The organism is Clostridium boliviensis (assembly GCF_033342255.1).
GTDB lineage: Bacteria > Bacillota > Clostridia > Lachnospirales > Lachnospiraceae > Lacrimispora > Lacrimispora boliviensis.
Genome location: NZ_JAWONS010000324.1, coordinates 173,014 through 230,684, shown reverse-complemented (window position 1 = coordinate 230,684; position 57,671 = coordinate 173,014). Strand labels below are relative to the sequence as shown.

The 57,671-nt window shown below is 40.9% G+C and carries 62 protein-coding genes, 1 tRNA gene and 1 pseudogene (2 of these 64 only partly in view); 31 read left to right on the top strand and 33 right to left on the bottom strand.

Annotated features, from left to right (window positions below; translation table 11 throughout):
* Window positions 1-483, top strand: the end of a protein-coding gene (locus RZO55_RS23120) for a sodium/proline symporter (protein WP_318066597.1). The gene continues 1,056 nt to the left of window position 1, outside the view; the window shows 483 of its 1,539 coding nt (coding positions 1,057-1,539); the start codon falls outside the window, past its left edge; it ends in the stop codon at window positions 481-483.
* A gap of 127 nt (window positions 484-610) precedes the next feature.
* On the opposite strand, the gene RZO55_RS23115 is transcribed toward RZO55_RS23120, so the two are convergent.
* The 10 genes from RZO55_RS23115 to RZO55_RS23070 form a co-directional block, all read right to left on the bottom strand.
* Entirely contained in the window at window positions 611-1,231 is a 621-nt protein-coding gene (locus RZO55_RS23115; protein WP_318066596.1) for a V-type ATP synthase subunit D, read from the bottom strand.
* 11 nt (window positions 1,232-1,242) lie between these two features.
* Window positions 1,243-2,646: a V-type ATP synthase subunit B gene (locus RZO55_RS23110; protein ID WP_318066595.1), complete on the bottom strand. Its 1,404-nt coding sequence runs from the start codon at window positions 2,644-2,646 to the stop codon at window positions 1,243-1,245.
* A gap of 14 nt (window positions 2,647-2,660) precedes the next feature.
* The gene (locus tag RZO55_RS23105) at window positions 2,661-4,427 is read right to left on the bottom strand and encodes a V-type ATP synthase subunit A (protein ID WP_318066594.1); all 1,767 of its coding nucleotides are present in this window, start codon (window positions 4,425-4,427) and stop codon (window positions 2,661-2,663) included.
* The gene (locus RZO55_RS23100) at window positions 4,420-5,022 is read right to left on the bottom strand and encodes a V-type ATP synthase subunit E (protein WP_318066593.1); all 603 of its coding nucleotides are present in this window, start codon (window positions 5,020-5,022) and stop codon (window positions 4,420-4,422) included. Before RZO55_RS23100 ends, RZO55_RS23105 begins: the two co-directional genes overlap by 8 nt.
* 16 nt (window positions 5,023-5,038) lie before the next feature.
* Entirely contained in the window at window positions 5,039-5,347 is a 309-nt protein-coding gene (locus RZO55_RS23095; RefSeq protein WP_097006078.1) for a V-type ATP synthase subunit F, read from the bottom strand.
* Between the two features lie 3 nt (window positions 5,348-5,350).
* Window positions 5,351-5,782, bottom strand: coding sequence for an ATP synthase subunit C (locus RZO55_RS23090; RefSeq protein ID WP_318066591.1), 432 nt, complete (start codon window positions 5,780-5,782; stop codon window positions 5,351-5,353).
* 20 nt (window positions 5,783-5,802) lie between these two features.
* A complete protein-coding gene (locus RZO55_RS23085) occupies window positions 5,803-7,734 on the bottom strand; it encodes a V-type ATP synthase subunit I (RefSeq protein ID WP_318066590.1) in 1,932 nt (643 codons plus the stop codon).
* Window positions 7,735-7,751: 17 nt separating this feature from the next.
* Window positions 7,752-8,798 (bottom strand): V0D/AC39 family V-type ATPase subunit, encoded by a 1,047-nt coding sequence (locus tag RZO55_RS23080; protein WP_318066589.1) that lies wholly within the window; start codon window positions 8,796-8,798, stop codon window positions 7,752-7,754.
* A gap of 4 nt (window positions 8,799-8,802) precedes the next feature.
* On the bottom strand, window positions 8,803-9,114 hold the full coding sequence (locus RZO55_RS23075; RefSeq protein ID WP_318066588.1) for a DUF3970 family protein: 312 nt from the start codon (window positions 9,112-9,114) through the stop codon (window positions 8,803-8,805).
* Window positions 9,115-9,334: 220 nt separating this feature from the next.
* Entirely contained in the window at window positions 9,335-10,390 is a 1,056-nt protein-coding gene (locus RZO55_RS23070) for a DUF4145 domain-containing protein (protein ID WP_318066587.1), read from the bottom strand.
* 312 nt (window positions 10,391-10,702) lie between these two features.
* Here RZO55_RS23070 and trmB point away from each other — a divergent pair, with 312 nt between their 5' ends.
* From trmB to RZO55_RS23055, 3 genes are all read left to right on the top strand, one after another.
* On the top strand, window positions 10,703-11,338 hold the full coding sequence (trmB, locus tag RZO55_RS23065) for a tRNA (guanosine(46)-N7)-methyltransferase TrmB (protein ID WP_318066586.1): 636 nt from the start codon (window positions 10,703-10,705) through the stop codon (window positions 11,336-11,338).
* A gap of 91 nt (window positions 11,339-11,429) precedes the next feature.
* Window positions 11,430-11,582 carry a hypothetical protein gene (locus tag RZO55_RS23060; RefSeq protein ID WP_318066585.1) on the top strand — a complete coding sequence of 51 codons (153 nt, stop codon included), beginning with the start codon at window positions 11,430-11,432 and terminating at the stop codon, window positions 11,580-11,582.
* 110 nt (window positions 11,583-11,692) lie between these two features.
* Window positions 11,693-11,765 (top strand) — tRNA-Lys (locus RZO55_RS23055).
* A 162-nt stretch (window positions 11,766-11,927) separates the two neighbouring features.
* Here RZO55_RS23055 and RZO55_RS23050 read toward each other — a convergent pair.
* The 14 genes from RZO55_RS23050 to RZO55_RS22985 all read right to left on the bottom strand — a co-directional run bounded on the left by RZO55_RS23050 (window position 11,928) and on the right by RZO55_RS22985 (window position 21,676).
* The gene (locus RZO55_RS23050; RefSeq protein WP_318066584.1) at window positions 11,928-13,460 is read right to left on the bottom strand and encodes an SIR2 family protein; all 1,533 of its coding nucleotides are present in this window, start codon (window positions 13,458-13,460) and stop codon (window positions 11,928-11,930) included.
* 304 nt (window positions 13,461-13,764) lie between these two features.
* Entirely contained in the window at window positions 13,765-14,730 is a 966-nt protein-coding gene (locus RZO55_RS23045) for a tyrosine-type recombinase/integrase (protein ID WP_318066583.1), read from the bottom strand.
* Window positions 14,711-16,339, bottom strand: a complete 1,629-nt coding sequence (locus tag RZO55_RS23040; protein ID WP_318066582.1) for a hypothetical protein — start codon at window positions 16,337-16,339, stop codon at window positions 14,711-14,713. Before RZO55_RS23040 ends, RZO55_RS23045 begins: the two co-directional genes overlap by 20 nt.
* Window positions 16,340-16,544: 205 nt before the next feature.
* The gene (locus RZO55_RS23035) at window positions 16,545-17,177 is read right to left on the bottom strand and encodes a zonular occludens toxin domain-containing protein (RefSeq protein ID WP_318066581.1); all 633 of its coding nucleotides are present in this window, start codon (window positions 17,175-17,177) and stop codon (window positions 16,545-16,547) included.
* Between the two features lie 78 nt (window positions 17,178-17,255).
* Complete coding sequence (locus RZO55_RS23030) at window positions 17,256-17,492, bottom strand: hypothetical protein (protein WP_097007064.1); 237 nt, start codon at window positions 17,490-17,492, stop codon at window positions 17,256-17,258.
* Between the two features lie 4 nt (window positions 17,493-17,496).
* A complete protein-coding gene (locus RZO55_RS23025; protein WP_318066580.1) occupies window positions 17,497-19,011 on the bottom strand; it encodes a hypothetical protein in 1,515 nt (504 codons plus the stop codon).
* Window positions 19,012-19,161: 150 nt separating this feature from the next.
* A complete protein-coding gene (locus tag RZO55_RS23020; protein WP_318066579.1) occupies window positions 19,162-19,422 on the bottom strand; it encodes a hypothetical protein in 261 nt (86 codons plus the stop codon).
* A gap of 13 nt (window positions 19,423-19,435) precedes the next feature.
* Window positions 19,436-19,558, bottom strand: coding sequence for a hypothetical protein (locus RZO55_RS23015; protein WP_277409708.1), 123 nt, complete (start codon window positions 19,556-19,558; stop codon window positions 19,436-19,438).
* Window positions 19,551-19,736: a hypothetical protein gene (locus tag RZO55_RS23010; protein ID WP_318066578.1), complete on the bottom strand. Its 186-nt coding sequence runs from the start codon at window positions 19,734-19,736 to the stop codon at window positions 19,551-19,553. The genes RZO55_RS23015 and RZO55_RS23010 overlap by 8 nt, the downstream gene beginning before the upstream one ends.
* The gene (locus tag RZO55_RS23005) at window positions 19,736-20,092 is read right to left on the bottom strand and encodes a hypothetical protein (RefSeq protein WP_318066577.1); all 357 of its coding nucleotides are present in this window, start codon (window positions 20,090-20,092) and stop codon (window positions 19,736-19,738) included. The genes RZO55_RS23010 and RZO55_RS23005 overlap by 1 nt, the downstream gene beginning before the upstream one ends.
* A gap of 409 nt (window positions 20,093-20,501) precedes the next feature.
* Window positions 20,502-20,723 (bottom strand): hypothetical protein, encoded by a 222-nt coding sequence (locus tag RZO55_RS23000; RefSeq protein ID WP_097005491.1) that lies wholly within the window; start codon window positions 20,721-20,723, stop codon window positions 20,502-20,504.
* Between the two features lie 68 nt (window positions 20,724-20,791).
* Window positions 20,792-21,037, bottom strand: a complete 246-nt coding sequence (locus RZO55_RS22995; RefSeq protein WP_318066576.1) for a hypothetical protein — start codon at window positions 21,035-21,037, stop codon at window positions 20,792-20,794.
* A gap of 76 nt (window positions 21,038-21,113) precedes the next feature.
* On the bottom strand, window positions 21,114-21,389 hold the full coding sequence (locus tag RZO55_RS22990; RefSeq protein WP_318066575.1) for a hypothetical protein: 276 nt from the start codon (window positions 21,387-21,389) through the stop codon (window positions 21,114-21,116).
* On the bottom strand, window positions 21,386-21,676 hold the full coding sequence (locus RZO55_RS22985; RefSeq protein ID WP_318066574.1) for a hypothetical protein: 291 nt from the start codon (window positions 21,674-21,676) through the stop codon (window positions 21,386-21,388). The genes RZO55_RS22990 and RZO55_RS22985 overlap by 4 nt, the downstream gene beginning before the upstream one ends.
* Window positions 21,677-21,909: 233 nt before the next feature.
* Between RZO55_RS22985 and RZO55_RS22980 the strand changes: the two genes are divergently transcribed.
* Complete coding sequence (locus RZO55_RS22980) at window positions 21,910-22,314, top strand: helix-turn-helix domain-containing protein (protein WP_318066573.1); 405 nt, start codon at window positions 21,910-21,912, stop codon at window positions 22,312-22,314.
* A gap of 111 nt (window positions 22,315-22,425) precedes the next feature.
* Window positions 22,426-22,752: a hypothetical protein gene (locus RZO55_RS22975; protein ID WP_318066572.1), complete on the top strand. Its 327-nt coding sequence runs from the start codon at window positions 22,426-22,428 to the stop codon at window positions 22,750-22,752.
* Window positions 22,753-23,694: 942 nt separating this feature from the next.
* Here RZO55_RS22975 and RZO55_RS22970 read toward each other — a convergent pair.
* The gene (locus RZO55_RS22970; protein WP_318066571.1) at window positions 23,695-24,120 is read right to left on the bottom strand and encodes a lamin tail domain-containing protein; all 426 of its coding nucleotides are present in this window, start codon (window positions 24,118-24,120) and stop codon (window positions 23,695-23,697) included.
* Between the two features lie 201 nt (window positions 24,121-24,321).
* On the opposite strand from RZO55_RS22970, the gene RZO55_RS22965 reads away from it, so the two are divergent.
* Entirely contained in the window at window positions 24,322-24,534 is a 213-nt protein-coding gene (locus tag RZO55_RS22965; protein WP_097005486.1) for a helix-turn-helix transcriptional regulator, read from the top strand.
* Between the two features lie 861 nt (window positions 24,535-25,395).
* Here RZO55_RS22965 and RZO55_RS22960 read toward each other — a convergent pair.
* Window positions 25,396-25,674 (bottom strand): hypothetical protein, encoded by a 279-nt coding sequence (locus tag RZO55_RS22960; protein ID WP_318066570.1) that lies wholly within the window; start codon window positions 25,672-25,674, stop codon window positions 25,396-25,398.
* Between the two features lie 609 nt (window positions 25,675-26,283).
* Between RZO55_RS22960 and RZO55_RS22955 the strand changes: the two genes are divergently transcribed.
* A complete protein-coding gene (locus tag RZO55_RS22955) occupies window positions 26,284-27,096 on the top strand; it encodes a transposase (protein ID WP_318066569.1) in 813 nt (270 codons plus the stop codon).
* Window positions 27,097-27,103: 7 nt separating this feature from the next.
* Here RZO55_RS22955 and RZO55_RS22950 read toward each other — a convergent pair whose 3' ends face one another.
* Window positions 27,104-27,529, bottom strand: coding sequence for a hypothetical protein (locus RZO55_RS22950; RefSeq protein ID WP_318066568.1), 426 nt, complete (start codon window positions 27,527-27,529; stop codon window positions 27,104-27,106).
* Window positions 27,530-27,674: 145 nt separating this feature from the next.
* On the opposite strand from RZO55_RS22950, the gene RZO55_RS22945 reads away from it, so the two are divergent.
* Window positions 27,675-27,887: a helix-turn-helix transcriptional regulator gene (locus RZO55_RS22945; RefSeq protein WP_318066567.1), complete on the top strand. Its 213-nt coding sequence runs from the start codon at window positions 27,675-27,677 to the stop codon at window positions 27,885-27,887.
* Between the two features lie 212 nt (window positions 27,888-28,099).
* Here the strand turns inward: RZO55_RS22945 and RZO55_RS22940 are convergent, their stop codons facing one another.
* Complete coding sequence (locus RZO55_RS22940) at window positions 28,100-28,750, bottom strand: class I SAM-dependent methyltransferase (protein WP_318066566.1); 651 nt, start codon at window positions 28,748-28,750, stop codon at window positions 28,100-28,102.
* Between the two features lie 280 nt (window positions 28,751-29,030).
* Window positions 29,031-30,770, bottom strand: coding sequence for a GGDEF domain-containing protein (locus RZO55_RS22935; protein WP_318066565.1), 1,740 nt, complete (start codon window positions 30,768-30,770; stop codon window positions 29,031-29,033).
* A gap of 651 nt (window positions 30,771-31,421) precedes the next feature.
* On the opposite strand from RZO55_RS22935, the gene RZO55_RS22930 reads away from it, so the two are divergent.
* The 9 genes from RZO55_RS22930 to RZO55_RS22890 all read left to right on the top strand — a co-directional run bounded on the left by RZO55_RS22930 (window position 31,422) and on the right by RZO55_RS22890 (window position 39,621).
* Window positions 31,422-32,117, top strand: a complete 696-nt coding sequence (locus tag RZO55_RS22930) for a F0F1 ATP synthase subunit A (RefSeq protein ID WP_318066564.1) — start codon at window positions 31,422-31,424, stop codon at window positions 32,115-32,117.
* A gap of 29 nt (window positions 32,118-32,146) precedes the next feature.
* The gene (gene atpE / locus RZO55_RS22925; protein WP_097005478.1) at window positions 32,147-32,365 is read left to right on the top strand and encodes an ATP synthase F0 subunit C; all 219 of its coding nucleotides are present in this window, start codon (window positions 32,147-32,149) and stop codon (window positions 32,363-32,365) included.
* Between the two features lie 52 nt (window positions 32,366-32,417).
* Window positions 32,418-32,918, top strand: coding sequence for a F0F1 ATP synthase subunit B (gene atpF / locus RZO55_RS22920; protein ID WP_318066563.1), 501 nt, complete (start codon window positions 32,418-32,420; stop codon window positions 32,916-32,918).
* Complete coding sequence (atpH, locus tag RZO55_RS22915; protein WP_318066562.1) at window positions 32,899-33,402, top strand: ATP synthase F1 subunit delta; 504 nt, start codon at window positions 32,899-32,901, stop codon at window positions 33,400-33,402. Before atpF ends, atpH begins: the two co-directional genes overlap by 20 nt.
* On the top strand, window positions 33,399-34,916 hold the full coding sequence (gene atpA / locus RZO55_RS22910; protein ID WP_369293252.1) for a F0F1 ATP synthase subunit alpha: 1,518 nt from the start codon (window positions 33,399-33,401) through the stop codon (window positions 34,914-34,916). The genes atpH and atpA overlap by 4 nt, the downstream gene beginning before the upstream one ends.
* Window positions 34,917-34,919: 3 nt before the next feature.
* A complete protein-coding gene (gene atpG, locus RZO55_RS22905) occupies window positions 34,920-35,816 on the top strand; it encodes an ATP synthase F1 subunit gamma (protein ID WP_318066560.1) in 897 nt (298 codons plus the stop codon).
* Window positions 35,817-35,877: 61 nt separating this feature from the next.
* Complete coding sequence (atpD, locus tag RZO55_RS22900; RefSeq protein WP_318066559.1) at window positions 35,878-37,266, top strand: F0F1 ATP synthase subunit beta; 1,389 nt, start codon at window positions 35,878-35,880, stop codon at window positions 37,264-37,266.
* Window positions 37,267-37,288: 22 nt separating this feature from the next.
* Window positions 37,289-37,708, top strand: a complete 420-nt coding sequence (gene atpC / locus RZO55_RS22895) for an ATP synthase F1 subunit epsilon (RefSeq protein ID WP_097005472.1) — start codon at window positions 37,289-37,291, stop codon at window positions 37,706-37,708.
* Window positions 37,709-37,899: 191 nt separating this feature from the next.
* Window positions 37,900-39,621: a methyl-accepting chemotaxis protein gene (locus RZO55_RS22890; protein WP_318066558.1), complete on the top strand. Its 1,722-nt coding sequence runs from the start codon at window positions 37,900-37,902 to the stop codon at window positions 39,619-39,621.
* A 52-nt stretch (window positions 39,622-39,673) separates the two neighbouring features.
* Here the strand turns inward: RZO55_RS22890 and RZO55_RS22885 are convergent, their stop codons facing one another.
* A complete protein-coding gene (locus tag RZO55_RS22885; protein ID WP_318066557.1) occupies window positions 39,674-40,480 on the bottom strand; it encodes a ZIP family metal transporter in 807 nt (268 codons plus the stop codon).
* A 159-nt stretch (window positions 40,481-40,639) separates the two neighbouring features.
* On the opposite strand from RZO55_RS22885, the gene RZO55_RS22880 reads away from it, so the two are divergent.
* Both RZO55_RS22880 and RZO55_RS22875 read left to right on the top strand, forming a co-directional pair.
* Window positions 40,640-42,175 carry a C40 family peptidase gene (locus RZO55_RS22880; RefSeq protein WP_318066556.1) on the top strand — a complete coding sequence of 512 codons (1,536 nt, stop codon included), beginning with the start codon at window positions 40,640-40,642 and terminating at the stop codon, window positions 42,173-42,175.
* A gap of 21 nt (window positions 42,176-42,196) precedes the next feature.
* Complete coding sequence (locus RZO55_RS22875; protein ID WP_336624353.1) at window positions 42,197-43,552, top strand: MATE family efflux transporter; 1,356 nt, start codon at window positions 42,197-42,199, stop codon at window positions 43,550-43,552.
* On the opposite strand, the gene RZO55_RS22870 is transcribed toward RZO55_RS22875, so the two are convergent.
* Complete coding sequence (locus tag RZO55_RS22870; RefSeq protein ID WP_318066554.1) at window positions 43,542-45,812, bottom strand: sensor histidine kinase; 2,271 nt, start codon at window positions 45,810-45,812, stop codon at window positions 43,542-43,544. The two genes, RZO55_RS22875 and RZO55_RS22870, sit on opposite strands and share 11 nt — an antisense overlap.
* A gap of 8 nt (window positions 45,813-45,820) precedes the next feature.
* A complete protein-coding gene (locus RZO55_RS22865; RefSeq protein WP_318066553.1) occupies window positions 45,821-46,516 on the bottom strand; it encodes a response regulator transcription factor in 696 nt (231 codons plus the stop codon).
* Between the two features lie 510 nt (window positions 46,517-47,026).
* Between RZO55_RS22865 and RZO55_RS22860 the strand changes: the two genes are divergently transcribed.
* The 8 genes and pseudogenes from RZO55_RS22860 (at window position 47,027) to RZO55_RS22825 (ending at window position 54,733) form a co-directional block, all read left to right on the top strand.
* Window positions 47,027-48,172, top strand: a complete 1,146-nt coding sequence (locus tag RZO55_RS22860; RefSeq protein ID WP_318066552.1) for a glycosyl hydrolase family 18 protein — start codon at window positions 47,027-47,029, stop codon at window positions 48,170-48,172.
* A 241-nt stretch (window positions 48,173-48,413) separates the two neighbouring features.
* A pseudogene (locus RZO55_RS22855) lies at window positions 48,414-48,593 on the top strand (VOC family protein); the annotation flags it as partial.
* A 463-nt stretch (window positions 48,594-49,056) separates the two neighbouring features.
* Window positions 49,057-49,866, top strand: a complete 810-nt coding sequence (gene larE, locus RZO55_RS22850) for an ATP-dependent sacrificial sulfur transferase LarE (RefSeq protein WP_318066551.1) — start codon at window positions 49,057-49,059, stop codon at window positions 49,864-49,866.
* A 155-nt stretch (window positions 49,867-50,021) separates the two neighbouring features.
* Window positions 50,022-50,993, top strand: coding sequence for a leucine-rich repeat protein (locus tag RZO55_RS22845; protein ID WP_318066550.1), 972 nt, complete (start codon window positions 50,022-50,024; stop codon window positions 50,991-50,993).
* A 31-nt stretch (window positions 50,994-51,024) separates the two neighbouring features.
* Window positions 51,025-52,344: a vWA domain-containing protein gene (locus RZO55_RS22840; RefSeq protein ID WP_318066549.1), complete on the top strand. Its 1,320-nt coding sequence runs from the start codon at window positions 51,025-51,027 to the stop codon at window positions 52,342-52,344.
* 17 nt (window positions 52,345-52,361) lie between these two features.
* Window positions 52,362-53,876, top strand: a complete 1,515-nt coding sequence (locus RZO55_RS22835; RefSeq protein WP_318066548.1) for an ATP-binding protein — start codon at window positions 52,362-52,364, stop codon at window positions 53,874-53,876.
* 53 nt (window positions 53,877-53,929) lie between these two features.
* On the top strand, window positions 53,930-54,142 hold the full coding sequence (locus RZO55_RS22830; protein ID WP_170821385.1) for a DUF378 domain-containing protein: 213 nt from the start codon (window positions 53,930-53,932) through the stop codon (window positions 54,140-54,142).
* Window positions 54,143-54,352: 210 nt separating this feature from the next.
* Window positions 54,353-54,733: a zinc ribbon domain-containing protein gene (locus tag RZO55_RS22825; RefSeq protein ID WP_318066547.1), complete on the top strand. Its 381-nt coding sequence runs from the start codon at window positions 54,353-54,355 to the stop codon at window positions 54,731-54,733.
* Between the two features lie 54 nt (window positions 54,734-54,787).
* On the opposite strand, the gene RZO55_RS22820 is transcribed toward RZO55_RS22825, so the two are convergent.
* Window positions 54,788-55,357: a nitroreductase family protein gene (locus RZO55_RS22820; RefSeq protein WP_318066546.1), complete on the bottom strand. Its 570-nt coding sequence runs from the start codon at window positions 55,355-55,357 to the stop codon at window positions 54,788-54,790.
* Window positions 55,358-55,764: 407 nt separating this feature from the next.
* On the opposite strand from RZO55_RS22820, the gene RZO55_RS22815 reads away from it, so the two are divergent.
* The 3 genes from RZO55_RS22815 to RZO55_RS22805 form a co-directional block, all read left to right on the top strand.
* The gene (locus tag RZO55_RS22815; protein ID WP_318066545.1) at window positions 55,765-56,070 is read left to right on the top strand and encodes a hypothetical protein; all 306 of its coding nucleotides are present in this window, start codon (window positions 55,765-55,767) and stop codon (window positions 56,068-56,070) included.
* A 145-nt stretch (window positions 56,071-56,215) separates the two neighbouring features.
* Window positions 56,216-56,956: an MBL fold metallo-hydrolase gene (locus RZO55_RS22810; RefSeq protein WP_318066544.1), complete on the top strand. Its 741-nt coding sequence runs from the start codon at window positions 56,216-56,218 to the stop codon at window positions 56,954-56,956.
* Window positions 56,949-57,671: the 5' portion of a threonine/serine exporter family protein gene (locus RZO55_RS22805; protein WP_318066543.1), read on the top strand. 63 nt of this gene lie beyond the right edge of the window; 723 of the gene's 786 nt are visible here — the first part of the coding sequence; the start codon lies at window positions 56,949-56,951; its stop codon lies beyond the right edge, outside the window. Before RZO55_RS22810 ends, RZO55_RS22805 begins: the two co-directional genes overlap by 8 nt.

The window sequence follows — 57,671 nt, the reverse complement described above, 5'->3', positions numbered from 1 at the left end:
GCATGTACCATGTCAACGGCTGACTCCCAGCTTTTAACAGCCGCTTCAGGGGTGTCTCAGAATCTGATGCAGGACTTTTTAAAGCTTAAAGTAAGTCATAAAACTTCTATGCTGGCAGCCCGTCTGACTGTTATCGGCGTTGCGCTTATAGCAGTGTTTCTTGCATGGGATCCCGATCGTTCGGTGTTTACTATTGTTTCCTTCGCCTGGGCTGGTTTTGGAGCTTCCTTTGGACCGGTCATGCTGTTTGCCCTGTTCTGGAAAAGAAGCAACTTTTACGGGGCTGTTGCAGGAATGATATCCGGCGGGGCGATGGTTTTTATATGGAAGTATCTGGTCCGCCCCATGGGTGGTATCTTTAATATTTATGAACTCCTTCCTGCATTTACCGTAGCGTGTGCGGCGATTGTGACCGTATCATTATTAACTCCTGAACCCGACCTGGGAATTTATAAGGAGTTTGATCTGGTAAATAAAAAATAATACAAAATAATAATGACTGCCGGAAGAGAAATCGGAGGTTTGTAGATCAGAATCTGGGGTATTAATAATGTTTCAAAAAAAGCAGAGCTGCAGGCCCGTTAATTCAGGCCATGCAGCTCTGTTGTTTTTACAAACTTTTTTTGTTGCGTTTAATTACTTTAAGTCTGGTAAATTCCTCCCGGTCCTTTTCTTCCAGAGAATTGGTAATGTTTCTGGTAAGGGTCTCGTAGCGGGGAATTGTAATATTCTTTAAAGCATTGGCCCGTTTCTGGGTTCTTTTGATGCTGTTGGCCAGACGGTAAGCGGAATTTTCAACCATGGACAGCTTGACAGTCAGCTTTTTAACCTGCTCAAAATGGTAGCGGGCTTCATCAAGGGATTCCCTGGTGTTATAGTAAGCGTAGGTTAAATTCAGAGGCATTTCCTCGTGTTCCACCAGAGGGATTTCTGTACCCATAATGCTTCGGGTTTTGATCTTTACCCGGTCGTCTATGGGGACCGCCAGGGCGACATCCTGCACATAATTGATTCCCAGTTCAATGTTCGCTTTTTGCAGTGCTCTGTAAGCAGCGGTAAATGTCACATCAATCTCTGACTGAATCCCTTTTGCCTCGTCAATTAAGCTCATCAGCTCCTTGATCAGTATGTTCCGCTTTTTATCCATCAGCTCATAACCCTGCCGGGCTAATGCCAGGGAGTTTTTAGCGAGGATTAAATTCCCCTTTGTTGGAAATGTATTCGGATTCATTCTGATACCCCCTATTCGCCTGAAGCTTCAGCGGTGGTTTCCTTGTAATACTGATCTAATACCTTAGTATCGATACGGTCCAGCTCTGCTCTCGGCAGAAGGCCCAGCAGTTCCCAGCCTATGGTTAAGGTCTCGAGAATTTTTCTGTTGGAATGGTTTCCCTGACCTACAAACCGGTTCTCAAATTCTTTGCCGAACACCAGATATTTTTTATCGATGGGGGAAAGCTCATCCTCGCCGATTACGGAAGCCAGGGCTCTTGCGTCACCCACCTTTGCATAACAGGAAAACAGCTGGTTCGCCACGCCCTGATGGTCCGCTCGGGTAAAGCCTTCTCCGATTCCGTCTTTCATCAGACGGCTCAGGGACGGAAGCACATTAATGGGCGGATAAACGGACTGTCCGTATAAGTTCCGGTCTAATACGATCTGCCCTTCTGTGATATAACCAGTAAGGTCAGGGATGGGATGGGTAATGTCATCGTTTGGCATGGTTAAAATAGGAATCTGGGTGACAGAACCATGCCGTCCTTTCACGATACCGGCCCGTTCGTAGATGGAAGCCAGCTCACTGTACAGATAGCCGGGATAACCCTTTCTGGAGGGGATTTCTCCCTTGGATGATGAAACTTCACGAAGGGCTTCCGCATAAGCAGTCATATCCGTTAAAATGACCAGGATATGCATTCCTTTTTCAAATGCCAGGTACTCTGCCAGAGTCAGCGCGACTTTTGGTGTGATCAGACGCTCCACCACAGGATCATTGGCCAGGTTGATAAACATAGCCACATGGTCGGATACGCCGCTTTCCTCAAAGGTACGGCGGAAAAAATCTGCCACATCATATTTTACGCCCATGGCTGCAAATACCACTGCAAAATTCTCACCAGATTCGGAATCATCTCCTAAGGACGCCTGCTGTACGATCTGGGCAGCCAGTTCGTCATGGGGAAGACCGTTACCGGAAAATATGGGGAGCTTCTGGCCGCGGATTAAGGTCATCAGTCCGTCAATGGCTGAAATTCCGGTCCGGATATAATCTCTGGGATATTCTCTTGTTACGGGATTTAACGGTTTACCATTGATATCCAGATATATTTCTGAATTAATATCACCCAGACCATCTATGGGTTCCCCGATTCCGTTAAAGGTACGTCCCAGCATGTCTTCTGAAACCGCAAGTTCCATGGGGTGTCCGGTCAGCCTGGTGTGAACATTCCTGAGAGCCAGTCCTTCGGTTCCCCCGAACACCTGAATAATTGCCTTATCTTCATAAACCTCGATAATACGCCCCAGCTTCTGTGTTTTGCCAGCGACTGTCATTTCCACAATTTCGTCAAAGGCAGCATTCTGGACGCCTTCTAAAACGACCAGTGGTCCGTTGATTGCACTTAAGCCTAAATATTCGATTGCCATCGTCTGCCTCCTTCCTATGCGTTTCGTTCTATGACGGAATCATAAAATTCATCGATCTGCTTTTTATAGTCATCAATTATATCAAGTCTGTCGTTGGGAACATCATATTTAATAGAGATGATCTTATCAAAAATAGGATCCTCCTTTAATACGGACATGGGCATACCCATGGAAACCAGAGAACGGGATTTCTTATACAGATAGAGAATTAAGTCCATCATTTTAAACTGCTTTTCCATAGGAACACAGGTGTCCTCCTTGTGAAAGGCATTCTGCTGTAAGAATCCGATACGGATAACCTTTGCAATCTCCAAAATCAGTTTCTGGTCATCGGGAAGCATATCCCCGCCGATCAGCTTGACAATTTCCATCAGGCTGCTTTCCTGTGTCAGGATAAATACCAGGCGGTTTCTGTAATCCACAAATTTTTTATCCACCTTTTCCAGATACCAGGGTGCCAGATCAGTCAGATATTCGGAATAACTGCTGAGCCAGTGAATTGCAGGGAAATGCCTTTCATTCGCCAGATTCCGGTCAAGTCCCCAGAAGCAGCGGACAAATCGCTTGGTGTTTTGCGTTACCGGCTCGGAGAAGTCACCTCCCTGGGGAGATACTGCGCCAATAATGGTGACAGAGCCTTCGGTTCCGTTGATATTCTGCATCATGCCTGCTCGTTCATAAAATGCGGATAAGCGGGAGGCTAAATAGGCAGGGAATCCCTCTTCTGCAGGCATCTCTTCCAGACGTCCGGATAATTCTCTCAGGGCCTCTGCCCAGCGGGAGGTGGAATCCGCCATGATCGCAACGTGATACCCCATATCCCGGTAGTATTCTGCCAGGGTCAGACCGGAATAAAGACTGGCCTCGCGGGCAGCAACCGGCATGTTGGAGGTGTTGGCAATCAGGGTGGTCCGGTCCATTAACGGGTTGCCGGAACGGGGATCAATTAACTGAGAAAATTCTTCCAGTACCTGAGTCATCTCATTGCCGCGCTCGCCGCAGCCGATATAGATAATGATATCCGCATCTGACCATTTGGCAATCTGGTGCTGGGTCATGGTTTTTCCTGTTCCAAACCCCCCTGGAATACAGGCCGTGCCGCCCTTGGCAAGGGGGAAAAGTGTATCGATAATTCGCTGTCCGGTAATAAGCGGTTTGGTAGCTGGATACCGTTTTAATGTAGGCCTGGGAACCCGGATAGGCCATTTCTGCGTCATAGTCAGCTCTTTTTGGGAACCATCGGTCAGCAAAAGTGTAATAAGCGGATCGGAAATGGTATAAGAACCGTCGCCCGCCACTTCAAGCACAGTGCCTTCCAGATCAGGAGGAATCATAACCTTATGAACAATGGCAGGTGTTTCGGGTACTTCCGCGATAATTGCACCGGGAAGCAGATGTTCCCCTTTTTTTACGGTGATATGTGTTTTCCAAAGTTTTTTTGTATCCAGGGAATCTACGTGAATACCCCGGTCGATATAAGCTCCGCCTGTCTTTGCAATCTCCTTTAAGGGGCGCTCAATGCCGTCAAAGATATTGTTAAGGATTCCGGGAGCCAGGGTAACAGAAACTGGAAAGCCTGTGGAGGTAACCGTTTCTCCAGGTTTGATTCCGCTGGTTTCCTCATATACCTGAACGATGGTTCTGCGGTCGGTCAGTCCGATGACCTCGCCAACTAAATTGTCTTTTCCCACGTGAACCATTTCATTCATTGTGAATCCGGGATCACCCTTTAAGTAAATGACAGGGCCGTTGATACCGGAAATGGTGCCTGTGTTAGTCATTTGCCGTACCTCCCATCAAGTCTTTGATATTGAACCGGAAATCCCGTTTTGCTTCTGCCAGCTTGGTCTGGAAGGAGTTGTCGACTAAAATGTGTCTGGAAGGGATGACTGCTCTGGTACCTCCCATAAATGAATACTCACTGACCCGGATATCAGCGCTTTCCGGTAAAGATAAGCTGCGGATCTTTTCCTCATCGTCGGGGTCGATATAGATGGTAATAAATTCTTTGCCGGCCAGTCCTTTTGCTGCTTTTATCTCTTTTTGAAGAAGCTCTGCATACTGCGGAGTATTTCTGTATTCGATTACCATTTCATTTAATTCCTGAAACAGTTTTTCCTTTAGTTCATCCTGCTTTTTCCCAAATTCCCGTTTGGTGCTGATCTGTTCTAATGAGAGCCGTTTGTTGATCTCACGCTCGATCTGTTCGCTTTCTGATTGCACCTGATGTTTTGCTCTGCGTCTGGCATCCTCCTGATGTTCCGAAAAGGTCTGCTCTAAGGCTGCGGTATATTCGTCAAGCATCTTTGCACTGCGGGATCTGGCATCTTCCATACAAAACTCAAGGAAGTGCTGCAATTTTTCCTCAGTTGTCAAGATGACCACCTCTTTCTTATAGTTTTAATCCGATTGCTTCGTTGACATAGTCCGTGATAAAGTTAGGCTTGCGGCCGGTACCGTGGCGGTCAGGGATTTCAATAATTAACGGCAGTTTGCGGTTTAGCTTTACATCATTGATGATGTCTGGAAATTCTTTGCCGAATTTTTCTGTTAATAAGATGATCCCGATCTCTTTATCGGCCAGAACTTTATCAAGCTGGCTCTTCAATTCTGCTTTTTCATGTACGACAGCGCCTTCCACTCCGGCCAGTCTCATTCCGGTCCAGGTATCAACGTTGTCGCTGATTAAATACATTTTCATAAATTATAATTTACCTAAGATCATGAAGGATATGATCAGACCATAAAGACAAACACCTTCGGCAAGACCTACGAAGATCAATGATTTACCAAGTATGGAGCCATCCTCGCTGATAGCACCTAACGCTGCACTTGCTGCTGCAGAAACGGCGATTCCGCCGCCAATACAGGCAAGACCAGTAGAAAGAGCTGCTGCTAAATAACCCATTCCAGCAACGCCGCCGGCAGTGCTTGCGGCAGCTTCTGCGGCTTGTGCCTGTCCCTGGAAGAGGAAGATACCGGAAACAGCAATGGTGCCAAGGAAAAGGAGTAAGTTCATGCCAAGTGCTTTTTTGTAGCGTCCTTTTGATTTCTCGCCCATGGCAAAAACTCCGAATGGAATTGCGATGCTTAAAAGTAATGCAGCTGCTAAAGTAATTTTTACTAATGTTGACATATTGTTTCCTCCTGAAATAATTAATTTTTCTTTCCGTAAGGCTTAAATGCACGGCCGGTTCCACGGTAGAAACGGCTGAATAATTCGTAATATTCCAGACGTAGGACCTGAATTCCTACGATCAGTCCCTCCATTAAGCAGACAAATAAGTTTCCGAATATAACGCCTGCCCAGTTGGGATTACCGGCTTCTGCACCGGAAAGCATTAATACTACTTCCATCATGGCTGCGTGGCTGATTGCAAAAGCTCCGACTCTGACAAAGGACAATGTATTGGAAAAATAGCTTAAAAGAACTTCGAAGAGTTCAAATAGTCCCTGTATCACAAACATGCCTTTTCCCTCAGTTATTATCTCCGCTTTCTTTTCTAACAGAGCCGTAAGCGGTTCTTTGAAGAATATTACAAGAAGCGGAAGACCGAACATCAGGAATAAAAGTGCTGTTGCCGGAATGGGGTTGCCTGTCATATAAAGAACGATGGTAACCACCAGGCTTGCATAGAAGACAAGTCCGGCTGCGCCGTTGGTATCGAAAAAAGTCCGTTCCCGGTCATGTGTCCGGACGCTGTTGATGATATTTAATATCATGGTAAGAAGTATAATCCCCATACCAATAGTTATGGAGGCTACAAAAACGGTATTTAAATTTCCGATAAAAGGCAGGTTTGTCATATGTTCCATGGGGCGGAGCCATACGGCATGGATGACATCCTCGAAGCCAAAGATGCTGCCAAACAGAAAACCGAATATAGTGGAAAAGAAACCGCAGCAGGAGATGATGGCCGCCAGACTGGCTTTTTTCAGTCGGAAGAGAAGAAATCCGCCAAATAGCAGGCAGAGCCCCTGCCCCACATCCCCAAACATAAATCCAAAAAGGAATGAATAAGTAATTCCGATGAGAATGGTAGGATCAATTTCGTTATATGCCGGAAGACCATACATCTTTATAAACAGTTCAAATGGCTGAAACAGTCGTGGATTTAACAGTTTGGTAGGTGGAGCGCTCATGATGTTGCTGTGATCGTCTTCCACAATGCAGAAGGTCTTTTCGTCATCGGATATCTCTTTTTGAAACGCATTGGCATCCCGGTAACTCATCCAGCCGCAGATAATGTAAAAGGTATTTATATTCTGCTTGGTACAAGCAGCAAGCTTTCTTACATTAAAGTTGGTAGAGAAAGTTTCCAGGCGGTTTAATGCGGACAATAGTTCTTCCCGTCTTGTTTCCAGTATCATTGATAATTTACTTTTAATCGCATTCTGCTGCGTTTCCAGTACGCTTATCTTATCCCTCAGTGAGTGTATGGCATCGGAAGGTGTGCCCTTATATTCGTCAGGAACAAAGAAGCGCTCAAAATGCATGGATGAGTAAATGGCATCAATCTGGTTTGATACGGTCTCCGGAACAAAGTAAACCAGCCAGACGTACTCTTCATCTTCTCTGCATTTATAAAGAACAGTGTCTATGGTGTCATATACGTAACTTTCGAATTTGTTATAATATTCATGTAAAATGCGCCCGAACCGGAATTTGATGTACTTAAAATGCAAAATGGAGCTTAAGTCGTAATTCAGTCCCGTAAATGGGAAAACTTTCTCCAAAGACTGATTTAAAGCTTCTATTTTATCCTGCAGTTCTGTCTGGGAGGCAGTAAGTTCTTCCACCTGGGATCCGATATCTTCAATGGATTTTGCGGCTGATTCTATCGAAACGTCCGTTTTTTTTATCTCCTCCGAATTGTATTCCGGAAGAAGCTTTGCCAGTTCCTGGGCACGCTGATACGTATCCTTGTAAGGATTTGTCTCGATATAAGGTCTTAAATCCTTTACTGTCTTTAATTCAGACAACGCATTTTCCAAATGAATTTCATATTTGGATAAATAGGTATCAATAACACGGTCGATATCCTCTTTTGGTCCGGTGATGCTTAAAAATTTCATTTTTTCAATCACAGAAAAAGCAACCCCCTTTACTGTTTTACTACATAGGAGACAATTTCTTCCGGTTTCAGCTGATACCGGATACTCTCTATGAGTGTAATTATTTTTTGAATTTCCTCCTCTTTTAAATAAAGATAGGAATTTAATGTTGCAATGGAATAAGGATTCTGCCTGCTTGTGGAACGGTAAATCTTATCAAGTACTTCACTGGTAAGCTGCTCTAAATCCGGTTTTTCTCTGATATCCATATCCGCCTTCTGTCCATAAAAGGTGGATTTTAAAACGGAGAAAAATTCATCCATGGTTCCGGCCTCAACCAGCTTCGTTGTCTGGTCCTTCTTTAAATGATAATGATAGGGAATAAGAAGCGCATAAATATCAGCTGATTTTAAATGATAATATTTAAGAGAGCGGTAAATCCACTGGATATTAAGTAAATCCAGTTTACTGCCGAAGCATTTAATTAGAAGTTCCTGTGACTTTCTGCTTAAGTATTTACTCATTACTTTCCAGATTGTCTTAAAGTATAGAAGATCTAAATGCATTTCGTAATCAAATAAAGTAGTTTCGTCCCCCTCTTCCAAATGTGCCAGCAAATCATAATAGACGGAGCCTTCCAGATTTGCTATAAATTCATGTACATTTGAGGAAGAGGAAAGCTTCATCAGATCCAGTGCGGAGTGTTTGAAAAAAAAGTCCTTAAATACAGAAAGATCGATATCCAGCCGGTTTCGCCCCATTGAATTACGAAAACATTTTTTCAGGATATCGATTTCAAAGTGCATAAAATACAAGTCGAGGAATTTACGCTGTGTTAAGTTGGAAAAACGGTAAAGCTTTGCAAAATCCTGATACAGGGACAGGATAAGCCGCTGTTCAATAGCTCCCCGGTGCAGTGTTTCGTCATCCAGATCAGAAAACAGACCCTCATAAGCTTTTAAATGTCTTAAATATTCCACTGCTTCGGATACTGTTTCAAGAGCTGCCATATCCCGGAACTGGCTGTCGGTGATCAGATGGCTTTCCATCGCCCGTACCTTGGTTGTTAAACCGCTGTAGGATAACAGATTTCCCATTGAATCACTCCTTTATCATGTTGTTAAATAGTTCCTTGGCATATTGGGTATGATGAACTTCAAAGTTTTTCTCCATTGCCTCCAGTATTTTCTGTAATTCATCCTGCTGTTTTTTTAAGCGCTGGTTCATTTTGATTTCCATATCTGCTTTCAGTTTTTCTGTTTCTTTTTCTGTTTCATTTTCCAGCTGGGCATCAAATGCAGCAGTGCGCTCTTCCATTTCTTTCGCTAACGCCTTTTTCTGTTCATTGGCATGTTCCATGATGGAAGTGGCAGCTGATTCGATCTCAGATATTTTCTCAATCACAGCATCCATTTTTTGCCCTCCTTTTGTGAATAGTGAACGAAATAAAACGGTTCTAATTAATAATCATACTACAAAATCAAAAAAATTCCATAGAAATTTAGAAATAATCCGTTTGATTGCTTAAATTCAACATAAATATAAGGTATACCATTGAGACTTTGCTTATGCATTTCAAAAATAAAAAGCGAAGTTCAAAAGTTATATTCTTCTGATTCTTCGCTTTATAATATTATTGATTGGCAGATGTTGTGCCATCTGAACCGGCTTCAGATTCACTTAAACCTTCGGTTACAGTTAAGAATTCGGTTGCTACATAAGCCTGCTTGCCTTCAAACATGATAACTGTCCATTTGTCATCATATGTATCCACATAATCCACAACGGTACCGGACGCAAGGCTTCCAAGCTTAGTGCTGTCCGTGGCGGGTTTGGAGCGTACATTTAACTTACTCTTGGTCGTATATACTTTTGGAGGATCTGTTTCTGTCTCAGGCGGGTCTGTTTCTGCTTCGGTTGTGGCAGTCACAGCTTCCGTTGTGATCTCAGTTGAAATCTCTGTAGGAACTGTTTCATTCTTTTTATCTTTCCCAGGTACCAGCTTTACAATAATCATTACGATTACTAAAAGAGCCAGAAATATAAGAAGCGGTTTTAGTAATCCCGGTAACCCGATATTCTTCTTCTTGCTGCGTCGCCTGCTTCTGCTGTGAGATGATTGCCGTCTGTCACTGCCTGTCCCGGAGTTCTGGGGAGCTCTGTGAGAGGATCTTGAACCGGATCCCTGAGCGGGTCTGTGAGCAGACCTTTGTGGAGTTCCTGTTCTTCTTGTATCATTTGCTGTTGCAGCAGCTCTTTGGGCAGAGGATCTTGATGAAATAGGTGCGGCCTGCACGGAATGTGGTCTTTGGGACGATCCCTGATGGCGGCTCCTGTGAAATGCGTTTGTAAAGGCAGTGACTTCGGCTGAAAGCAATTTACAGACTTCAGAAGCGTCATAGGGGCTGTCATTGCCTTCGTGTACTGCTTTGTTTCCGAGGACCCGGATTCGGTGGTAGTGGTCTTTGACCGCCTGGGAAATAAATCGTCCTTCATATAACTGATCAATGCTGTCAGCCAGATCGTTTTCTACAATCAATGCCTTCTCGGCAAGAAAATGAATCATATATTCCAGAGTCTGACGGGCTTTGATCATGACCATATTGTACTGCTTCTGGTTCATAAGCGTCTCGGTTTCCCTCAAACCCTGCTGGATTTTAGTCCAGAGACTGTTATCTGTAGTTCCCATGTATTTCCTCCTTTGCAAAACGAATATATCCCAATATACTGACATTATACTAGATTATAATAAGTTGCGCACCTGTTATTTTAATGATTTTGAATTTGTAAGAGAAAATTAAAGAATATTGGGTGTCTTTTAATGGGTTCAACAAACATTAGTTAAGATGAAGTCTTTATATTTGAAAGATAATGGCATGTTTCGCTTATGTGCAGCCTTTCAGTGCTTGCACATTTTACATAGTATATGATACAATCTATCTGCCATACGCCCATAAAGGCTATGATTAGGAAAGATGAAATTAATTGGAGGAATAAAGATATGAGGCTACGTCACATCCCAGGCTCGGAAGAGGAAATCGCCAGGAGTCCCTATGTTATTCAGAATCCTTCCGGGAAAAAAGGATGCTGGAAGGAAGTTTTCGGAAATGATAATCCAATCGAAATAGAAATAGGTATGGGGAAGGGCCGTTTTATCATGGAGCTGGCGGCGCTTCATCCGGAAATTAATTATGTTGGAATAGAGCGATATCCCAGTGTTTTACTGCGTGGATTACAAAAACGGGCTGAACTGGAGCTTGATAATATTTATTTCATGTGTGTAGATGCAAAAAATCTGGAGGAAATTTATGCGCCGGGAGAGGTAGAAAAAATTTATCTTAATTTTTCTGATCCCTGGCCTAAGGACAGGCATGAAAAACGCAGGCTTACATCTGAAGATTTTCTGGCAGTATATAATCAAATTTTAAGACCTGACGGAGTTTTAGAATTTAAAACGGACAACAAAGGGCTGTTTGATTATTCATTGGAAGCTATTCCGGCGGCTGGTTGGAAGATTGTGGATTTTACTTATGATTTGCATCACAGCGAGATGGGAGCCGGAAATGTAATGACGGAATATGAAGAGAAATTCTCATCCAAAGGAAATCCAATCTACAAACTGGTTGCCTGCCGATGATATATAAAAATCAATAACCCGGTCACCTTTTTATAACCCGGCGGCCGGTTTTGCATATACTAAAGCAAAAGGTTTGGCAGGTGAGTATACCATGGGTATGAAAGAAAAGGTAACTAACAAGCTTTTACAGGCCACAAGTGATAAAACGGAGCTAAATAAGAAAATGCTGACATGGAATAAATCTTTTGTAGAAGTGAACAAAACACTTGGCGGAAATGTGAAGAAAAGTACAAATAATAAATAAATTCGAAAAAGTTGTAAATATTTTGTAAAAAAGGTGTTGACTTTTGTTGGATACGGTTATATAATTACACACGTGCTCGAGACGAGAGCATACCGAAAAACGAAAGACAAGCGCTTTTAGCTCAGTTGGTAGAGCAGTAGACTCTTAATCTATTTGTCCAGGGTTCGAGTCCCTGAAGGCGCACTAAAAAGTACTGGTTTTGCAGACGGAGAGCTGCGGGGTCGGTGCTTTTCTTTTGTGTAAAAATAATGGTCGGAATCTATTTGTCCTTGAAAGAGTATCTAAGAGAAGAAAACTGTCCTTGACCATGAGAGTTAAGGACAGTTTTTTTGTCGAAATATTAAATCAAGTTTTTCTTCTCAAAAGCCTTTTACCTCTAGCTTTACAACCATATTTTTTATAATCATAAGCACATAGTATTCTGCGATATTCCGTAGACTTCTTATCTGAATAATTGATAAGATAATTTTTAGTGCTATCCAGACACATTTTTCCTGATAATATTGAACAAATTATTTCCTGTGCTTTATAAGTCTGTGAGATGGTAGAATCATTTAAAACCTCTTCTGGTGTTGTATGTGTTCCATGACATGAAGCTCGCGCAGTATCTTTTATTGCAAGAACTTTTTCTGTTTGCTGATTTTTTAATTCATCAATTCTTGTAATTGAGTCAAAAATCTCACTAAATCCAAAAACAGGAAAGTATTGTGTAGATTGAATTTTTTGTTTGTTTATTAATGAAAGAAGTTGAGAATTTGATTCATCTATAATTTTAAAGTAATTTGCCATCATTTCTGCTGTTGTTTGATACTCATATCTTATTGTATTTTTAGCACCTATAACGAGAACTTTTTCTCCGTTTTTTAATGAATCTAAATCAGATGTAATTGATACCTTGATATCTCCACCTGTATAAATATCTCGTACCACATTTTGCACTTTTCTTATATCCATAGCTGAAACTGGAAGTTGTAGCATCGATAAAGATTTATATAATGTAGAAAAATCATCGGTTTTTAGCTTGTTAATTCGTATTGTGGGAAAACCTTCGATATCAATATCGTGTTCAAAAACTTCATGATTTTGTGAGTTTTTTTCATATTCAACTAGTAAAAAATTATCTCTAATTTTTTGAGCTTGATCTGAATTTGGACTTACATAAGTAAAAATGGTTTTTAATATCGTTTTTATGTTTTGATCTCCGATATTATAACCAATAAAAATAATAGGATTATGTATAAATATGGATAACAATTGGGCTCTAATCAGCTCATATTTTTGATCAAAATCTTTATAATCACTTTCTGTAATAATAATCTTTTTGGGTTCTGTTACACAACCATGAATTTTATATACGGAACCGTAAGGGTTGCTTAGTAAAATATCATTACCAATAAGCGGATCAAATTCAAAAATGTCTTCAATTAAACAATCATAATTTGTAGTAATAATTGAACTGATATTTTTTCTGGCTTTCTTTAGTTCCGTTATTTCATCATTAACTGATTTTTTAATATGTAATTCTTTAAATAAATGAGAGATATAAAGTTTAAAACGACTTATGCTTACACCTTCAGCCATTTCGGCATAAAAAGCATTATTGATTTCCTCAAATACTCCATGTCTATGTTCTTTTAAATAATTATTAAAATCTAATTCTAAAGCAGTTGCGACTTTATCATAACGACAAATGCCATCTTTCATCGAATCTGATTTTAAGTCTAAATAGTATTCTATATTATCTGTAAAATCCAAAGCTATTTTTTTCAGAAGATCATCCCAACTATAAGAATTTTCCAGATAACGTAAGCTTAATCCGGTACCTATAAACATAACGGGATGGTTTTTAAAATTTGAAATAAATTCATTGATAATCATAGTTATTCCTTTCTTTTAACAATTTAAATTTTTAAAACAATTATCATACATTTATATCAAAATCAGTAACTTCATATTTGTATCAGTTTTGCTATTAATTATAGGAATTCTAATTAAATTTATCATATCTAAATACTCTTTTTTAAGAATACATCAATTATGAATAACTATCAATATTAAAATTTTTAAAACAGTCCTAATTCTTAATTATTCAATTACTATATTAATTATGATAAAAAAGTATCTCAACCAAGTTCCCGGCCAGAGTAGCTCCGGCCGATCGGGAAGATTGATTGAGATACTTTTATTTTATTTGACGGAAGAAAATAGCATCCAGTTTATATACATCTGCATCCATCATGCGATACTGATTTGCCATTTTCACATAATCCCTGGTAGTAGTGTAATCACTATGACCCAGCATATCACGAAGAAATTCCAGATTTCCACCGCCGACCAGATAGGAGACAGCAAACGTATGTCTTAATAAATGCGGATGCAGCCTTTCCACACCTGTCCATTTCCTTATTCGGAAAAAGAGCTGTTTCAATACATTATAGTTGATAGCTTCCGAGCCATTTGTTTTAAGTATCAGTGCGTCCATAGGTTTAAAATCACGATAATCTAAATAACTGCGTAAGTATATTCGTAAATTCCAAGCCAGGGGAACAATACGGGACTTGTGATTCTTTGAATCTTCTATTAATATGTAATCTTTGTCAAAGCAGATATCCTTTACCTTTAAACCTATGACTTCTTCACTTCTTAAACCGCCATCTAGCATAAGATGAATAATGCATAAATTTCTAAGCCCCATTTCAGTTGAGTTTAAGAATACCTGGTCAAGAGCCTGAACCTCATGACTGTATAAAGGAAGCTGTATCCGGGAATCATTGGTTGGAAGCCGGGGCCTTTTAAATGTAACCTCACAGTCCAGATCATCACGAATATAGTTAAAGAACACCTTAACAGCTCTGGTATAGATTCTAATGGTAGAATTTTTCAGGTTTCCTTTCTTTTCTTCCCCGATCTTAAACGGATGCTTTTCATATTTGGGCTTAAATCTAAGATGTTTGATATAACTTTGTACGATATCAGGAGCCAGGCTATCCACCGGAATTTTATCAATCGGTTTTTTAAACTCTGATTCCAAATAGTCAAAGAAAAAGCTTAAATTCTGCTCATAATATTTACATGTACTATTATCACAATAAGATTCTTTTAATCCCATAAACTTTTCAAATGCTTTTTTAACCGTTATCTTTTTCATTTGTAAAATCTCCTTGAAATTCATTTTTGCTCATGCTATTATGACTATAGACTTCACCAGTCGTTTTATCTATGATCGTGAGTTCAGACCTTGCAGTATATGTAAGGCTGCCCGGCAGTTCATCCGTGTTGAGCTGCTGGGCCTTTTTCGTTTTATACCGTAAAGCCTTTTCAACATCATTATCATTTAACGTACAAAGTGCATCTACAACATCCTGCATGATATCATCTTCATTCATACCCTTATTATAAAATCCTAAAGTTACAATACTATTGATCGCCCGTCTTTTCACCAGATCAGCATTCAAATGGCGGCTATATTCCCGTACCAGCTTAAGCTGCTTCGGGGGAATATGTGCATCAACCAGTTTACAACTGCGCAGAGACTTCCAGAAGCCGCACATTTCACGGCGGGATTTATTCACATCCCCTTCCGGTTCTACCATACGAAATACATAGTTTGTCAGATAATCCATAATCAGTTTCCTGTTGTCCAGGTAATCATAAATCCTTTTAGCAGTTAACTTTGACTTATTATCCCGGAGCGGAAGCAGTACATAGGATTTTGAATGGCGGCGGCGTGTCTGATACTCCACATTCATAATCAGGTTTACTTTTGGCGTTAGGCTATCAACAAATTTTTGTAAGGTATCTTTCTCCATGGTCTGCTCCCCGGATAAGAGCCTGCGGCAGACTGATTTTGCAGATTCATTAGAACCATGTTCCAGATAGAAGGAAGCACGGGCCATATTAAGGTACTGCCAGCTCCGACGCTTATAACATTCCTCATAAATATGCAGATCATAGCGGTTAATTAATCCGTTGAACAGCCAGAAGTAAAAAAACCAGCCCTTATAACCCATTTCAACAACTTCTTTGCTTTTCATGTAGATTCGAACAAAGACTTTATCCGTTCGCTTTCCCAGGGCAACATAATCAATTTCATAATCCTGACTGCCTTTCTTTTCTGTATGGGTGACAGCATCGTTAAACCGATCTACACGCATTTTATAAAAGTTCTCAAGGGAAAAGAAGCGTTCCGGATTACTTAAGTAGTTGCTATGCCAGCAGTAATCAATTCGGTTTTCCTGCGCATAGGCAATTTGCAAGCCGAAATGTTCAGTTAATGCCTGAACATATTCATAAGACCGTTCGAATGACTCATTGACTCCGTACATCCAAAGCATATAGCTTCTAATCTGTACCACCAGTTCACAGGTGACTGATACCGCCGAATCGGAAGACTTAGGAACGACAGGAGCTAAGAAGATATCAAACCATTCAGGGTATTCCAGGCAGACATTGTACATTTTTGCAAAACTGAACGGCCTAAGGTTCAGGAAGAACCCAGAACCGAACTCAAGACGCAGGAAGTCAACGTTTACATTTTTGGAAAGCTTCCGGTTTACATCGTCAAAGTATTTTCGGAACTCCATGACTTTCATATCCAAAGAATCGGCGGTGAAGTCATTTACAAATTTCACTGAATAATAAAACGTATCAATGTTATGTAGGAATTTCTTTTGCTTAAAATCAAACCAATAATTTCTATCATGTTCATTCATTTCATTAAAAATAGATGATTTTGATAATTCTCTAGTTTGTATCATTTCACACCTCACTTTAGCGGAATAAAGTTTTTCGGGAGAAGGGCTTTTCCCGAAAAAATAAAATCACTTTCTAGCCCTTGTATTCACTAGGAATAATCCAAATTTACCATGTATTTCCAGACCACGTTTTACAGGCACGTGGTAAGGGGGTTTTTGATGTTGGCGAGGGCACCCGGCGCGTTCAGGGGCCCCGGCTTCGCCACCCCTATCCGCCCTGGGTGCCCTCGTCAAACAACTTGTACGAATCGTACATGCGATAGTACTTCTTGCGTCCGTAAAAAAATGAAGTACCGCATTTTTCCTTGACCCCATACCAATATTCAACAGAAATAAAAAGGGGATGACCAAGAGAAAAGAGTCCCAGGAAGAATCCCACCGTACCAAAGTTGTTAATCTTACGGTGACGGTATTCGTATTCAATCAGGCTGCGTATCTGACGATCTATCAAGCGGTCAAACTGGCTAACCAATATAATGTTGTATCCATATTTCCTGTGTTGGGTGAAAAAGTTGGCCCATTGCTGGCGGCTCCGGTCATTCCAGGAACGACAGTTGAAGATAAGCTGGCATTCATCAATGACAAGCCAGGTCTGACCCTCTATGATCTTTCCTCTCTTATCCCGACGGTGACATAAACGGGAGAAGTCTAAGAGCCAGTCAACCGTTAAATCAAAGTTATCCTTGTAAAAAAAGAAGCCCTTTTTCTTCGAGGTAATCAGATCATAATTGATATCAAAATTCGCTATCACATTCTTTCCGTGATTGAGTTGGAAGTAAATGTCCTTTGCAACATGGTAGGACTTCCCAGAGCCGGGAGTACCAGAATAAAAATAAATCATAAACAATCCCTCCTTGTATCTCATTTTTGTTCCTGGCCGAGCCCGATCGGTGCCAGCTGGTGATTTATTTGAGATACATCATTCAATCATCTTTACCCAACGGAGGGCAAGCTGCACCAGATAGAACAGACCAACCGCAGTAACCCAAAGCTGGGTGACTGCGATAATCTGCGCCACAGGAACAAAATAGTTTAAGTACCCTAAAAAGGGAATCTTATCAATCTGGCTTAAAAAGGATTGGAACGGACTGTTAGGAAGAAATACCACACAGGCATTGGCGAGCTTTATTAAAATGTAGCGGATTTGTTCTAACATAAAATCACCCCTTTACTAGATTTCTGGTAATGACGATCAGACAGATACAGTAACCAATCAGCGTTGTTATTCGAACCAACATGACCATAGGTTTCCAATCATCAGTAGATAAGTCAATTACAATAGTTTCATGAATATTCAGGCTTTCTATTGTAAATGGCAGCTCCCACCGGGGTTCGGTAGAAGTGTCCTGAAATACACTAATACAGGCAAATAAATCAAAGGGAATACAAAAGGGAAACTTTTTGGTTATATCTGACTGTATCTGCCAGTTATTCGCCTTTGCATCCTCTTCCCCGGCAATGGATTTCGCAAGGGATTCTGTAATAGAAGCAGGAAGGGCCTTAATACCAGCCAGAACATCCGAAATAGAACCTGGGATATCAATGATCCGGTCTTTGATATCCGTTAACCCTCTGGATATTGCTTTAACTACATCCGTTATTACACCCAGCGGCCTAGTGATGTCCGGTATCCAAGGGTAAGTATCCGTATTTTCTCCTTCATCCGCTTTTTCCCCGTATGTAACATTGATGGTTGGTGCCAGGACTTGAGCCCGATCAGCGGCTGTGATTGATGATTTCACATCAGACACAAGCTGTTCTGCAGCATAAGAGTCTTTCGGAATTGTGACCTCAACGTCGGAAGTAACATCACGCTGCTGTGTATCAACATCAGAATTGACATCCACCCAGGTATAAGCACCCGTATATTCATTAATGGTATCCCCCAGAGTTCCATAAGAGAGATAAGTTCTTAATTCATCAAGAGAGCCGTAAACAGGAAACGGAATATTTGACATCGTTTCTGCGGTATAATCAGTTCCAGAAATCAACATATAAGAGAAGTTCGGTTTTTCGTAAGGATAATAAGTATTGGTACCGGAATTGTTTGAATAGGTGACCCTGGAAACCGGAGAAACTAGTTTGCCATCGTCATTCATATAATAAATTTCAAGAGTTTTAGGGCCAGACAAGATGCCTGCCACACGTTTATCCTTTTGAAGTAAGAATATATCGGTATGGCGAATCAGAGTGTCGCTTGAATGGTCATAGGAAAAATAGAAATCATCTGCCGACAAAGCAGGGTTAAACTTTGATAGGTCAACTCCCATATTGTAAGAGTAGGAGTTTTCAAATGAATTATCAGCCCCAATCTGTAGTTTACTGATTCCGGTATTGGTTCCATAACCGCTTTTGGTCTTAAAATAGTCTTTGACCATATCAAGGGTTTCCTGGCCCAACTTAACAACAGACCCGTAAGAGAATTCAGCCATAGCTTTATAAGCAGTAAGGTATCGGGTATCTACTTTCACAAAGTCTCCAATATCAGAAATAACGGAACCTAGATTTTTCGTGGAGACATCAACACCAACAGCGGACATTAAGATCGTCCATACATAATCAACAGCAGTTAAAACACCTGAGCCATAGACATACCTGGCACCAAGATAATCACTGATAGGAGTAAAGATCAGCATAAAAACAGCAAGGCACAAACAGAATCCCCTTTTTATCATAGACATAAAAGCTCCTTTCTAAGTATCTCAAATTTTCCTTCAGGAGATCCGGAGCAGCTGCGATCGGAAAAGGAAGTGAGATACAATAAAAATTTGTACAAAAAAGGAAGGGCAGGGCGTGCCCTTCCTGATCTGCCGTGACATTGGTCCTTATTTTGCGATCTGCCGGAAAAATTTAATTCCGAATTTAACCGCCATTACTGCACCTACAACAGCTAAAGCAATTGGGAGAGCTGCGGCAATGGTACCAAGCATGTCACTTTTCACACTGGTAAAAGCAGTTGTCAAAGTCCCGGTAATATCAACATCACCTTCCGCTGCATAAGCTGGAATAGCCGTAACCATTGATACGGCAACCGGGAGAGCAACAAGTCCAATCCTTCGTGCATTTTCCTTAATTTTGTTCGTCATAAAATATCCTCCTTTAAGATTTTATCATTAACCCCAGTAGGGAGCTAATTACATAGAAAATCAGTTCAACAATCAGTTTTAATACCATTCCGATACAAATACCACCGGAACATACGGCTATGTATGTTTCAATCATGCCAGCGCCTCCTGCCTATCAGACAAACACCGATCAGAATACCTAAGAACAATAAAAGAACGATTGCAAAATTTTGGTCAAGGGAAGCGGTGAAAGAGGTTTCTTCCCCATCTTCAAGGGTATAGGCTTCCCCAATCTCTGTATCAAAATCAGCTTCCGATGATGTAGAAAGAATCATCAGCTCACCTTCTTATCAGGCTTCTGATCTGCGTTAAACTGGCTGTCAGGAACCGGAGTGATCTGTACGTCGGAAATATAGTCAAGATCAATGATCTTAAGGACTGGCTTTCCATCACTACCAATTGACATACTAAATTCTGCATCATAGAGAGCTGGAGCCCTCTTGATTTTACCCATAACCTGAAAATCACAAGAGGATTTCGCCGGGCGAGTTCCTTTGGTGCCGTTTACATTATCCTCAGCCACTAAATCCGTATTAAAGTAATAATTGACAGAGGTACCTTGAACACGTTTTCCTGAATCGTCGGTCATATCATACTGACCAGCATAAAGTAAAATAATCTGCATATTCATAAAAATATACCTTCCTTTCGTCTTAGACAGCTTTAAAAGGCTATCCGCAATTAATATGACATATTGATATACTGCAAAGTTACAAATCCGGGGGAGTAACCGGGCCAAAGCCTGATAGTTAGGTATTGACCGAGCAATTTGGGCCCCCCGGCGATGCCCCCAAATTGCCAAGCTGCCGTACTGGATACCCGATAAAGAGCCAGGCGGGGCGGTAATCAAGGAAAAAAGGGGAGATTGTGTCAACCTGGTGTAAGTTGAAGTGTTGGCTTGCGTAAGCTGTTGTAAGCTCCCAACGCAATGGCTGCGCCTGCGCCGGGAGCCTGGCCTGGCGGCTAGGGGGAGGTGTGTCGCCCGGTTATTCGTTTGGGCCAGGTTTAAACCAAAACCCGGCCCGGGTTTTATTCTAATTCTAAATTGTATTATTTAAGACCCTTAGAATACTTTCCTTTGCCCGTATGATACCATCCGTTCCATAGAATGTATGGAAATGAATATCATCGACGATATTATCAATTACAAGGTTATGTAGAACATAGTGCTTGATAAATCCCTTTAATATCATTTCATCATTTAAATTCCCATGAGCTAAATCGAATAACCAAAGTTTCATTTCCTCCGAGTACCGTTCCATTGATGAATTCCCCTTTCCATTGGTTTGAGATAAAGTATCAGATAGTGCAATTATTAGGAAAAACGCTGTTACCATATGTCCTCTTTCCACGTTTGAATCGTTTGGTTTAAAACCTTAACAATGCTTTCTTTTGCATTTATTACACCTCCTGTGCCAAATATGGTATGGAATACAACATCATTAATAACCTGGCTTATACCAAAGTCATATAAAACGTAGTACTTGATGAATCCATTTATAGTATCTTCATCATTTAAATTTCCACATGCCAGATTAAGCAACCAGAGCTTTAGTTCTTCGGTATACCGTTCCACTGATGAATTCCCCTTTCTGTGTATCTCACTTACCGCAGCTGCAGCCTGGTTAATGAAGCGGTTTTGAGATACAGATCTAAATGATATGATTACTCCGGATATACGTTATGTCAAAGGATAATGATCTTAATTCAGATGCTAATTCATCTAACCGTTTCGCAGTATCCTTAAGGTACTTCTCCCGTTGGGAAATCTGCTTGTTAAGCCGATCAAGCGTTTCATTTCTTTCCGGTTCGGTATCTCTGGCATCCCGGATAATATTCACAAACTTTTGGTTGAAGCCTTCCCCGGAATAATTGTTGATGTAATCGTAAATCTCTTCTGGAACCCTTACACTTTTTGCAACACTCATGCGGACACCTCCCGAAGCATTCCATGATCCATCAAATACTGAATGCTGAAATGTTCAATCTGATAATCGGTGCATTTTGATTCATTCCGAAAACAGATGATCGTGTCACCTAAGACGGGGGTAACGGATACACGGATATAGTCGCCAGTAACCGGGTGCTGATATGACATCCAGTAGCGGAAACTATGGTGACTAAAATCGCATTTTTGCAACTCTGGAAGATTGCTGTTGACTGCACTCATAAGTGCGTACATCTTAGATTTGCTTAGATTGAGCCGATAACTCATTTGACCTCCTATCCGCGACGGGTATAAGAGCCTGTCGCAAACACATCATTAATAAGTTACTGTGTTTACAGGAGCGGCCAAAAATGTTAGAATAAGACTGCGACGTTTTATTTTAAATTTTTGGTGCTCCTGCATTGGAGCTCCATATTAGACATCCGTGAAGATGATAATATGGCCGTTTCAGTGAGGGGTGAAAAGGTAACACGCCTTACATTTTTTATTATACTTCACAAATGACAACAAGTCAATTATATAATGTAACAAATGACAACTTTTTAAGAGGAAGAATAATGACTATATGTGATCGTATTTTTGATATCATACAAGAAAAAAGACTGAAAACATCAGAACTTGCTAAAAAATTAGAAATAAAGCAAAGTGTTATCTCTAACTGGAAAAAAAGAAATACTAATCCTCCTATCGAGTATTCAGTTGTAATTTGTGAATTTTTAGGGATATCTTTAGAATATTTGATTACAGGCAAAGAGAAGCAAGAAGGACTAACAGAAAATGAAATGGAAATGCTAAAGTATTTTCGGCAGCTACCAGAGCAATTGCAACTTCGTGAGCTTGGACGCTTAGAATCTAAAGCGGAACAATACTCTTCGGGGAAATCATCAAATTCAATGATAGGATAAAACATAAATGAATAAATTGTATCTCAATTTAATTCCTGATCGGAGCAGCTCCGGGCAACCAGGGAGGAAAATTGAGATACAATAACTAAAATTAAATGGTATGGGGAAATCATGAAAACAGATGATAATTTTGAATTTGGACAGGGGATAAAAATATGGTTAATAATCTGCATTATAGGAAATTTAGTTAGCACGATAATAAACTTATCCCTAGGAAACGTTAGTTTTGCAGTTGTCAAAACATGGATTACAATACTATATGTCCTTCTATTTATCAAGAAAAAACGAATTATCTTTGCTCTGATTTTAACTTTGATTATAGTATTAATTATAATGGATTTGATAACATTAGGAAATCCGATACAGGCTAGTCTCAAATTATTAAATCCTCTAATTACATACATATTACTACAAAAGTATTGGAAAAAAATGAGATGAAATTGTGAATTAAAAAAGGGAAGGACTTCGAAATGCGGAGACCTTCCTTTTAAAAATATGTAGACGTAACACGAAAAAAGAAATATAATGTTAAGTGCTGTCACCCCTATACCCAACAGCGGAGGGGAGGTGTCAAATGGAAAGTATCTTAAATTTCTTGGTTTCGGTCATGGCAAGAGTAGTGGGAGACTACATATGCAAATGGTTAGATCGAAAACATAAGGACAGCTAGCCTAAAAAGAACCCCCAGAGAATGCCGTCTCTGGGGGTTCGCTTTGTGTCAAATGGAACATCTTAAATTTCTTTGGATATAATTATACTACACTAAAACAGTGTATATGTCAACTACTAATGCATCTCAAAATCTCTGCAGCTGCCAGGATCCAAAATGTAAATTGAGATACAATAAGACAAGAAAATCCAGGGCGGATACCCTGGACTTTCTCTGCTGTTATCCCCAACCCGGCAACGGAAAGGATATAGTTATTCTATCCTCCAATTAATGGTATGTCAATAATTCTAGTATCTCATTACCCGCTCTGGTCATTGGCTGCAGCTCTCAAAACGAGATACAAAAACAAATTCCTCTTAATCTATTTGTCCAGGGTTCGAGTCCCTGAAGGCGCACTAAAAAAGTACTGGTTTTGCAGACGGAGAGCTGCGGGGTCGGTGCTTTTCCTTTGTGTAAAAATAGCGGTCGGAATCTATTTGTCCTTTGGGAAGGACTTAGGGGTAAAAAAAGTACTGTCTTTGACGGGTGAGGTCGTCGGAGGACAGTACTTCTTTTGTAAAATTATAAATTGTTAAATTTCAGTTTTCTGCCATTGATTAATGCCTATATTATAAAAATTTTGTGTAATAAATATTTGTCACATTATATTTTCATAAAATAGGAAAAACTCATCTATTAAATGGTAAGTGTTAAACCTTAGAGTTATTAAATTAATTGATTTTTTGAGATACAGAAATTTTTTTCCCTTTATCTAAATCTCTGTATTTCATTTTAAATACTGTCTTACTATTTGCGTCATTTATTTCTATACTTCCGCTTTTGCCCATAGATATATCTTTATATAACATTATTCTTCTAGTTTTATTCGGTTCAATCAACCCTTCTAAGTTTACTTCTTTACCATGACTATCGACAATTTTCCAATTATTTAACGAAATTACTTCGGCACTATTATTATAAACTTCTATCCAGCCTCTGCCCCTATCCGACCGTCTAGGATGCAAATATGCTGTTAAGATTTTAATATTACCTTCATTAATCATAACTTCGTAATTACTAGAGTCATCCAATTTATTTGATGGATGCAAAAAAGCTACAAACCTGTTGAAGATTAAGTCGACTTTGATAATTTTCATCGTACATTTTTATTACCTCCTATAAATTAAATTATGTTTTTGAAATAAACTTAAATATTGAAAAAATAAACATATATATTTAAATATTACACATCAAAGGGAAAAAGTCAATACATAATGTTAAAATTAATGTTTAAATTTGCAATCATTTTGTTGTATTTATAAAAATTTGTATTTATAATTGTGATGGAGGTGATGAAAATGAGAATGGCAACAAAAATAAAAATGATTCTTGCAGCAAGAGATATGACGATCGGCGATCTGGCCGAAAAATTAGAAACAACACCACAAAATATAACAGCCAAAATAAATAGAGATAATTTATCAGAAAATGACTTACATCAAATTGCAGAAGCTTGTAATGCAACTTATGAGGGATTTTTTACTTTAAATGATAGTAATAAACAGATTTGATCTTATAATAAATGGTATTCTTATATCTACATTTTATCCATAATACAGTAAAGCAGACTTTATTGATTAAGAATCAATTAAAAGAACATTGAAGGTGAATCAATCAGAAATATCACTGGATTCGGATAAAAGTCAGGGGAAATCATCAGAATCAAAGATTGGATAAAAAACAGGTAAAATGTATCTCGACTCAATTCCTGATCGGAGTAGCTCCGGGCAACCAGGGACGAAAATTGAGATACAAAAGAGGGGAGTTCTCAAAAACAGAGCCCCCCTCTTTCTGAAAATTGTAGACGAAATACGAAAAACGAAATATAATGTAAAGTGCTGTTATAACCCAAACTGCGCAGCAGGAAGGGGGTGCAACAGTTGGAATACATATTAACCCTTATGCTTTCGGTCATAGCAGGCGTAGTGACATTTCGTTTGCAAATGGCTCGACCGAAAGGACAAATAACAGCGAGCATAAGAAAACCCAGGGACGGCCATCCCTGGGTTTTCGTTTGTGCAACAATTGAAATACATAATTCCTTTGTATCTCTATTTTATACCTAAAGTACTGGCGTGTCAACAGTTGCGATTAAAAAGTATCTCAAAACAATCGCAGCTGCCAGGATCCAAAATGTAAATTGAGATACAGTGAAATTAAGAAAGCCCAAGATAACTATCTTAGACTTCCTTAGTTATAATTCTCCTATAACCCGACAACGGAAAGGGTACTAACATTCTATAACCAAATGAAGCACATGTCAATCGCTCCTGCACCTCAAATCCCGATCTCTATTTTTATTCTTACAGCTAATAATTTACATGAATAAAGCAGGAATCCATGATAGAAATTCCCAGATTCCTGCTTGTATATTACAGCCAAAATAAAATAATATCTACTGCAAAAAATGCTAAAATTATTGCTATTTTCTTTGGAGTTGAATATTTTGCCTGTTCTCCAAATATATCCTGAGCTATAATAACTAATAATAAAATATTATATGCCATCATAGAAATACGTTCGCTCCAAATATACTTTAAATAAATATCTGTAGGTAAAAGAGATTTTAAATCAGCAATTGGCAGGATCTGGAAAGTTAATACAATACTTATAATAATTAAAGGTATAAAAATATATTTTTTAATTTTCACCTAAAGTCCCTCCTGCTAAATTACCGCGTTCTCTGTGACGATATTGTCATTAATAGAAATATCATATTTACCACTTGGAGCTCAACCAGGCAAGGAAATTGAGATACAAAAGAAGGGAGCTTCCTAAAACGGAGTTCCCTTTTATGGGAAAATTTGTAGACGAAACATGAAAAAAGAAATATAATGTAAATGCTGTCGCTACTCTAAACCCGGCAGGGGAAAGAGGTGCGAAATGGAAAGCATTTTAAACTTTTTTGTTTCAGTCATGGCAAAAGTAGCAGGATACTACATATGCAAATGGTTAGACCGGAACCGCAAAGACAGCTAGCCTAAAAAGAAACCCCAGAGACGGCCATCTCTGGGGTTTCGCTTTGTGCAAAATGGAACATTTTAAACTTTTTTGGATACCTTTATAATACACTAATATAGTGTATATGTCAACTGCTGGACAAACTTGAGTTTCCGCATATTTATCCACAGACTTCTTGTTTTCTGACTTCGTAATAAACAACTTTCAAAAAACAAAATATAAGGAATCTCCTTCCTTTTTGATGTAGAATTAAATCACGACAAAATAACCTACTAAACAAAAAAAGAGGAGAATTCCCTATGGTTCATTTTACATCAAATACTTACATTTTGAAACGGGAAATTTTAAATTTTTCAAATAAAATTTCCCGCAACCTCTCCAAACCCGATAGAAAATTTACTGCCGATATGACATATGGTATGCTTGCGGCTAAAAGCTGTCTCTTAACCGACATTGTAGATCAACTTCATGAGGACTCAAAAAAGATCAACAGCGTGGAGCGCCTTACTCGACATCTGAATCTAGGGACTTCAAAACAGGCTTTACTTTCTTATCTTCAAACCGTTCGTAAATGGGTTCCGGAAGAACCGGTAATTCATATCGATGACAGTGATGTCATTAAACCAGCGGGCTACAAGTTTGAAGCTCTTGATACGGTCAGAGATGGTTCTAAAAGTACCCATACCAAAAACGTCTATGAGAAAGGATACCATGTGACGGAAGCGTGTGTCATGACAAATAGCAACCAGCCAGTCAGCATTTACTACAAAATTCATTCTTCAAATGAAAAGACTTTCATCTCCACTAATAACGTTACCTTTGATGCTATGGAGCGCGCAAAAGCCATGTTTGGCAAAGCCACTTTTGTTATGGACCGGGGTTATGATGATAACAAGATGTTTCTTAAGCTTGATGAATTAAAGCAGGATTATGTGATACGGCTTACTGCTAAAAGAAAACTCCTTTTTCATAACAAATGGGTAGCCGCCACAGAACTGCGGAATCGCCGAAAGGGTAAAATTACAACACCTGTGGTCTATAAAGGTAAAAAGCGGGAAGCTTATTTATCCCATGTGAAGGTTCAGATCCCAAATGAAGCACGGGCATATTAAGGTACTGTCAACTCCGGTGCTTATAACATTCTTCATAGACATGCAGATCATAGCGGTTAATCAGGCCGTTGAACAGCCAGAAGTAAAAGAACCAGCCTTTATAACCCATTTCAACAACTTCTTTGCTTTTTATGCAGATTCTAACAAAGGCTTTATCCGTTCGCTTTCCCAGGGCAACATAATCAATTTCATAATCCTGACTGCCTTTCTTTTCTGTATGGGTAACAGCATCGTTAAACCGATCTACACGCATCTTATAAAAATTCTCAAGGGAAAAGAAGCGTTCCGGATTACTTAAGTAGTTGCTATACCAGCAGTAATCAATTCGGTTTTTCTGGACATAGGCGATCTGTAAACCGAAATGTTCGGCTAATGCCTGGACATATTCATAAGATCGTTCGAATGATTCATTAATACCGTACATCCAAAGCATATAGCTTCGAATCTGTACCACCAGTTCACAAGTACGGATACCGCCGAATCGGAAGATTTTGGAACAACAGGAGCTAAAGAAAGTCAATACATAATGTTGTAATTTATAAAAATTTGTATTTATAATTGTGATGGAGGTGATATAAATGAGAATGGCAACAAAAATAAAAATGATTCTTGCAGCCAGAGATATGACGATCGGTGATCTGGCCGAAAAATTAGGAACAACACAACAGAATATAACAGCTAAAATAAATAGAGATAATTTATCAGAAAATGACTTACATCAAATTGCAGAAGTTTGTAATGCCACTTATGAGGGATTTTTTACTTTGAATGATAGTAATAAACAGATTTGATCGTATAATAAATGGTATTCTTATAGCTATATTTTATCCATAATACCGTAAAGCAGACTTTATTGATCAAGAATCAATTAAAAGAACATTGAAGGTGAATCAATCAGAAATATCACTGGATTCGGATAAAAGTCAGGGGAAATCATCAGAATCAAAGATTGGATAAAAAACAGGTAAAATGTATCTCAATTAATGTCAGTTTTGTATTTTGTTTATTTTCTACACAAGCAATGTAGTACGATTCCATCTTCTGTCTTATGTATTTTTCCGGGTTCGCAAAGCACCACAGAAAATCCAGCATTTTCAACGTAACTTAAAAGCTCTTGGGGTAAAAATGCTTCCCAATAAATTTCAGTATTGGCATATGGATAAAACTTTCTACCGCTTAGATATTGCTTATGGTGTTCCATTAAATAGTCATAATCATGACCGGAAAAACTTAGCAAGCCATCTTTTTTAAGAACGCGCTTACACTCATTTAGGAATTTACTCTTATACGTATCCCCATACAATAAGCCAAATGTTTGTGCCCATATAATGATTACTTCAAATGAAGCATCATCAAATGGAAATGTATACCCATCATATACCAAGAAATTAATATCGTAACAGTTTTTTAAGGATAATTTTGCAACTTGTTTTATAACTTCTTCTGAAATGTCAATGCCTATAATAGAAAATCCCGAATCGAAAAGCGCAAATGCCTCTCTCCCCATTCCACATCCAATATCAAGAATTTTTGCTTCTTTCGGAAAAAAGTCAGCGACTGCCCGTTCCCATTTTTTAAGTTCTCCTTTGTTACAATAGACCATTTCATCTACATTTTTCTTATCCTCATACCACTTGTGCACGATATCACTCATGACATATTCACCTCACTTATTACCAATAATTTTCTTGCTTTATATTATATTACTGGAAAAGCTATTAACTATCAATATTAAGTTTTCAAAGTGCTGTAATCCATCAAATACTAATTCAAATTTACAATTCATTAGAAAGTGTATCCCAACCAAGTTCCCGGCCAGAGAAGCTCCAGCCGACATAAATGCGGATGCAGCCTTTCGACTCCAGTCATATATGAGAGAATTATAGTGTGTTGATAAGACTTTGTACATAGGCAGAGACAATATTAATGTAAGTTCAGTAAATTTCATAATAGCTGCCGGTCTGCCGCTTGCATTTCTTTTTCAGTTTGGCAATGTCCGCTGAGAAAGAGTCTATATTCGGATAAGTTTTCGTGCGGTTGGATATTCCTGCAACAGACAGGCTGGCAATGGGGAATTCTTCGGTTAGTCCCCGCCTGTTTTTAGATACGATATACCCTCGTTCTATGTCCTCTTTATGATACAGGGAAGCCACGCGGTTTGTAAAATGATCAATGACTTCCTTACAGTAATTTTCTGCCTCATGGTAATCACAGATCACGATAAAATCATCCCCGCCGATATGTCCGATGAACTCACTTTTAACAGCTGTATTTTTCAGAATATCTGCAAGCAGCATAAGCATCATATCTCCTGACTGAAAACTGTAAGCATCATTATAAGATTTAAAGTTATCAATATCAAAATATATGATACAGTAGGGAGCATCGCCAAGAACATGGTATAATATTTCCTGATCAATTATAAGGTTGCCGGGAAGACCTGTCAGCGGATTGGAATGCATAGCAGTATCTACTTCCGCCTTTGTGCAGGCTTCAAGAAGGTCTTTGATTGTTACAATGCCCCAGTACTTCCCCTCACGCTCCACGACTATCGGGTTGTAGAGCTGTTCATATTGCCGCTGCATGGCCAGTTTGGAGACCTGATTAATGGGCATATCGTAATTCACACTGAGAAAATTCTTGCTCGTCAATTGCTGTATACTCTTCTTTGAATTAAGACTAAACCCGTATCTGCCGCCGAATTTTTCAATCAGAGCGGTTCTTGTCATAAAGCCAATGGCGGCGCCTTCTTCCGTTACTGTGAATTCCGTGATAGAAGGATGGTTTTGAAGAGTTTCGTATATTCTAAGTGCTTTTTCATCAGGAAAAAAGGTGTGACCTGATCTTGATAAATATCCAGCCATGGGATAGATAGAAGTTTTATTCATTCTGATATAGCTTCTGGCCTGGTAACTCTTGATTAAGTCAGCCTTTTCCTTTGAGATATCCTTAAAATCCGGGTCTGGATAGCTCAGAAAATAACCCTGCCCATAACTAACACCCAGACTGATCAGTGTATCTAATTCCTCTTTCGTTTCAATTCCCTCGGCAATCACAAGTATTTCTGCATTTTTACCAAAATCGGACAGTGCCTTAATAAGCATCCGTTTCGTATCGTCTTTTTGTACACCCCGGATCATGTTCATGTCGAGCTTTATTAAATTTGGTCTGGCATTTGCAATAATATTAAGACCGGAGTAACCGGCGCCCACATCGTCAATGGCAATTCCGTAATTCTGCTTTTGGTAATGCTCCACTGCAGTATAAAATGCATGGGTATCCGATACAGAGACGCGTTCTGTTATTTCAAAAACGATATCATTGGAATTCAAACCATACTTTTGCAAAAATGCTTTGGTGAAACCTTCACGGAAGGAAATATCATTAATAATATTGCAGTTTACGTTAAGAAAAAGCTTTTTGCCACGTTCCATAGATACGGAGTGTTCCAATGCCTTTACTCTGCACAGGGTTTCTAGCTCCCAGGACTTATTATGCTTGAAAGCAGTCTGAAACATCTCCTCAATGTTCATATCAAGCTCTTTTTCCGATACACGGATCAGTGCTTCAAAACCATAGGTTTTTCCATCCACCAACGAAACAATTGGCTGAAAAACCGGGGTTAAATGCTGGCCCTCTAAAATTTTGTCTAATAGCTGATATTTGTCGTCCATAACAATGCTCCTCATTCCGTTCACATTGTGATGAAATAATCGTATCGAAAAAATGAAAAGAATGCAAGCATATTCCGGTAAAGATTATGTAATACTTATAATTAAGACTTAGGTGCTTCAATTAATTTTACCGTAATCTTCCGGATTATATATCATTTTAATAGGAAGAGATAGAATTAAAATTATATATAAATGTATGGGAGCATTTGTATGTTTTGATAGTATCACATTAGGGGTAGGTTAAAGTAATTGGTTTTTTACCCATCTTATTTGCTTTATTTAGATATTCATTAGTAACTTATGACGGTGAATTGAAAAAGCAATAAAAAATACATGGCATTTTACACAAAATATTAGAAAAAAATTCTACATATAGCCTAGAAAAATTCATCATAAGAGGGTGACTTTACGAAATGTTTACTTTTTAGGTTAAAAAATTAATAAAAAATTTAGATTTAAAGTGGTGAAAATTGTTCCAAATGTTCAAACAATTATAAGCATTAACAAGATGTTATGAATTGGATAAAAAGTTGACAATTTTTGCAGATGAAAGTAAGATACACAATATACCTGAGCATTATTGTATATTTACACGTACAATACCCTTGATCGGGAAGTATTAATGAGAAAAAGTAGTCTCTAAGAAAGGAAGTGAGCATTACGGAGGAGCTGGCAGAGAAGTTATTAGAGGAACTGAACTGCGAAACGGTCTTTACCATTCCGATATTCGGCGGCATTCCAATCGCTGAATCCGTAGTGGTGACATGGATTATCATGGCAGCACTGACTCTTCTTTCCGTTATCCTGGTGAGAAATCTTCAGGTTGAGAATCCAGGAAGGAAGCAGCAGGTGCTTGAGATGACAATCGGCGGACTTTATGGTTTTTTTGAGGATCTGATGGGTAAGGAAGGGAAACGCTATATTCCCTATTTGATTTCTGTAGCGATTTATATTGGTGTGGCGAACTTGATTGGCATCATTGGCTTTAAGCCTCCAACCAAAGATTTAAATGCCACCGCAGCGCTTGCATTCATGAGCATTGTGCTGATTGAATATTCGGGGTTTCACAAAAAAGGCGGCAAAGAATTCATAAAAAGCTTTGCAGAACCCATGGCGCTTTTAACCCCCATGAACATTCTGGAACTATTTATCAGGCCACTGTCGTTGTGTATGCGATTATTTGGTAATATTCTGGGATCGTTTGTAGTCATGGAGCTGATCAAGAGTGTGGTCGGACCTATCTTACCAATTCCGTTTACCATGTATTTTGACATATTTGACGGGTTGATTCAGGCATATGTATTTGTATTTTTAACAAGTCTTTTTATGAAAGAAGCACTGGAATAAAATTAATTAAGAAAAAAGGAGAAATAATTATGTTTGCAGCAATTGGAGCAGGAATCGCAGTATTTACAGGTTTAGGAGCAGGTATCGGTATAGGAATCGCAACATCAAAGGCAACAGACGCAATCGCAAGACAGCCGGAAGCAGAAGGCAAGATCAGCAAGATGCTGTTACTTGGTTGTGCGCTGGCAGAGGCAACTGCCATCTATGGTTTCGTAGTAGCCATTCTTATCATTTTATTCCTTAAATAGTAAAGCACCAGTATGTATATGGAAAAAAATAAAAGAAAGGCAGGCGATACAGATGCTTAGACTGGATATGAACTTTGTGTGGAATATCGTGAATCTCATCGTCCTGTATTTTCTGCTGAGGCATTTCCTGATTCAGCCGGTTATGAATGTTATAAATAAACGTCAGGCAATGATTGAGCAGAGCATCAGCAATGCAAAAGCTTCTGAAGGGCAGGCCTTCGTTATGAAAAAGCAGTATGAAGAGAAAATTGCTGCTTCTAACGAAGAGGGAGCGAAGCTGATTGAAGAATCGAGAATCCAGGCAAAAGCCCAGTATGACAGGATCTTAAAGGATGCGCAAGAAGAAGCGGGACGTGTTATGAGCGAGACTCAGAAGAGAGCGGAGGCTGACCAGGAAAAAGCAATGCGCGAAGCAAAGGCACAGATCGCAGGTCTGGTAATTGCGGCAGCAGCAAAGGTAGTTGGTCAGGAAGCAGACGCGAAAGCAAATCAGGCGCTTTATGATTCATTTTTAGCAGAAGCAGGTGATTCCCATGACGCAGGCAGCAATTAATTACGGGCAGGTGCTGTATGAACTTTCCCTTCCCGAGAAGGTGATAGAAGATACGGCTCTGGTGCTGAAAACGGTGCCGGAGCTGAAACGTGTCTTAAACAGCCCTGTGATACCAAAAACAAGCAAGCACCGGGTTATTGACCGGGTATTTGATGAACCCATCAGAGTCTTTTTAAAGGTACTGGTAGACCGCCGTGATATGGAGCTTGCAGATGATATATTTGAAGCGTGGCGTTCCCTGGTATGCAAAGCGGCCGGAATACTGGAGGCATCTCTTTCCTTTGTAACAAAACCTGATGAAGAACAGATGCGTGAGATCAAAGCCATGCTATGCAGGAAATATAAGAAAAAAGATGTAAGATTCCGCCTGATCGAAGATCCCGGTTTAATCGGTGGCTTCATTCTTCGTGTCGGAGATGTGGAGACTGACTGGAGTTTAAAGGGACGTCTGAGACAATTAGAACAAAATATAATGCGGAGGTGAAAAACGTGGCTTCCATCAATTCAGATGAAATTATTTCTATATTGAGAAGTGAAATTAAGGATTATGACGCTCATGCCAGAGACCAGGAAGTGGGTACTGTCTTAAGCGTAGGAGACGGCATTGCAACAGTATACGGTATCGACCATGCAATGTACGGTGAAATTGTTATATTTGAAAACGGTGTGAAAGGAATGGTGCAGGATATCAGACGAGAAGATATCGGCTGCATTCTATTCGGTTCAGACCGCGATATTAAGGAAGGCTGTAAGGTTACAAGGACAAAGAAACGTGCCGGAATTCCGGTTGGTGACCAGTTTATCGGAAGAGTTGTGAATGCTCTGGGAGCACCAATAGATGGAAAAGGTGAAATCAGTTCCGATGATTACCGTTCTATTGAACATGAAGCACCTGGTATCATTGACAGAAAGAGTGTATCGGTTCCTCTTGAAACCGGTATTCTTGCCATCGACTCCATGTTCCCGATTGGACGGGGACAAAGAGAGTTAATCATTGGTGACCGTCAGACCGGTAAAACATCGCTTGCAGTCGATGCGATCTTAAACCAGAAGGGGAAAGATGTGATCTGTGTCTATGTAGCGATTGGACAGAAAGCATCTACGGTTGCCAAACTTGTAAATACGCTGACTCATTACGGTGCGATGGAATATACCATAGTCTTATCCTCCACAGCAAGTGAGCCCGCTCCGCTTCAGTATATTGCTCCATATTCAGGAACTGCTCTTGCCGAGTACTTCATGTATAAAGGTAAAGATGTACTGATTGTATACGATGATCTTTCCAAGCACGCGGTGGCATACCGTGCCTTATCTCTGCTTCTTGAGCGTTCTCCGGGGCGTGAGGCATACCCAGGTGACGTTTTCTATCTCCATTCCAGACTGCTGGAGCGTTCCAGCCGTTTAAAGGAAGAACTGGGAGGCGGATCTTTAACTGCTCTTCCCATTATTGAAACCCAGGCTGGAGATGTATCTGCCTATATTCCGACCAATGTTATTTCTATTACAGACGGACAGATCTTTTTGGAGAGTGACCTTTTCTTCTCCGGGATGAGACCTGCAGTAAACGTCGGCCTTTCTGTATCCCGTGTAGGTGGAGCGGCTCAGACAAAGGCAATGAAGAAAGCAGCAGGAAGCCTTCGTATCGATTTGGCGCAGTGTCGTGAGATGGAGGTATTTACCCAGTTCAGTTCTGATCTTGATGCGGCAACTAAGGAGCAGATTCAGTTCGGCAGAGGTTTGACAGAGATGTTAAAGCAGCCGTTATGCCATCCTATGAGCCTTCATGATCAGGTAATCAGCTTAATTACAGCCAATAACCGTCTGCTGCTTGATGTGGAGGTTTCCAAGGTAAAGCAATTCCAGAGGAATTTACTTGATTTCTTTGAAAGCGTTCATCCCGAGATCGTCACTGAAATAGAAGAGACGAAGGTATTGGCTGATGAGCTGAAACAAAAGATCCTTGACGGAGTAGCAGAATTTAAACAGAAACGGGTGTAAGATATGGCAAATGCGAGAGAAATACAAAGCAGGATGAACAGCATTAAAAGTACTATGAAAATAACCAATGCGATGTATACCATTTCCTCGTCAAAGTTAAAAAGGGCCAGAAAAGCTCTGACTGATACGGAGCCTTATTTTTACGGACTGCAGCGAACTATTGACAGAATCATAAGGCATACGCCTGACATTGATGACCCGTATTTGGATACCCGGCCGCAGATAAAAAAAGAGGACCGTAAAATCGGATATATCGTAGTAACAGCAGATAAAGGTCTTGCAGGTGCTTATAATCACAACGTTTTTAAACTGGCGCAAGAACAGATTGACAAGGGTGGAAATCCCACGCTGTTTGTTGTAGGAGATTTGGGACAGCAGTATTTTTCCAAAAAAGGAATCCCTGTGGAACAGGATTTTCGTTATACAGTACAAAATCCCAACATGAGCCGTGCAAGAATTATAGAAGAGAAAATCGTTGATTATTTTCTGTCAGGGAAACTTGATGAAGTGTATATGATATACACAAGAATGGTTAATGCGATGAAGATGGAAGCGGATATACAACAGCTTCTGCCTGTTTCAAAACACCGCCCCGGACTGAGTATTCCTCTAAACGTACACTTAGAGGAAATCACCATGAAGCCATCACCCAGGGCAGTAATCGATGCAATTGTACCGACTTATATTGCAGGTTTTATTTACGGAGGACTGGTGGAATCTTATTCCAGTGAGCAGAACTCCCGTATGATGGCAATGCAGGCGGCAACTAATAGTGCTCAGGATATGCTTGATGAACTGGCGATTACCTACAACAGGGTGCGGCAGGCTGCAATAACCCAGGAGATTACCGAGGTAATCAGCGGAGCGAAAGCGCAGAAGAAGAAACGGAAGAAGGCTTAGGTCTATCGTATTTTCCATAAATTGAGAGAGGAGGAGTCCTCACGACTGTGAGTAACAGACTATGAATAAAGGCAAAATCGTTCAGGTCTTAGGACCTGTAGTAGATGTGGAATTTTTAGAGGGCAGCGACCTTCCGAACATTAAAGATGCCCTTGAGGTGGATAATGAAGGAAAACGCTGTGTAATGGAAGTTGCCCAGCATATGGGCAACAGTACAGTCCGTTGTATTATGCTGGCTTCCAGCGAAGGTCTGTGCAAGGATATGGAAGTAACCTCTACAGGAGAGGGTATTAAAGTTCCTGTTGGCGAACAGACACTGGGACGTTTATTCAATGTCCTTGGTGATACCATTGATGATGGAAAAGAATTAACAGAAGGTCCCAAATGGGTCATTCACAGAGATCCTCCGCCATTTGAAGAACAGAGCCCGGTTGCGGAAGTTCTGGAAACAGGTATTAAGGTAATTGATCTTCTTGCTCCCTATGCAAAGGGTGGTAAGGTTGGTTTGTTCGGAGGTGCCGGTGTTGGTAAGACCGTTTTAATTCAGGAGCTGATTCACAATATTGCGACCGAACATGGCGGATATTCTATTTTTACTGGTGTTGGTGAACGTTCCCGTGAAGGAAATGACTTATGGACAGAGATGGGAGAATCTGGTGTAATTGCAAAAACTGCGCTGGTATTTGGTCAGATGAACGAGCCGCCGGGCGCACGTATGCGCGTGGCTGAAACAGGACTGACCATGGCGGAATATTTCCGTGATGAAGAGCATAAAAATGTGCTTTTATTCATTGATAATATCTTTCGTTTTACACAGGCAGGTTCTGAGGTTTCTGCCCTTCTTGGACGTATGCCTTCCGCAGTTGGATATCAGCCGACTTTAGCTACTGAGATGGGAGAACTGCAGGAGAGAATCACATCAACAAGAAATGGTTCTGTAACCTCAGTACAGGCAGTTTACGTGCCTGCCGATGACCTTACGGATCCTGCTCCGGCAACCACGTTTGCACATCTGGATGCAACTACGGTTTTATCCAGAAAGATTGTGGAACAGGGTATTTATCCGGCTGTTGATCCGCTGGAATCCAACTCCCGTATTCTGGAGCCGGATGTAGTAGGGGATGAACATTATGAAGTAGCGCGAAAAGTTCAGGAGCTTCTCCAGAAGTACAGGGAACTGCAGGATATAATTGCGATTCTTGGTATGGAGGAACTGGGTGATGATGATAAGATTACTGTTTACCGGGCAAGAAAGATTCAAAAATTCCTGTCCCAGCCATTCTCTGTTGCAGAGAACTTTACCGGAATTCCTGGAAAGTATGTTCCTTTAAAGGAAACAGTCCGTGGATTTAATGCAATTGTGAACGGTGAGATGGACCAGTACCCGGAAGCTGCGTTCTTTAATGTTGGAACTATTGATGAAGTAATAGAAAAGGCCAAAACATTATAGGCTTGACTTGGAGGTGCTGTCAGTGAGTACAAATACTTTTTTCCTTCAGGTGCTTGCCAGCGATAAGGTTTTTTATAAAGGACTCTGCCAGAAGCTGATTATTCCTCTGGAAGATGGGGAAAAGGCAGTCCTGCCTCATCATGAAGATATGGTAATAGCAGTTGCCATTGGAGAGATGAGACTGTTAGATGAGGATGGAGAGTGGATCCACGCTGTAGTTGGTAATGGGTTTGTCCAGATTATCAACAACCGTGTGACTCTGCTGGTGGACACTGCGGAACTTCCTGAGGACATTGACGAACGGCGTGCCGAAGAGGCCAGGGAGAGAGCAGAGGAGCAGTTAAGACAAAGCAAGAGCATCCAGGAGCATTCTCATTTTGAGTCATCTTTAGCCAGATCTCTGGCCAGACTGCGTACCAAGCATAAGTATGAGCTCCACTAGGAAAATAATAATAGAAACGAGATACCCGTAAAAGCAGAGCCTGCTTAGCCGGGTGTCTTTTTTTGTAAAAAAATAGTTGATTTCTGTCGAATTATTGATGGAGCTGCAGTTGACGGTATATTTGAATGGTGCTATAGTAATCAATAGAAATCCTGTAAAAAACAGGGGAAACAGATAATGGAGGAGTTGTTGTGTTTAGAAATCTAAAGATAAGGTCAAAAGTCTTTGCTGCTTTTGGCATCATTATTGTTTTTGGTATTATTGCCTTTTCAGGTCTTTTGACAGGTATGAAAAAAATTGCAGGAAATGCGCAGGATTTATATGACAAGCCATATTCTGCCGCACAAAGTACATGGGAAATCCGCCGTGGGCTTTTAGACAGCCAGATGGCTCTTTACCGGCTTACCAGTGAAAAGAAGGCGGATTTAAGTAAGGCTACAGAAGAAGCCAGATCGGCTATGGACCAGGACAGCCAAAACATTGAAAAAGCAGTGGCTGATCTGAATCAGAAGTTAAAAACGCAGGAAGAAAAAGACATTCTGGCGAAGATTCAATCAGGTATTTCAGAGACGACCCAGATCAGAGACAACGTACTCAGCTTAACTTCCAATGGAAAACTGGACGAAGCCAGGAATCTTGTTAAAAGTGCATACGAGCCAAAGTTTGAGGAAGTTAAAACCCAGTCCGTGAATCTGGGAGATCTTGTGGCAAAAGATGCCCAGGGATTTGTTGCGTCAGCGGATAAATCCAGTGACTGGTTTTTATTTGCAGGAATTGTGGTTATGGCATTGACCATTATTTTATGCGCAGTTATAGCCATTCTCTTTTCTAAATCCATTTTAAAACCATTGAAGGAACTGGATGTGGCAGCAAAGGAGATGGCAAAAGGTGATTTAAAAGCTGTCCGCTATATTACATATCAGTCGGGAGATGAGCTTGGTGGTCTGGCAGAAAGCCTTCGTTTCACCATGAAGACACTGGATGCATATATTTCTGAGATATCAACGGTACTGTTGCGTCTGTCTAAAGGAGATTTAACTGTTCCGAGAGATCAGATCACTGATTTTCTGGGAGAGTTTTCAGAGATTAAGAGCTCTTTTGTTACTATTTTAAAAAGTTTTAATAATACACTAGGAGATATTCATGAAGCCAGTGCACAGGTAGATGTCAGCTCCGATCAGGTTTCTGATGCGGCCCAGCTGCTGTCACAGGGTGCTACGGAGCAGGCGACTGCATTAGAGGATCTGACAGAGGCTATTTCCCATATTTCTGAGCAGATCCGGGATAATGCAGACCATGCAAAGAAAGCCAATTCTCTAACGGAACAGGCACAGACAGAGGTTTTAGAAAGCAACCGTCACATGGTATCCATGAACGATGCCATGAGAGAAATCAGCCAGTCATCCCAGGAGATTGGAAAGATCATGAAAGCAATTGAGGATATTGCATTCCAGACTAATATTTTAGCGCTGAATGCTGCAGTGGAGGCTGCCCGGGCAGGCGAAGCGGGCAAGGGATTTGCGGTAGTTGCAGATGAGGTAAGAAACCTTGCAAGCAAGAGCGCAGAGGCCAGTAAGAATACGGCTGTTTTAATAGAAAATTCTGTAAATACAGTGGAAAAAGGAATGAGTATTGCAGAACAGACATCTCACTCTCTTAATGTTGTAAGGGAGACCATGGATCAGGTGGTTGATACGGTCAATCAGATTACCCATGCATCGGAACAACAGGCAGAGTCGGTTGAAAGCGTATCAGGAAGAGTCAATCAGATTGCGGCAGTTGTCCAAACCAATTCTGCTACTGCAGAAGAAAGTGCGGCTGCCAGTGAGGAGCTTTCCAGCCAGGCGGCATATTTAGAACAGCTTGTGGAGCGGTTCCAACTTTTTCGGGATAGAAAAGAAACGGATAATTAACAAATGAAATAAGGGGCCCCGGGCAGTGAAATCATCTGCCGGGGCTCCTTATTTAACCTAAAGAGACATCCAGTATCATCATTATAAGAAATCCGGCCATGACTCCTAAGGTTCCAATATTTGAATGCTCACCTAAGTGTGCCTCTGGGATCAGTTCCTCCACAACCACATACATCATGGCACCCGCAGCAAAAGACAGAAGCCATGGCATCAATGGAGCTATTCCTCCTGCAACCATGACAGTGAGGATACCAAAAACAGGTTCCACGATTCCGGATAAGCTTCCCTTTATAAAAGCCCTGCGGGCAGAAAGTCCCTCCTGTCTGAGCGGGAGGGATATAGCCGCCCCTTCCGGAAAGTTCTGAATCCCGATACCAATGGCCAGAGCCATGGCTGAGGTATAAAGAGCCGGGTCCCCTCCATGCTGAGCCGCGAGGGCAAATGCCAGCCCTACAGCCATCCCTTCCGGGATATTATGAAGTGTAACGGCCATGACCAGCAGTGTGGTACGTTTCCAGGAGGATGAAATGCCTTCTGCTTTGTTGGTATTAGGACTGCTGATGTCTGGATGAAGGTGGGGCAGACAGCTGTCCAGCACAATTAAAAACAATACGCCCAGTAAAAAACCTCCGGCTGCAGGAATCCAGCCGATTCCTCCCCTTAACTGTGCCTCTTCTATTGCAGGGATTAGCAGCGACCAGACTGATGCTGCAATCATAACGCCTGCCGCAAATCCCAGAAAAATCCTTTGTACCGATTGATTTACTTCTTTTCGAAAGAAAAATACGACCGAAGCTCCCAGCGTTGTCATTAAAAAGGTGAAACCGGTACCTCCGGCCGCCCATAAGATTGGTATCATAAGTTTCCTCCTTTCCAAGAATAAGTTAGTTAAAACTAACTAATTCTCTTATACTATATCATAAGAAGTAAAAAGGTGCAATGAAATAAATTTCCTTTCCCTTTCCGACAAAATTATGTTAAAATAGACCTGATTTTACATATGAAAGGAAATTAATTAATGAACATAGATAAATACTGGAACAAACGGATTGCAGGACCGTTTTTTATAGCTGCAGTGGCTGCAGCTTGTCTGTCTGCATGCAGCAGTGAGAGCACAGAGTCAAAGGAGACCTTGACTGCCACACCGGCAGCCGCCATCGTTTCGGAGGCAAAAAAAGAGCAGCCACTGACCTTATTGACACCAGGCGGATTTTTGCTTCCAAGTCTTGACGATGTACCGGAGCTGAAAGAAAATCCCATACCAGAGTTTTTGAGAAATGGTGTGGAGCATCCCATAATAGCCAGTCTTCAGGAACGGCTGATGAATCTGGGATTTATGGATAATGATGAACCTACCAATTACTTTGGTAATGTGACAGAGGCAGCAGTAAAGACGTATCAAAGGCAGAATGAACTGGTTCAGGATGGAATTGTAGGACCGGAAACCTTAAATTCCATTATGTCTCCATCTGCTAAGTACTATGCGGTTGCCAAGGGGGTTCAGGGTGATGATATCACAAGGATTCAGAACCGCCTTTACGAACTGGGTTATCTTGCTAATGCGGATCAGGTAACTGGCAGCTTTGGTGACGAGACTGAGGCGGCTGTGATGAAGCTTCAGGAGGTCAACGGTCTCAATGTGGATGGTAAGGTAGGCCGCCAGACGATTAACCTGCTCTACAGTGAGGAGATCCGGCCGAATTACCTGTCCTATGGAGAAAAGAGCGAAGTAGTACTGGCCTGCCAGCAGCGCTTAAAGACTCTGGGATATTTGATGACAGAGCCAGACGGTGCGTATGGAAATGATACGGTAGCAGCAGTCAAACAGTTCCAGTCACGTAATGACCTTGTAGTAGACGGATTTCTGGGACCGTCAACCAGAATAGCATTGAACAGTTCTGGTGCACAACCCAATGGTATGGGGCTTGGTGAACAGGGAGATTCTGTTATTAAAATCCAGCAGCTCTTAAATAAATACGGATATCTCTCAAAAGGGAATATAACTGGCTATTATGGGGAAGTAACTGAAAAAGCGGTGAAAGCTTTTCAGAGCAGAAACGGTCTTTCCTCTGACGGAGCCGTAGGCCAGATGACCATGAACAAATTGACAGGAAGTGGTGTGAAATCGGCCGGTACTTCCGGTGGTGGTTCGGCAAATGACTCCGGAAAAGGCGGTACAGTAAAGGGCGGCTCCGGTGTCAGCGGTCTTCTCTCAATCGCAAGATCCAAACTTGGCAGTCCCTATGTATGGGGATCAAAAGGACCTGGTTCCTTTGACTGTTCCGGCTTTATATACTGGTCGTTGAATCAGGCAGGTGTCCGCCAGAGCTATCTGACTTCTTCCGGCTGGAGAAGTGTGGGCAAATACACGAAGATATCAAGTTTTGGCAGTCTGCAGGCTGGCGATATTATTGTAGTCAGCGGTCATGTGGGAATCGTGGCAGGCGGAGGGAAAGTAATTGATGCTTCTTCAAGTAACGGACGGGTGGTAGAACGGTCTTTAAGCTCATGGTGGAGCAACAACTTTATCTGCGGCTGGCGTATATTTGGATAGGAATGGTTCAGAATAATGGGTATGAAAAAACAGAAAAAAGAGATTAACATGATCACGGATCCGCCGGGAAGGGCCCTCCTTCTTTTTGCTCTTCCCATGATCCTGGGCAATTTATTTCAGCAGTTTTATAATATTATAGACTCTGTCGTAGTGGGGCGGTTTGTTGGGGAAGAAGCCCTTGCTTCCGTTGGGGCATCCTTTGCTATTACCAATGTATTTATTGCCATAGCAGTAGGGGGAGGAATCGGAAGTGCTGTGGTAGTATCACAGTTTCTTGGAGCGAAGCAGACCGGGAATATGAAAACAGCCATTTCCACCACATTAATTAATTTCCTGACTATAGGTATAGTACTTGGCGGGCTGGGTCTGTTTTTCAATACCCGGATTCTACATCTTATGAATACACCTTCCAATGTCTTTGATCAGGCATCGGTATATTTAAGTATTTATTTTATCGGTCTGCCTTTTCTGTTTATGTATAATGTTCAGGCAGCTGTGTTTCAGTCACTTGGAGATTCTAAAACGCCATTATATCTGCTGGTGTTCTCTTCTCTGTTAAATATCGCCCTGGATCTGCTGTTTGTGCTGCAGTTTCATAAAGGAGTAGCAGGTGTTGCTGCTGCAACGCTGATTGCACAGGGATTATCTGCTGTGTTATCGTTTACCATTCTGATCAGACGGATAAGAACTTATGAAACTACGGAATTATTTCATATATATGACTGGAAGATGACAGTTCACATGATGCGGGTGGCAATTCCTTCCACACTTCAGCAGTCCATCGTACACATTGGAATGCTCCTGGTACAGTCGGTTGTCAATGGATTCGGATCTGCTGTTATGGCTGGTTTTGCGGCAGGAACCAGGATAGAATCCATCTGTATTGTACCTATGCTGGCTCTGGGGAATGCCATGTCAACGTATACGGCACAGAACATGGGAGCTAAGAAAACGGATCGTGTCAGGGACGGATACACAGCCTGCTGTAAGATGGCAGCAGTGTTTGCAGTCATTATCTGCATCATAATGGAGAGTTTTGGAGAGGTATTTATCAGAAGCTTCTTAAATGAGAGCAGTGCCCAGGAAGCGTTTGCGACAGGAATCAGTTATGTGCGGTTTATTTCCTTCTTCTTTTTCTTTATTGGATTAAAGGCAATCACAGACGGACTTTTAAGAGGTGCAGGAGATGTTGTGGTGTTTACGGCTGCCAATCTGGTAAATCTGGCAATCCGCGTATCGGGAGCTGCATTATTTGCTCCTGTAATCGGGGTCCAGGCCGTATGGTTTGCTGTGCCAATCGGCTGGACCACTAATTATATCATATCATTGAGCCGGTATCTTACCGGAAAATGGGAAAGAATCCGTCTTATTTCTTAAGGGAAAATGACACGGTAGCTTTAAATAAATCTCCGTCAATAAAAAGGCTGAATTGGCCTCCCTGGAGTTCGGTCAGGCTCTTTGCAATGGAGATTCCCAGACCGCTTCCCTCGGTGGTTCTGGCTACATCTCCGCGGACGAACCGTTCTGTCAGTTCATCCGCGCGGATATTTAACGGATTCTCAGAAATATTCTTTATGGTAAATAAAACGTTCTGATTCTCTCTTACAACATCTACATAAACCCGGCTGTGTGCCATCGCATATTTGAATGCATTGTTGTAAAGGTTCTCAAGTACTCTCCATAAGTATCGTCCATCTGCCTCGATCAGCAGGGATTCGTCTGGAAGTACGGAAACCAGCTCTAAATGGCGCATAGAAAACTTTTCTTCAAATTCTCCATTTGTCTGATGGATCAGTTCAACAAAATCTATACTTGCCATATCCAGCTTTAAGTTTCCGGAGCTGGCCTTAGAAGCCTCTACCAAATCTTCTGTCAATGTCTTTAATCGCTGGGATTTCTGCTCCAGTACCTGCAGATATTCTTGTATTCGTACATCTTGAATATTCTCCCTTTTAATTAAATCCACATAGTTTATAATCGATGTAAGCGGAGTTTTTATATCGTGAGAAACATTGGTAATCAGGTCAGCCTTCAGCCGTTCACTGCGTACCTTTTCTTGCAGTGCAGTTTCAAGTCCTGTGCTGATGTGGTTAATATTCTCAGCCAGTTCCCTCTCTTTTCCATAAAACTTTTTTGTATCAATTTTATAGGTAGTATTTCCATTGGAAATGTTAATAAGTGCCTGATTGATCTGATCAGTCTGCCAGGCATTTCTGTACATCTGATGGAATACCCAAAGATCCAGAATGGCAAACAGCACAGCAACGGCTCCCATCAGTATCCTGGACTCAAAACTGCTGTACGAAAGCAGCAAAAATGCAAAAGCCAGTATCATTACCACATTAAATATCAGAAACAGGGAATAGTTGATGATAATTCTTGTAGTAAAACGGTGATGTTTCAAATAAAGTTCAAAGGTTGTTATCCCTTTATGAAATAGGCTGTTTTTCCATAGAATACCGGACTTATACAGCGCCAGCAGATGTAAAGAAGCAGAGATTCCGGCTGCATAAAGTATCAGTATTTTTATTACCAGTTCTCCATAGTACCACTTCTCAAAAGGGAGAAACAGATGAATAATCTTATAAACGACCAGCTGTGAAAACAGCAGGGCCAAACCAGTGGCAGCCAGATATAAAACCAGACTGAGTTCTGCGGGAAGACGGTCCGGCTTCTGTGCGGCGTGAGAGGAGCCTGATTCGCTGGGATGCCCGGTAAGAAGTACCATAGCATAAAGTGTTGCGATACAACCTAAGAGTCCAAGCGCAAGGCAGATCATACCAATGATGAAAAGAATCCGCATCTGATCAAAGGATTGTGATGCCTGGTAGTAAACATCATCGTAAGGATAGGAGGTATTGACTGCCACAGACATATGATAGTTGCCATTGTTATAGGGATTTACTTTCTCCAGTTCAGAGGCCACATTCTTTGGAACGGACGACAGGTTGGAGTCTACATAAAGGGCCTCTCCTGTAACGTATAAATACTTTCCCAATGCCTTATATTGCTCAATGGTTTTTCCGGAAAAATTGGTGTAGAGTTTATAGTCCTTCTCCGTATTCTGATAGCGGATTTCAAACTTTAAATTCCCTGCATTTTGAATAAAGCGGAAATAAAAGCGGTAATAGTTGCCCAAATGAGATAGAACCTCATAGGAGAGCTGATCTATGGACTGAAAAGAGTCTCCTGGTTCTGATGCCTTGAAGTCAGGTTCATATGCCCGGTAAAGGACCTGGTAATTTAAATCTTCGCCAGTGTCTTTTCCAGGGTGTCCGCCGCTCACCTTAAACTGCTCATTTAAATAATACCCCTTGGACTTAGCGTGGCGGATCATCTCGTCTAATGTGAAATCTTTTGTGGTTCCCGGACCATCTGAAACCCTAATGATAAATTTGGAGTAATCCAGCTTTCCGTTTGTTTCAAATACTTCCTTATATTTTACATAATTAAACAAATCATCAATATCAGATTTTAACTGACTGGTAAATTGCGGTGTATCTTCGTAGGATTCCTGGGTGATCCAGCTGATTCCTTCCCCGTAATGGGTGTTATTATACATGATAGTGACACCGATCACTACAAGAAGGGAGAACAGGAGATGAGCCAGTACGGTCTTATCTTTTCTTTTTTTCATAATAACTCCTATTGCTTTTCGATCTTATAACCTACGCCCCAGACTACCTTTAGATACCGTGGCTCTCTGGGATTGATTTCGATTTTCTCCCGGATATGGCGGATATGAACGGCAACGGTGTTGTCGGCTCCAATGGCCTCTTCATTCCAGATCTGTTCATATATCTCATCAATGGAGAATACCTTTCCTGCATTTTTAACAAGGAGCATAAGAATGTTATATTCAATGGGAGTCAGTTTAATGACTTCTTCATCAACTGTGACTTCCTTATTATCATCATTGATAGCAAGTCCGCCGCATTTGTAGATCTGACCGGCTGGCTGCTGATTCATGTTCCCCAGCTGGGTGTAACGGCGAAGCTGTGATTTGACTCTGGCAACAAGCTCCAGGGGGTTAAATGGCTTTGTAATATAGTCGTCCGCTCCAATATTCAGACCCAGAATTTTATCGGTGTCTTCAGATTTGGCGGATAGAATAATGATGGGAATGCTGCTGGTTTCCCGCACCTTTAATGTGGTACGGATTCCATCAAGTCCCGGCATCATAACATCCAGTATCATTAAATCCACTTCATTCTCATTCAGAAGCTCCAGAGCTTCAAAACCGTCATAAGCTTTGATTACATGAAATCCTTCTCCGGTTAAATATATATCAATTGCTTCGACAATCTGCTTGTCATCGTCACATACTAAAATTTTTTGCATTTGAAAACCTCCTTTTTCAATATTATACAACGAAGGCAGTTAAAAAGCATATTACTTTTTTCTGACTTTTTTACTGTTTAAATTTATAGGAATTTAATAGGTATTACTTCAATAAATGAAAAGCAAATTCAAGATCTTGCTTCTTTACATAAAATGTGTAAGATAATTTTAGTTTATTGGTACCGATTCCTGCATAGCGATAGTCAAATGGATTTCTAACTGATAAGTCTTTTACTTTTATTTTGTATATGATGTTATTTATAGTAAGAATTTCCTGTATTTTGTTTTTATCAACTGAATCATATACGGACGTTAACTGAGTCCATTGAAAAAAATTAATCATTTTAAATACCGCCTTTCTGATTTAAGATTAGTATAACAATGCAGAGCCAGAACAGTAAACAAATTTATGATCATTTTTTTGTAAAGAAACGGAAAATAGCCCGGTTTTTATCATGTTTCCGGCAGATTTTTCATATGCTTTACCAATTCAGTTAAAAGGGTGCTGCTATGAAAATATATGTAGTACAGCCGGGAGACAGTGTAGATTCCATTGCCGCGTCCCAGAACGTTCCGGTAGAAGCATTAACTTATGACAATCAGATATATCCTCCATACCGCCTGGCTGTAGGTCAGGCACTTTATATAAGGGGAGACGGTCCTCCTGAGGACAGGATTCCTCTTTACGTGTTTGGTTATGCATATCCTTTCATAAATCCGGATAATCTGGATCAGACTCTTCCATTTCTCACCGATCTTTACGTTTTTTCCTATGGGTTTACGCTAGAAGGAGAGCTGGTTCCCCCGTTGAGCTCTGACGAGTGGATGATTGACCGGGCCCTGGAAGCGGGAGTGCGTCCAGTTCTGACTTTAACGCCTTTTGGCCCGGATGGCAGGTTTAATAATAATCTGGTAACAAACCTGGTGCATAATCCGCAGATACAGCAGCGTCTGATATGGAACCTGGGGCAGATTATGCAGGAGAAGCGGTTTGGTGGCCTTGATATTGACTTTGAGTACATTATGGCAGATGACCGGCAGGCATATGCTGAATTTGTGAAACGGACCACACAGATCATGAATCAGTTTGGTTACCAGGTAACTGTAGCACTGGCCCCTAAGACATCAGCGACACAGAGTGGACTTTTATATGAGGGCGTGGATTACGGGTTACTTGGGGAAGCGGCCAACAGAGTCTTATTAATGACTTATGAATGGGGGTATACATACGGCCCCCCCATGGCAGTTGCACCAATCAACATGGTTAGAAAAGTGGTCGATTACGCGATAACAGAAATTCCATTATACAAAATCAGCCTTGGAATCCCAAATTACGGCTATGACTGGCCGCTGCCATATGAGCGGGGAGTGACTAGAGCGGAAACCATAAGTAATCTGGAAGCGGTTCAGATTGCCATTGAAAATGGTGTGGAAATTCAGTTTGATGAAGAGGCCATGTCTCCATTTTTCCATTATTGGAAGTTTGGGATTGAGCACGAAGTCTGGTTTGAGGATGTGAGAAGTTATAAGGCTAAATTCGACCTTATTAAAGAATATGGATTAACGGGTGCCGGGTACTGGCAGATTATGCAGTTCTTCCGGGCTAACTGGCTTTTACTCAGTCAGATGTTTGAGGCCAGGAAGGTTGGAGATTAGAATATAATAGGAAGGAAGCCGGCAGGGGGGGGCTCTGCCGGCTTAAGTATGAAAAAAAGTATATAATGAAAGGTTATTGACTTCTTTACAAGTATCAATATACGGTACAATTGTGATGGTAGTATGATATTACTGTGAAGAATTTGTGAAATACAATAACCTTATTTTTATTATGACAGACAGATGTCCTGTTTAATACAGTATAATGGTAAAAAAACAGGAGGTTTGTGAGATATGAAAACATTACGAAATTGCGCTGAGTGTGGAGAATTATGCTGCAGTTGATCTGGCGTTTCAAGAGGTAGTATCAAAAGGAGCCTCCCCTGTTTTAAAACCGACAACGGAGGAATGGGGACAGCGTACCTGCTATATTGCAGACCCGGAAGGAAATTTAATTGAAATAGGTTCATTTAATCAATAAGTAACTGAATAAGGTTCAGCCAAAATGGCTGAACCCCATAAGAACGAACTATTTGCAAAACTGGGAAATTAATTCTAATAAATCACTGAAACTGCATGAACTATAATCAAAATACATAATTAATTACCTCCCTCTTTTACTTATATTTTTTTGAACAACTTTATTTTAACACCATTGGGGAAGCGTTGAAATATAGAAAGAATGGATTAAAAAGCAGCAATTGGTAATAAAGGGGAGGAGCCGGTAAGATTGGCGGATCCTACCGGCTGATGTATGAAAAAGTATTTATATGAAAAGGCTGTTGACCTCTTTGTGATTATTAATATACTGGAAAAGTGTGACAAGAAAATGATGGTTCTGTGAAGAATTTGTGAAAATAAAGTACCAGATGAATTGACACCGTTCCTCTCAATTGATATAATTCCTATAAACATATTAATTAAGTGTGGCATAAGGAGACTATATGAATATTCAGGGAAAAAATCAGAAACTGAGGGCTTATATATCCGATCTGGGCAGCCTGGCAGTTGCTTTTTCTTCAGGGGTGGATTCAACTTTTCTATTAAAAACAGCACACGAAGTACTCGGAGATCAGGTGATTGCAGTGACAGCAAAATCCTGTTCCTTTCCAGAGAGGGAACTGAATGAGGCAATTCAGTTCTGCAAGTCAGAAGGAATCCGGCATTTTATTGTAGACAGTGAAGAACTGGATATTGAAGGCTTTAGCAGCAATCCGAAAAACAGGTGTTATTTATGCAAGCATGAGCTGTTTGAAAAGGTTGCGGAAGTGGCGGTGAAACATGGGATAAAACAGGTTGCGGAGGGATCCAATCTGGATGATAACGGGGATTACCGCCCAGGATTAAAAGCGGTAGCAGAACTGGGAGTGCACAGCCCGCTGCGCTATGCTAAACTGAATAAGGAGGAAATCAGGGAGCTGTCCAGGGGTCTGGGGTTACATACCTGGAATAAACAGTCATTTGCCTGTCTGTCAAGCCGGTTTGTCTATGGCGAGACAATATCAAAAGAAAAGCTGTCAATGGTGGACAAGGCGGAGCAGCTTTTACTGGATCTGGGCTTTCATCAGGTGAGAGTCAGAATCCATGGTACAATTGCCAGGATTGAAGTGCTTCCTGATCAGATTTCCCAGCTTATAACAGAACCTCAAAAAAGTGTAATAACGGCGGAGCTTCACCGGATTGGTTTTTCATACGTAACGCTTGATTTAGATGGTTACCGAATGGGGAGCATGAATCTGACGCTGAATGAATGATATGAATAAGGAGAATCGGCAGGATAAAGTTATTATTTTCTGCAGATTCTCCTTTGCATTGTGTATAAAATATTGTAAATAATATCAGGCAGTTGATTTTCTTTTATTTTTCTGTTATATTGATTTGTTAAACGATTAATTGAAGAGGGATTAACATGTTTTTATATCAGATTGTAAATGAACAGGTGCGTATTTTAGCATGCAGAGGGTATGGTGGAACTGTACGTATCCCTGAGAAGGTTGGTGAACTGCCGGTGACAGAGCTGGCAGAGTATGTTTTTTCAAATGGAGAGGGAAGGCGGGAGATGCTTTCTTTAGCTGGAAATAACGTTCAAATGTGTAATGAAGAGGGTAATCAGGCATCCTATGACGAAAAAGATCTCCCGCCTGAGGTGATCTGTGAACGTTTGCTGGATTTATATCTCCCGGCCTCCATTAGAAAAATTGGGAATTATGCTTTTTATAACTGCTTTGAGTTAAATCATCTGGAATGTTCTAGTTCTATCATTGACTTAGGTTCCGGGCTCTTTACCGGGTGCTCAAAAATAAAGAATCTGGATATTCATATTGTAGATGGAAGCCGTTCCTGCATGCAGGGAATCGTATCGGAACTTCGGCAGGAACTTTATGTAAACTATTATGTCCGGGACAAAGCTGCCAGGCTTATTTTCCCTGAAATGTATGAGGAATCAGTGGAACATACACCAGCCCGGATTGTATTTAGGGAGATGCATGGGTGCGGGCATATGTACCGTTATTGCTTTGATCAGACAGAATTTCAGTTTCATAAATACGATGCATTGTTTCCCCATGTCCGCGTTCAGGAATCAGACCGGCTGGTTTGTGCTCTTGCTATGGGAAGACTTTATACTCCCCTGAATCTGCTGCCTGATGACCGCAGAATCTATGAAAGTTATCTCCGGGAGCATTTAGTGGCAGCAGGAGAAGCAGCGCTGAAAGATAATGAACTGTTTCTCTGGCTGGCATCGGAGTATTGCAGGGAGCAGGCGGAATTTGACCTTTTGATTGACCTGGCATCGGAAAAGAACTGTACAGAGCTTTTAAGCCCATTAATGGATTTAAGACATGTGCGTTTTCCTGTGAAAAAACGGACGTTTTCTTTATAGGTTGCAGTTACAAGGAAAGAAGGTGTATCATATGATTGATCCGGTAAGACAGCGTCAGCTTGATGAGCTGAATGAAGTGGAACTTGGACATGAAATTCTGGATAATGCCAGAAATGAGCTGTATTTGAATTTCCGCTATCTGGATGTGGCGTTAAGCAGCTTTGGGTTTGAAGCAGAACGGTCAGGTATTGGGCTTAGCACGGACGGTTATGTTATCTATTATCAGCCGGAGTATTTATTTTCTCTTTTTCAAAGAGGCCGTGTTTCAATAAACAGGGCTTATCTTCATATGCTTTTCCATTGTTTGTTCTGGCATCTGGGTTCTATGGGAAGACGGCAAAAGCGGTATTGGGATCTGGCCTGTGACATTGCGTCAGAGTCTATTTTGGACAGCTTTTATGTGAAATCGGTTTACCGTCATCAGTCCCCGTACCGGCGTGAAATATACGGACAGATGGGTACCAGGCTTTCTGTACTTACGGCAGAAGGAATTTACCATACCCTTATGGAAATGGATCTGGCTGAGGATACACTCCGCCGGATGGAGACAGAATTTTATGTGGACAGTCATAATAAATGGGAACAGGAGGAAGATCCCCGCCTTAAGATAGAGCGCCAGAACAAGTGGCAGAATATCAGGGAGAAGATGGAAACAGAGGTGGAAGCCTTCGGTGAAAAGGAAGATGATTCATCCAGAGAGTTTCTGGAACAGGTAAAGATAGAAAACCGGGAACGGTATGATTATAAACGGTTTTTGAGGAAATTTGCAGTTCTGAAAGAAGAAGCGGAGATTGATCCGGATTCATTTGATTCCATATTTTATACTTATGGTCTGTCACTCTACAAAAATATGCCTTTGATTGAGCCTCTTGAGACAAGAGAGGTTTTTAAAATCGAAGATTTTGTGATCGTGATAGATACCTCCATGTCGGTTTCCGGTGATCTGGTCCGCAGCTTTTTAGAGGAAACCTATGAAGTTCTCCGTGAAACAGAGAGCTATTTTCGAAAGATTAATATTCATATCATACAGTGTGATGATCAGATCCGATCAGATGAAGCCATTACAAGCAGAGAAGAGATGGAAGATTATATGGAGCATTTCACTCTTTCCGGATTTGGTGGAACCGATTTCAGGCCTGCATTTGAATATGTAAATGGACTTATTAATCGGGGAGTCTTTAAAAAACTTCGCGGATTGTTGTATTTTACTGATGGGAAAGGTATCTATCCCGTAAAAATGCCTCCATATGAAACAGCATTTGTGTTTATGGAAGATCAGTATGAGGACATATCAGTTCCTGGCTGGGCCATGAAGGTCATATTGACCAGGGAAGATCTGGAAGTAAAATGACAGGAGAATGAATAACGATGAATATAAAACGAGCAAAAGAAGAGATTAAAAACAGCATAGAAGCTTATTTACTGAAAGATGATTATGGCACCTACGAGATTCCTGCAATGCGGCAGAGACCCATATTTTTAATGGGACCGCCCGGAGTGGGGAAAACACAGATTATGGAGCAGATTGCCAGGGAGTGCCAGATCGGATTAGTGGCTTATACCATTACCCATCATACCAGGCAGAGTGCGGTGGGTCTCCCATTTATAACGGATAAGGAATTTGGGGGCAGAACATATCGCGTAACGGAATATACCATGAGTGAAATTGTGGCTTCTGTTTATAATAAGATAGAGAGTACAGGCCTGTCAGAAGGAATTCTCTTTATTGATGAAATCAACTGCGTTTCGGAAACGCTGGCACCTACCATGCTTCAGTTCCTTCAATATAAGACCTTTGGAAACCACCGCATTCCGGAAGGCTGGATCATTGTAACTGCAGGAAATCCTCCGGAATATAACAAATCAGTCAGGGAATTCGATGTGGTGACCTTAGATAGAATCAAGCTCATTCATGTAGAGGCTGATTATGATGTATGGAAGGCCTATGCTTATGAGCATGAGGTTCATCCGGCAGTAATTTCTTATTTAAATACTAAAACGGACAATTTCTGCCGGATCGAAACGACGGTAGATGGGAAATTCTTTGCTACACCAAGAGGCTGGGAGGATTTATCCAGCTTTATCAAGATTTACGAACGTCTGGGGAAGAAACCGGACCGGGAGGTAGTGGAAGAATACATTCAGTTTCCCAGGATTGCCAAAGATTTTGCCAATTATCTGGAACTCTTCTATAAATACCGGGACGATTATCAGATTGATGAGATTCTTTCGGGTACAATCCGGGAAAGTCTGTGTAATAAATTAAGCCGTGCTCCCTTTGATGAGAAGCTGAATGTAATAGGCCTTCTCTTATCCAGGCTTGGACAGCATTTTAAAGCGGTTGCCAACCAGGGAGACCGGACCGGCCTTCTGATGGATGAATTAAAAAAGATTGACCCGCAAACAGATGTTGATCCATCAGCTACCATGGAGGAGCGCGTACACAATACACGAAGCCAGTGGAGTGAAGCCTTAAGGAAAAAGCAGGAGGCAGGGCTTTTGAACAGGCGGGAGGATTTTTTGTACCGGGATGTGGAGGCACTTCTGCTTAATATAGAAGAAAACATAAAGAAATCTGGTAAAGATGACAAGGAAGAAGACTGGAATCTGATCCGGAAGCTGTTTCAGGATGAAAATGACCGCTATGATGTACTTTTCACTGAAAGCGGTAAATCATTGGAGCATGCCTTTGATTTTCTGGAAGCTGCATTTGTGGCAGGGCAGGAGATGGTTCTGTTTATTACTGAATTAAATAACGGATATTATAGTATGAAATTTTTGAAAGAGTACGAATGCGAACGGTACTATCAATATAATAAAAATCTATTATTTCAAGACAAAGAAGATGAAATCAGATCAAGAATCAGGAGTTTGGGAAATTAATGTATAAAAACCAAAAAGCTACTCCATAATATAAGGGAAAAGGAGGTAATGCCATGGGAAACAAAGCATTAAATTATACAGCTCTTACAATTGCCATCATCGGTGCAGTAAACTGGGGGCTGGTAGGTTTCTTCAATTTCAACCTGGTGTCATTTATTTTCGGCAGCATGACGTGGCTGACAAGAATCGTGTATGCCGTGGTAGGGATCTGCGGATTATATCTGCTTACCTTTTATGGTCATCAAGAAACAAGTACGGAAAGATAGTGAATGATGGAAACGGGGGCGTTGCGGCATGGCGATAGTGAGCTATGAAGCAATGCCCTTCATCTATGCCGGTATGCAATAAAATAAGAGGCTTATGCAGAAACTGTATAAGTCTTTTTTGTTTTCCCTCACTTGTAAAGAAAAATTGCTTATGGTATACTCGGGGCAGGATCGCAGAAGATCTGAGCGAAATAATTTCAGGAGGAAACCATGTTTTTTATATGCGGAATGAGTCAGGGAAAAAAGATGCTGGATTATACGAAGACAGTGATCTGCGCCATGTGCGGAGGCTATGGCAGATATCAGGTATTTATGACCTATAGTTATTTCAGCGTATTTTTTATCCCCATTATAAAATGGAACAGACGTTATTATGTACAGATGTCCTGTTGTAATACTGTCTATGAGCTGAATCCTGAAAAGGGAAAGAAATTAAGCCGGAGAGAATCCGTTGAAATTGAGGAGCAGGATTTAACGCTTGTCCAATCCGGTAGAAGAAATCAGGAGTGGAACAAAAGGCAATGCTCCCACTGCGGATATGAAACAACAGAGGATTTTGATTACTGCCCCAAATGCGGACAAAAATTATAAACAGCCGGTCCCGGAATATTTCCGGACCGGCTGTATTTCTGCCTTAACACAAAATCAGATGATAATATCTTTTAATGCTCTTTTGGGGACATAATGGACCTGATTTTCGTCTCTGTAATAGTGGACGTCCCCATCTTCTTTTACTGGTACAATAACAACCTCTTCCTTTGGCTTTCCAAGAGCCAGAACAAGATCCACAGAATAAAGGGCGGGATCGATGCCAAGAGCCTGGGCCAGCTGGCCTCTCTGGACATTGCCCAGCATACAGCCGCCGTAGCCTTTTTCTACAGCTCCGAGCATAATGGTCTGTGCCACGATTCCGTCGTCAATGGGTTTATTTTTAGCCAGTGACAAATCACAGAGTATTACGATATAAGCAGAGGGACGTTCTCCTTCCTCCGGTCCGTCCCAGTCCGGAAGTGCTCCGGCCCAGCCCAGGGTATCAAATATCAGGGCATTTTCCTCGGGTGTACGGCTGATTTTGAATTTCAAAGCCTGAGAGTTGGCAGTTGATGCGGTGAGTCTGGCCAGATCAATGAGTTCCAGCAGATCGGCTTCAGATATAGGTGTATCCTGATAGAAGCGGCGGTATGTACGGCACTCGGTAACAAGATCTTTTAACATATTTGATTCCTCCTTATATTTTGGTTTTAAGTGTTTATTAATAAAGTATATCAGGTAAAGATATCATCTGCAATGGACAAAAAAGATAGAGATTTAGTAAAAAAACACAAAAATAAAACAAATTATCTGCTTAAAATGGTCATATTTTCGAATGGACAAATTTTAAACAAATAGAATATAAAAAACTCAAGAGCACAAATAGATAATTAATTGTTTGACATATCATCGCCATTTGTAAATTTAATTAAGAATTTACCAGTTTTTAATTAAGAAAAAAATCATAATGAATTCATTGACTTTGTTTTCTTAAGGTGTTAAACTGTGTCTCGTCTTGAGAAATTAATAAAAAAGACAGCGGCATACATATTTAATAAAAAACATAGGTAGCCGCAAGGAGGAGAATTATTATGAAATTAACAACAAAAAAACTTGTACTTACCGGCGTAGCAGTATTAACCATGGCAGCTATCTCTGCATGTGGAAGCACAAAGACTGCTGAAACAACTGCAGCAACAGAAGCAGAAGTTACAACAGAAGCAGCTGCAACAGAAGAAGTTACAACAGAAGAAGCTACAACAGAAGAAGTATCTGAAGAATCTTCTGAGTCTGTAGAAGAAACAAAGGAAGAAGTATCTGCAGAAGAGTCTTCTGAAGAAGCTTCCAGCGAAGAAGTAACTACTGAAGCTGAAGAGTCTACAAAGGCTGCTAACTAATTATATAGAAATTACAGCTGAAAAGGAATGAAATTTCCGCGGGCGGGGACAGATGTCTCCGCCTTTTTTGCGCGCATCTGCTATGCAGAACGGAATGGTATGTGATATAATTTTTCCAAATAGTCATTAAAGGAGACCGATTCTCATGAAAATCACATTTGTCCATCATAGTGCATTTCTGGCAGAACTGACTTCTGCTGTACTGCTGTTTGATTATACTCAGGGACCGATTCCCAAGCTTGATCCGGATAAGCCGCTTTTTATCTTCGCCAGCCACCGTCACGGAGATCATTTTTCAGAAAAAATTTTTGATTTACAAAAAGACTTAAAAGAAGTTCATTATGTTCTTTCCAATGATATATCCAAAAGGAAGGTCAATGAGGCATTAAAGGATTGTGTTACATTTGTAAAACCAGGAGAAAAACTCAGACTCTCATACAATCATGGTGCTGGTACGGAGCTTGAGATTACAACCTTCGCCTCTACGGATGAGGGAGTTGCTTTTCTGGTGAACGTGGATGGAAAAGTCCTCTACCATGCAGGGGATTTAAATAACTGGAGATGGGAAGGGGAACCAGAGGACTGGAATCGGAGTATGGCAAAGAAGTATTCCCAGGAAGTGGACAGGCTGACAGGGGTTAAGATTGATGCAGCGTTTCTTCCTCTGGATCCCAGACAGGAGGAGTCCTTTTATCTTGGATTTGATGAGTTTATGAGAAAAGCAGAAGTACAGTATGCATTTCCCATGCACTGCTGGGGGGATTTTTCCGTTATTGGACGGTTAAAGGAACTGGAGGTATCCGGTCCTTACCGGGAGAGGATAGTGATGATCGAAAGAGACGGGCAGCCTTTTATTCTGGGACAGGAGCTTCCAAACGATGAGTGAGCAGAATCAGAATCGTGAGGTATTGGATGCAGCCATGATGGCCGGGCATATTCTTCTGGAAAATGGCGCTGAGATCTTCCGGGTGGAAGAAACCATGGACCGGATCTGCCGTCATTATGGAATTGAATCCTGCAGCTCCTTTGTACTCAGCAATGGGATTTTTACAACTGCAGGAAACAAAAGAGAAGAGATATTTGCAAAGGTTCAGCATATTCCGGTGAGCGGAACACATTTAGACCGGGTGGCTGCTGTCAACCAGCTTTCCAGAGAAATTGTAACAGGATCCTTAACTCCGGCAGAGGTGATGGAAAAACTGGAACAGATTAAACAGATGCCGGGTAAATCAAAGAAGATGCAGATTCTGGCATCAGGAGTGGGGAGCGCCTGCTTTTGTTATTTGTTCGGAGGTAATTTGAAAGATGCGGCAGCAGCGTTTTGTTCCGGCGTTTTGCTTTACGGATATGTAGTCTTTCTCGCTGGTCCCTATCTGTCCAAGCTGGTGGCAAATATCGGCGGGGGGGCACTTGTTACGGCTCTGTGCACGCTTTTGTATATGCTTCGTGTGGGAGAACATTTAAACTACATGATTATCGGTTCCATTATGCCGCTGATTCCTGGAGTCGCATTTACCAATGCCATACGCGACATTGCAGACGGAGACTATATTGCTGGTTCTGTCCGTATGCTGGACGCACTGTTGGTGTTTTTCTGCATT

Coding starts and splice junctions, on each gene's coding strand:
- RZO55_RS23025 (WP_318066580.1), bottom strand. CDS start 19,011: ATGATAAAAAGGGGATTCTGTTTGTGCCTTGCTGTTTTTATGCTGATC.
- larE (WP_318066551.1), top strand. CDS start 49,057: ATGAATATTCAGGGAAAAAATCAGAAACTGAGGGCTTATATATCCGAT.
- RZO55_RS23030 (WP_097007064.1), bottom strand. CDS start 17,492: ATGTTAGAACAAATCCGCTACATTTTAATAAAGCTCGCCAATGCCTGT.
- RZO55_RS23080 (WP_318066589.1), bottom strand. CDS start 8,798: ATGGGAAATCTGTTATCCTACAGCGGTTTAACAACCAAGGTACGGGCG.
- RZO55_RS22880 (WP_318066556.1), top strand. CDS start 40,640: ATGAACATAGATAAATACTGGAACAAACGGATTGCAGGACCGTTTTTT.
- RZO55_RS22845 (WP_318066550.1), top strand. CDS start 50,022: ATGTTTTTATATCAGATTGTAAATGAACAGGTGCGTATTTTAGCATGC.
- RZO55_RS23050 (WP_318066584.1), bottom strand. CDS start 13,460: ATGATTATCAATGAATTTATTTCAAATTTTAAAAACCATCCCGTTATG.
- RZO55_RS22975 (WP_318066572.1), top strand. CDS start 22,426: ATGAAAACAGATGATAATTTTGAATTTGGACAGGGGATAAAAATATGG.
- RZO55_RS22990 (WP_318066575.1), bottom strand. CDS start 21,389: ATGAGTGTTGCAAAAAGTGTAAGGGTTCCAGAAGAGATTTACGATTAC.
- RZO55_RS23010 (WP_318066578.1), bottom strand. CDS start 19,736: ATGATTCTTTCTACATCATCGGAAGCTGATTTTGATACAGAGATTGGG.
- RZO55_RS22980 (WP_318066573.1), top strand. CDS start 21,910: ATGACAACAAGTCAATTATATAATGTAACAAATGACAACTTTTTAAGA.
- RZO55_RS22965 (WP_097005486.1), top strand. CDS start 24,322: ATGAGAATGGCAACAAAAATAAAAATGATTCTTGCAGCAAGAGATATG.
- RZO55_RS23070 (WP_318066587.1), bottom strand. CDS start 10,390: ATGGGAACTACAGATAACAGTCTCTGGACTAAAATCCAGCAGGGTTTG.
- RZO55_RS22825 (WP_318066547.1), top strand. CDS start 54,353: ATGTTTTTTATATGCGGAATGAGTCAGGGAAAAAAGATGCTGGATTAT.
- RZO55_RS22970 (WP_318066571.1), bottom strand. CDS start 24,120: ATGAAAATTATCAAAGTCGACTTAATCTTCAACAGGTTTGTAGCTTTT.
- RZO55_RS23075 (WP_318066588.1), bottom strand. CDS start 9,114: ATGGATGCTGTGATTGAGAAAATATCTGAGATCGAATCAGCTGCCACT.
- RZO55_RS22870 (WP_318066554.1), bottom strand. CDS start 45,812: ATGAAAAAAAGAAAAGATAAGACCGTACTGGCTCATCTCCTGTTCTCC.
- RZO55_RS22820 (WP_318066546.1), bottom strand. CDS start 55,357: ATGTTAAAAGATCTTGTTACCGAGTGCCGTACATACCGCCGCTTCTAT.
- atpH (WP_318066562.1), top strand. CDS start 32,899: ATGACGCAGGCAGCAATTAATTACGGGCAGGTGCTGTATGAACTTTCC.
- RZO55_RS22840 (WP_318066549.1), top strand. CDS start 51,025: ATGATTGATCCGGTAAGACAGCGTCAGCTTGATGAGCTGAATGAAGTG.
- atpE (WP_097005478.1), top strand. CDS start 32,147: ATGTTTGCAGCAATTGGAGCAGGAATCGCAGTATTTACAGGTTTAGGA.
- RZO55_RS23090 (WP_318066591.1), bottom strand. CDS start 5,782: ATGTCAACATTAGTAAAAATTACTTTAGCAGCTGCATTACTTTTAAGC.
- RZO55_RS22875 (WP_336624353.1), top strand. CDS start 42,197: ATGAAAAAACAGAAAAAAGAGATTAACATGATCACGGATCCGCCGGGA.
- RZO55_RS23005 (WP_318066577.1), bottom strand. CDS start 20,092: ATGAATATGCAGATTATTTTACTTTATGCTGGTCAGTATGATATGACC.
- RZO55_RS23040 (WP_318066582.1), bottom strand. CDS start 16,339: ATGATACAAACTAGAGAATTATCAAAATCATCTATTTTTAATGAAATG.
- trmB (WP_318066586.1), top strand. CDS start 10,703: ATGAGGCTACGTCACATCCCAGGCTCGGAAGAGGAAATCGCCAGGAGT.
- RZO55_RS23110 (WP_318066595.1), bottom strand. CDS start 2,646: ATGGCAATCGAATATTTAGGCTTAAGTGCAATCAACGGACCACTGGTC.
- RZO55_RS22940 (WP_318066566.1), bottom strand. CDS start 28,750: ATGAGTGATATCGTGCACAAGTGGTATGAGGATAAGAAAAATGTAGAT.
- RZO55_RS22935 (WP_318066565.1), bottom strand. CDS start 30,770: ATGGACGACAAATATCAGCTATTAGACAAAATTTTAGAGGGCCAGCAT.
- RZO55_RS23115 (WP_318066596.1), bottom strand. CDS start 1,231: ATGAATCCGAATACATTTCCAACAAAGGGGAATTTAATCCTCGCTAAA.
- RZO55_RS22865 (WP_318066553.1), bottom strand. CDS start 46,516: ATGCAAAAAATTTTAGTATGTGACGATGACAAGCAGATTGTCGAAGCA.
- RZO55_RS22835 (WP_318066548.1), top strand. CDS start 52,362: ATGAATATAAAACGAGCAAAAGAAGAGATTAAAAACAGCATAGAAGCT.
- RZO55_RS23020 (WP_318066579.1), bottom strand. CDS start 19,422: ATGACGAACAAAATTAAGGAAAATGCACGAAGGATTGGACTTGTTGCT.
- RZO55_RS23000 (WP_097005491.1), bottom strand. CDS start 20,723: ATGGAACGGTACTCGGAGGAAATGAAACTTTGGTTATTCGATTTAGCT.
- atpD (WP_318066559.1), top strand. CDS start 35,878: ATGAATAAAGGCAAAATCGTTCAGGTCTTAGGACCTGTAGTAGATGTG.
- RZO55_RS23060 (WP_318066585.1), top strand. CDS start 11,430: ATGGGTATGAAAGAAAAGGTAACTAACAAGCTTTTACAGGCCACAAGT.
- RZO55_RS22950 (WP_318066568.1), bottom strand. CDS start 27,529: ATGCTTTGGATGTACGGTATTAATGAATCATTCGAACGATCTTATGAA.
- RZO55_RS22810 (WP_318066544.1), top strand. CDS start 56,216: ATGAAAATCACATTTGTCCATCATAGTGCATTTCTGGCAGAACTGACT.
- RZO55_RS22860 (WP_318066552.1), top strand. CDS start 47,027: ATGAAAATATATGTAGTACAGCCGGGAGACAGTGTAGATTCCATTGCC.
- RZO55_RS23095 (WP_097006078.1), bottom strand. CDS start 5,347: ATGAAAATGTATTTAATCAGCGACAACGTTGATACCTGGACCGGAATG.
- RZO55_RS23015 (WP_277409708.1), bottom strand. CDS start 19,558: ATGATTGAAACATACATAGCCGTATGTTCCGGTGGTATTTGTATCGGA.
- atpG (WP_318066560.1), top strand. CDS start 34,920: ATGGCAAATGCGAGAGAAATACAAAGCAGGATGAACAGCATTAAAAGT.
- RZO55_RS23105 (WP_318066594.1), bottom strand. CDS start 4,427: ATGACTAACACAGGCACCATTTCCGGTATCAACGGCCCTGTCATTTAC.
- atpF (WP_318066563.1), top strand. CDS start 32,418: ATGCTTAGACTGGATATGAACTTTGTGTGGAATATCGTGAATCTCATC.
- RZO55_RS23035 (WP_318066581.1), bottom strand. CDS start 17,177: ATGATTTATTTTTATTCTGGTACTCCCGGCTCTGGGAAGTCCTACCAT.
- RZO55_RS22955 (WP_318066569.1), top strand. CDS start 26,284: ATGGTTCATTTTACATCAAATACTTACATTTTGAAACGGGAAATTTTA.
- RZO55_RS22945 (WP_318066567.1), top strand. CDS start 27,675: ATGAGAATGGCAACAAAAATAAAAATGATTCTTGCAGCCAGAGATATG.
- RZO55_RS22885 (WP_318066557.1), bottom strand. CDS start 40,480: ATGATACCAATCTTATGGGCGGCCGGAGGTACCGGTTTCACCTTTTTA.
- RZO55_RS22830 (WP_170821385.1), top strand. CDS start 53,930: ATGGGAAACAAAGCATTAAATTATACAGCTCTTACAATTGCCATCATC.
- RZO55_RS22985 (WP_318066574.1), bottom strand. CDS start 21,676: ATGAGTTATCGGCTCAATCTAAGCAAATCTAAGATGTACGCACTTATG.
- RZO55_RS23045 (WP_318066583.1), bottom strand. CDS start 14,730: ATGAAAAAGATAACGGTTAAAAAAGCATTTGAAAAGTTTATGGGATTA.
- RZO55_RS22815 (WP_318066545.1), top strand. CDS start 55,765: ATGAAATTAACAACAAAAAAACTTGTACTTACCGGCGTAGCAGTATTA.